This is a genomic window from Nitrosomonas oligotropha (genome assembly GCF_900106555.1).
Taxonomy (GTDB): domain Bacteria; phylum Pseudomonadota; class Gammaproteobacteria; order Burkholderiales; family Nitrosomonadaceae; genus Nitrosomonas; species Nitrosomonas oligotropha_A.
Genome location: NZ_FNOE01000006.1, coordinates 1 through 57,671, shown reverse-complemented (window position 1 = coordinate 57,671; position 57,671 = coordinate 1). Strand labels below are relative to the sequence as shown.

The following is a 57,671-nucleotide window of genomic DNA, read 5'->3' as shown; positions in this document are numbered from 1 at the left end:
CTAGCGAAAAAAGCTGGTTGCCGCTACACTCAGCTCCCATGACGATCCCGTCGCACACTCCTTCTTCGAATCGACCTTTTTTCCAGCAGGAATGGCGCAGTTTTTTACTCGCTATCGGTTTCTTTACGCGCATTCCAGTCCCTGATTTGCCGGATTTTCAGGAACAGGAACTGAATCTGGCGGCCAAGTATTTTCCTTTGGTGGGCATCATGGTGGGGGCTTTTGCAGCCCTGGTGTACATGCTTGCCAGCACAGTGTTGCCGCAGGACATTGCTGTTCTGCTCAGCATGGTTGCTACCTTATTGCTGACCGGGGCCTTTCACGAAGATGGCTTGACGGATGCTGTCGATGGGCTTGGGGGCGGCTGGGAAAAGGAACAAGTGTTACATATCATGCAAGATTCCCGGATTGGCAGCTATGGTGCGGTGAGCATTATCATGGCGCTGTTGTTAAAATTTACCGCGCTGACGCATTTCTCGCCGCTGCTGGTACCGGCAGTGCTGGTAGCAGGCCATAGTGTGAGCCGTTTTTGTGCTGTGCTGGTGATGGCAACGCAACGCTATGTGAAATACGCAGGCAAGGCCAAACCGCTTGCGACCGTGATGCCGCTTACCCATCTGGGTATTGCCGCTGTGCCGGGTTTATTGCCGCTGCTTTGGTTGGAGTCCTCCTGGTACCTGGGCTTATTGCCGGTGGTAGCTGTCTGGGTGTGGTTTAGCCTCGTGATAAAAAAGCGCATCGGCGGCTACACGGGGGATTGTTTGGGCGCGATGCAGCAACTCACCGAAATCGCTTTTTATCTGGGTGTGCTGGCATGTGTGGCTATTTAGTGTGTTACATCAATAATTGCTGAGTTGGATACGCCACCCCAGGTATCGTGCTGCCGCTTGCACTTTCCGGTATCTGAGGAAAACTAAGTCTGTTCAGACGGCAATGATTTTGCCGTGACCTCTGGTCAGATAGTCTTCCGATTGCATTTCCGTCAAGCGGGAGACCGTGCGCTCAAACTCAAAACCAGCATCGCCATCGCTATATAGCGATGGCAGCGGTACGGCGGCGGAGCAGAGGAATTTGACGCCATGTTCGTACAATGCGTCGATAAAATGAATAAAGCGTCTGGCTTCATCGCTGTTTTCCTGGGTGAATTGCGGAATCGCAACCATGATGACAGTGTGATAGGCGCGGGCGATGGCGAGATAGTCGGCGGTGCCGAGCGGGTTGGCGCACAAGCGTTTAAACGAGAAAACGGCAACGCCGCGCGCCGCTTTCGGCACAAATAACCGGCGTCCCTGCACAATTAATTCTTCGCTCGGCACTTTGGCGCGGTCTTCCACGCGGCGGTCGGTGAGGCGGAAGAACGCCGCCGATAACTGCGCAGTGGTTGCCGCATTGATGGGGAAATAATAGGTTTCCGCGCCTTGCAAGCGGTTGTAGCGATAATCAACCGGTCCCTCGAGCGGAATAATGTCCAGCTTCTCCTTAATCTGCTCAATAAAAGGCAAAAAGCGCTGGCGATTCAGGCCATTCTTGTACAGATCATCGGGCGGGCGGTTGGATGTCGCCACTACCACTACACCCTGGGCGAACAATTCCTTGAACAGCCGCGTCAACACCATGGCATCGGCGATATCGGTGACTTGCAGCTCATCAAAGCACAATAGCTGCGCTTCCTGGATGATTTTGCGCGCAATGAATGGCATGGGATCGTCATCATTGGCGCGTCCGCCTTGCTGTATTTTTTCGCGCGCGGAAAGCTCATGCCAGGCTTTGAGTCGCGCGTGAATATCGAGCATGAATTCATGGAAATGCACGCGCCGTTTGGCTGTGACTGGTGCTATTGCATAAAATAAGTCCATCAGCATCGATTTGCCGCGCCCGACGCCACCGTAGAGATAAATCCCTTTCGGAGCCGGTTTGTTGTTGTTTAACCAACCGAACAATACCGTCGATAAACGCGATCTGGAACGCTCGCCGCGCGTGTGCCCGGCCGGAAGATCGATCAATTCCCGGTATAGACGCTCGAGTGCGGTTACTGCACTGGCTTGACCGGCGTCCGGCTTCAGCTCGCCCGCTTCGATCAGGGCATGGTATTCCGCTTCGGGGCCGGTTTTTTGTGACGCTTGTGACATGGATGAATGGTGGTGGTTTATTCGCTGGAATGGGCAAATGTGGCTTGTCCGGCCAGCCAGACCAGAACTAAAACGGGCAGGCCCAATAGCGCGGTGGCGATGAAGAAGCTTTCGTAACCGTAAGCGTCGACGAACTGACCGCTGAAACCGGCGATGAATTTCGGCAACAGCAACATCACCGAGCTGAATATCGCATATTGCGTCGCCGAATACGCCGAATTGGTCAGGCCGGATAGGTAAGCGATAAAAGCACTGGAGGCGATACCGGCGGAGAGATTATCGGCCGAGATGGTGAACACCAGCCCGCTGACATCGTGGCCGCGCCCGGCGAGCCAGACAAACAGCAAATTGGTCGCGGCGGATAACACGGCACCCAGAAACAGTGTGCGCATGATACCGATCTTCGCCGTCAGCACGCCGCCGATTGCAGCTCCAGCGATCGTCATGATCACGCCGTATACTTTGGAGATCGTCGCGACTTCGTCCTTGCTGTAACCCATATCAACGTAAAACGGATTGCTCATAACGCCCATGACGACATCGGAAATGCGGTAGATCGCGATCAATCCCAGGATGAGTAATGCCTGGCGCCCATGCCGCACGATAAAATCGCGGAATGGCGCGATTAGTGCACCGTACAGCCATACCAGCAGATTGCCGATGCGTGCAGGAAGTTGCCACTTCGCAATGGCTTGCCGGGCGATTTTCTCATTGTCGGAAATCAATCGGCTGTAAGGCACATCCGGTTCGCGGATGATCAGCGTCGTAATCATCCCGACCGCCATGCTGACCGCCATCACCAAATAAGCGAAGCGCCACGGCGCGTGATCGTAGGTATCGGCCGTTGTATCAATCGCGGCGGCGATCCACAGCACACCGGCGGAAGCCAGAATCATCGCGATACGATAGCCTGCTTGATAAGTCGCCGCCATCGCGCCTTGCAATTCCACTGCGACGGCTTCGATGCGGTAGGCATCCAACGCGATGTCCTGAGTCGCTGAAGCAAACGCCACCGCGAGTGCGAAAAATACCAAATGCGTCAGATTGGCGGCCGGGTCGGTTACGGCCATGCCTATCAGCGCGCAGGTAATGACGATCTGTGACAGCAACAACCACGCACGACGGCGGCCTAGCCAGCGCGTCAACAGCGGCAGCGGCAAGCGGTCGACCAGCGGTGACCACAGCCATTTAAAGCTGTACGCCAGGCCGATCCAGCTCAAATAGCCGATGGTTGCGCGGTCGATGCCTGCTTCACGCAGCCAGAACGACAATGTGCCCATGATCAGCAGCAGTGGCAGCCCGGCGGAAAATCCCAGCGACAGCATGCCAAGCACGCGCGGGTGCGTATAAACCCGCAGCGCTTGCAACCAGCTGGACGGTACTTGAGTGGTCATAACAGGTGGTCGTAATCGACGATCAGCGGCGCATGATCGGAGAAGCGCTCGTCTTTGAAAATTGAGGTGCTGCGGGCTGTTTGCGCGATGGCGGGCGTGGCGATCTGATAATCAATGCGCCACCCGACGTTTTTCGCCCAAGCCTGGCCGCGATTCGACCACCAGGTGTATTGATCGGGCTCGGTGTTCAAGCGGCGGAATACATCGACAAAACCGATTTCATCGAACACATGAGTCAGCCAGGCCCGTTCTTCCGGCAGGAATCCGGAATTTTTCTGATTCGAGCGCCAGTTTTTCAAATCGATTTCCTTGTGCGCGATATTCCAATCGCCGCACAAAATGATTTCTCGCCCGCTGGTCATCAGGTTTTGCAATACCGGATAGAATTGCTCCAAAAAATAGAATTTTGCTGCTTGCCGGTGCTCGCCGCTGGAGCCGGACGGCAGGTAAAGCGACACGATACTCAGATTGCCGAAATCCGCTTGTAAAAAACGCCCCTCGGCATCGATATCCGCAACGCCGATGCCCTCGACGATGCGATCCGGTTTTTTACGCGAATAAATGCCCACGCCGCTATAGCCTTTTTGCTCGGCGCAATGAAAATAGCCATGATAATCGTCCGGCGCTTGCATCTCGGCGGAAAGGTCGGGCAATTGCGCTTTTAATTCCTGCACGCACACCACATCCGCCGTTTGCTGGGCCAGCCAGGGGAAAAAGCCTTTTTTCGCCGCCGCGCGGATGCCATTGAGGTTAAGCGTTATAATTTGCATCTTTTTTATTTCGGGATGGTTAAGTGTATGTCCGATTTCCGGCAAGCCTTCATTCAATTCGCCATCGAGCGCAACGTGCTGTGTTTTGGCGAATTTAAAACCAAAGCGGGGCGCATGTCGCCGTATTTTTTTAACGCAGGACTCTTCAACGATGGCGATGCCTTACGCAAACTCGGGCAATTTTACGCCAAAGCGATCGTCGATGCCGAGCTTCCGTTCGATACCCTGTTCGGTCCCGCTTATAAAGGTATTCCATTGGTCAGCACCATCGCTATCGCGCTAGCTGAAATGGACAAGAACTATCCATTTTGTTTCAACCGCAAGGAAGCCAAGGATCATGGCGAAGGCGGCGTGCTGGTCGGCGCGCCGATGCAAGGCCGGGTGTTGATCGTCGACGACGTTATTTCCGCCGGTACCTCGGTGCGCGAATCGGTCGAACTGATCAAAACTGCAAGCGCAACACCCGGCGGTGTCGTGATCGCGCTCGACCGCATGGAGCGCGGTACCGGTGAGCTTTCGGCGGTGCAGGAAGTGCAGCAGACGCACGGTCTGACAGTCACGCCGATCATTGATCTGGACGATTTGGTCGCTTATTTGCATCATCATCCGGAACTGGCGCAGCACTTGCAGGCGGTGCAACGCTACCGGGATCAGTATGGTGCGATTTATTAATGGCGTTTTTCGCTACCAGGTTTGACTCCACATTCTTCTTTCGCTACATTAACTTCTCGCAACAAAGTGTTTATTTTTAAAAACTTCCATAAGGAGTGTTTCAATGAAAAAATCACTCGTCAATGCATCCTTGATGTTGTGTTTAGTCGGCGGTACCTCGGCGCATGCCGCGGTGACGCTGTATACCTCGCAAGCCGATTATTTGGCAGCGGTCGGAGCAACAACCAACTACATCGACTTTGCCGGATCTCCGGCGCTGACCGTCAACGGCGGCAGCTTTAGCTCGGCGGTTACGTTCGGCACCTGCGACCTCGGATTGGCAAGTTGCAGTTCCAGCGTGTTTCATAACAGCGACGGCATCACCGATACCGGCGGCGTTGCCGCGCCGAATTTTGTCGCGGCAGTCGGCGGCCACTTCACCAATCCGGTGCACGCTTTTGCTTTTAACTACATCAGCGGCGGCATGGGTTCCATCGAATTGAACGGATCGACAGTCGTTCCGGTTGGCAACACAACCTCGGGGTTTGTCGGCATCGTATCGACGGACCCGATCGATGGCTTTGTCGGACTCAATTACATTTTTCCATCCACCGGCGGCCGTGACCGCTATTTCATCGACGATTTCTACATCAACCCAGTACCGGAACCCGGTGTATGGGCTATGCTGCTCGCCGGTTTGGGTTTGCTAGGATTGCGCGTTGCCAGAACACGCGGATAGGTTTTCGTTTTTGAATCGGGTGGAGTCAGAGGCTGTTCGGATAGTTTCTGGCTCCATTTTCATTATTTCAGCCAACTACGAAAAGAGATTGTGGAAGATTTTCTGCAGCAGGATGATAGCCACATCAGGCAGCGGTTCAGGATAGCAGTTAGCGTCAGCAGTTTGGATGTTATTATTGCGTGAATTATGTATCTGGTATCTGATTTGCAGGGGGTATAACGATGAATTCAAAAAAAATGATCGAAGAGATTACTGCACTTCCAGTAGAAGAACGTGTGATGATCATTGATTCACTGCTTCGCAGTCTCAACCAACCTGAATCCGAAATCGACAAAAAATGGATCACAGCTGCTCAACAACGCTTGATGGAAATGCGTTCCGGAACTGACAGTACAGCGATACCGGGCAACCAAGTCTTTGACAGGATCTGGCAACGCTTTCAAAAATGAATTACTGGTTTCACCCTGATGCGGAAAGCGAATTTAATCAAGCGATCGACTACTACGAGGAGATTGAAACCGGACTTGGTTATGATTTCGCCATCGAAGTATATGCAACGATACAACGCTCGATTATTTATCCAAACTCATGGCCTGTTTTGGAAGGTGATATCCGGCGTTGTCTGGTCAGACGCTTTCCGTACGGTGTTTTGTATTCGATCGAGCCCAATGGATTGTTCATTCTAGCCATTATGAACTTGCACCGTGATCCGGATTATTGGAAGCATCGCAGGTAGTATCATCTATTTCAAAATAGCGTGTGATCACTTTTGTAACATCAACACAATTTAATTTCTCTTCTTGGCAAAACCTAAAATTATCAAATATTGAGCAAGTAATGAATAGTGAGATTATTACCATAATAAGAGAGATAGAACATTTACAAGAGCGATTAAATGCAAATCATCAGATCATCTTCTCAAAAATTCATAACATCCAATCCTCAGATAGGCGCTTGACAGTTTTTACCCAATTATTTGGGATTCTTGATCGAGCAAAAATGGGTTTTGAGTATTCACATTTCTCACTGAATTCCGAAGAGATCAAAGCTAGTATGTTTTCTGGTTTAACGAATGATGAATTCATTCAACGAGTCAATTCGTTTATTCACTTTATCGCAATAGAAATGAATCATGCATATTTCAGCGTAATTGAAGCTTTTTTGCGACAAATTCTACGTGTGTCAGCTAAAAATTCACCCCAAAACTTTTGGGAGCTAAAGGAGTCGATTTTAAAAACACTTAACCTCCAACAATGGGCAGAGTTTTTGAGATTCTATAGTTATATTCGAAATACTCAACATAATAATGGGCTCTTTTTTCCAAGCGATCAGAAAGATGTCGAAGTTTCATACAAAGGAAAAATTTTTCCATTTATCTGCGCCCAAAAGATTGAATTTTTAAATCCTGATTTAAGATTAATACTTGTGAGTGACGGTAATTCATTTGTTTATGATGTCTGTACATCTGAGAAAATTATTGCACTCCCATATATTCCTGATCCATCTCATTTTGAATACACACCAATTAGTGAGGTTTGATCATGTTTAAACACGCCACTTTCATTGCCGCCATTGTCGTCTTATCCGGTTGCGCAACACTCCGGCAAGACACCACAATCGCCTACACCCGTGCAGTCGACGACGCGGCAGTTGCCGAATCGAACGAAATCAGCGACCGGTTGTTCGCCATCAATTCAGCGAATCAAGCGTTGCAATGGAAGGACGGCAAGGTGCTGGTGGTGAGCTGGAAGAGCAAATCTTCCTATGAATCGAACTATAAGAACCAGACGTATACTGCGCCGCAGGAGAAGTATGTGACTTGGGTGACGGCGGCGCCACAGTTGCAGGCGTTTTGCCAGGATTTCGTCAAGAATAATCCGCATGGGGATCTCAATCAACGCTTGAAACAATATCTGGGACTTAATCCCGATTGGAATTACGATGTGTTTATCGAGTTGTGGGTCGATCCGGCGGATGTGTTCCGGCCTTGTGTCGATCCGGAGATTGACGATGGCAGTTGTCAGCTCAAATTTGCCGAAGACAAAGTTCCAACGGTGAAGAATATCGCCGATTATCCGGTTTTCTACAAGAATCTCTATTTCAACGATTTCCGCTACCGCCCCGGCGTGCCATGGACTGGCTTAGGTTACACCTACGATTGGGGTAATCCGGCAAGCCGTGTCGGCGCGAGTGAGTATATTCTCAGTCCTGGCTCACCGTATCAAATCGAGCGGGTCGTGGAGACGGCCGAATATTGCCGCTAAGTTTTGCGTTGGATGTGAGCCGTGTTTCCCGGGCAGGCGTCGACCATATGGGATTTGTGGCGTGCCCGTTTTTGAATCCGGTCAGTTTCTTTGAATCGCGGTGCATAATTACTGGCCAAGTTCCTGCTGCTTCCCTTGCCATTCACATATACATAATGATAACGGTATCAAGAATTATTATCGTTTTTAATCAATAATTTGTTGTTGTTTTTGTAGTTTTTGGCTCGTATAATGCCGGGTGTTTGCAAAATACATCACGGCTCTTGTGCGCTGCGAAATCTGTCAAGAGCTGCCTGTCACCCAATAGCGTAGAGGAGCACCATCATGAAAGGCAATCCAAAAATTATCGATTTGCTGAATAAACTGCTGGCCGAGGAACTGACGGCCATAGATCAATATTTCGCCCATTCGCGCATGTACGAAGATTGGGGATTCAACAAGCTGTATGAACGCATCGATCACGAAATGAACGATGAAAAACAGCATGCCGATCATTTGATCAAACGGATTTTGCTGCTCGAAGGCGTGCCAGTGATCGGTAACCGCAGCCCCTTGCGGATTGGCCGGGATGTGCCGGAAATGCTGCAGAACGATCTGACGTTGGAGCGTTCGGTGATCAGCGCGTTACGCGATGCCATCGCGATTTGCGAACAGGAACGCGATTACCAAACGCGGGAAATTCTCGAGAACCTATTGGCCGAAACCGAGGAAGATCATGCGCATTGGCTGGAGCAGCAATTGGGATTGATCAACCGGGTAGGGCTACAGAATTATTTGCAATCGCAAATGTGATTGTGGATGTATCGCTCATGCCGCCAAGAATGGACTGTGTCATGAGCGATCACTTCAAGCCGGTCTCGTACTCACGAAATCACGATCGGCTAGGATTCACCCGGTAGCCTGAACAATAGTCCGTCAACCGGCTACCGGTTGTTACAAAGAATACCTTCTGAAGCTTGTCATTGCCTCCGGAATCAGAAAAACGAATTCCGGAGTACGATTCCGCATATAATCACAACGTTAGTGCAGCTTAATCCGCTATCGGCCGGATCAATCCTCTTCTATAACCAATTTTATTTGCATGCTGGATCAGACCCGAACATCAACTGGAGTGTCTTTGAAGATCATACGGCACAATGCATTTGCGGCTACCGGTTATGCCCTGTTAGGCTTCCTGGGGTTGTTGCTCGCGATTCCGCCGGGTTATGCGAGTCCGGTGTTTCCCGCCGCTGGCTTGGCGCTGGCGCTGACACTGGTGTTGGGTTACCGCGTGTTACCGGGCATCTGGGTCGGTTCGATGGGACTCAATGTCTGGGTTGCATGGAATCATAACGCTTTCACGCAGGATAGCATCCTGATCGCTGCGTTCTTAGGCATGGGTGCGATGCTGCAAGCGGCCATTGGGGCTTGGCTCGTGCGCCGGTATATCAAGGACCGCTGGCAAACTTTGATGCGGGAACAAGAGATCTTCGCTTTTTTTCTGCTGGGCGGCCCGTTGTCTTGCGTGATTTCGGTCAGTATCGCGCATCTGACACTGTTTTTTTCCGGTGCTATCCATGCCGACGATATCACTTGGTCGTGGTGGAACTGGTGGGCTGGCGATACTTTCGGGGTGCTCGTTTTTGCGCCGCTGTTGCTGGCTTTCTTCGGCAAGCAATCCTGCTGGAAAACGCGGAAGATCGTCATTGCACCCATTATGCTGATTCTGGTGGTGCTGATCGTGACCGGATTCGTTAGCACATCGAGACTCGAAAATAGACAACAGCACGCCGAAATTCAAAGCATCGGGCAAAACATTGCTTTCCTGTTACAGGAGCGTTTCAACGCCTACAACGAAACGCTATCGGCATTGCGGCGTTTGGCCGAGTTAAATCCGGCTATGAGCTACCAGCAATTCGATTATTTTACGCAAGAAATATTGCAGGAATCTCATGGTATTGCAGGACTAAGCTACAATTATTTTGTGCGTGACCGGGATCGGCAACAGTTCGAGCAGACTCAATCCGGAAGTGTTCCCGGGAAACCGTTCCACATAACCGAAATGGACGCGCAGGGCGAAATAACCGTTGCTAGCAAGCGTCCGGAATATATCGTTGTGACCTATATCACGCCGCTTGGAAGCAATCTAAGAGCGATCGGTTACGACATTTATTCCAATCCCGTCCGGGCGGAAGCCATTGACCGCGCCCGGCATTCCAGTCAGCCAGCGGCCACTGGTTTGATCAATCTGGTGCAGGATCAACATAATAAAGCCGGCATATTGGTACTGCATCCCGCTTACCGCCAGAATTTTGATCAGAGCGGCCCGGAACATGCAGCGGAATTTATCGGTTTTGTGGTGGGGGCATTGAAAATTCCCGATATGGTCAAATCCGCTACCGGCAGCATCGCAACGTCAGGTATTGTGTTTCAATTGAGCGATTCTGCCGGGCAACGCGATAGTCAATTGTTGTTCAGTTCAGCGCCAGGGGTTTCAATAGATCCTCGTTTCGATTGGCGGACAACGCTGATGATGGCCGATCGCAGCTGGGAATTAGTCATTTTCCCGGACGCGAAATGGTTGAGTGCGCACCGGCCATGGCAGGCGTGGACGCTGTGCTTCGCCGGGTTGCTCGTGGCGAGCATGCTGCAAATGCTGATGCTAGTCACCACGGGCCGGACCCTGCTGATTCAGGAAACCGTCGATGAGCAGACGGCGCAATTGCGTGCGAACAGCGAAGCGCTCCGGCAGGCTATGGTCGCGGCAGAATCGGCGAATTTAGCCAAGAGCCAGTTTCTGGCCACGATGTCACATGAAATCCGGACGCCGCTGAATGGCATTCTGGGTATGGCCTACCTGCTGCAAATGCCGGACATCAACGATAACGAGCGATTGGACTATGCCCGGGTGATCATCACTTCCGGAAACAATTTGCTGGTCATACTCAATGATATCCTTGACTTGTCCAAAATCGAGGCCGGACAGATCAAATTGGAAAATCATGTTTTTGATCCCGGGCAACTGCTGCTGGAGACGGCGGCGCTATTTGCCGAGAGCGCGAATATGAAGGGACTGGCACTCGATGTGTCATGGCACGGAGAGCCGCAAATGCGCTACTGCTCGGACTCGTTCAGAATAAGCCAAATGCTGGCCAATCTGGTCAACAATGCCATCAAGTTCACGCCGCAAGGTTTTGTGCGTATCGAAGCACGCGAACTTAGAAATGCATCCGCGGAAACTTTGCTGGAGTTTACGGTGACCGATAGCGGCATTGGCATTCCCGCGGACAAGCACGATAAATTATTTAAACCGTTTTCCCAAGTGGATGCCTCGACCACTCGTCAATACGGCGGTACCGGTCTTGGTTTGTCCATCGTGCACCACTTGGCACAATTGCTGGGAGGCAGTGTTGGTGTCGAAAGTCAGGAAGGTAAGGGCGCGAGAATATGGTTCCGGGTCCGTGCTACCCCGGCCAGCGCTGGTGATGCAAGCAATCCTGCCGCGAGCGATACTCGCATTACCGGTGAAGTACCGGTAAGAACAGCTTCTCCGCAAGCCGGGGTGATTTTGGTGGCTGAGGATAATGCGATCAGCCGCACGGTCATCGTTGCTTTACTGGAGAAACAAGGATTCCGCTGCAAAGTTGTTGAGAATGGCCAGGAAGCGGTTAATGCGGTCATGCAGGGAATGCAACCGGCGCTTGTGCTGATGGATTGCGAAATGCCGGTGATGAACGGGTATCAAGCGACGGAGAAAATCCGTCAATGGGAACGGGAAACCGGAAAAGCACACCTGCCTATCATTGCCTTGACTGCAAATGCCTTCGAGGATAACCGTCAGCGCTGCTTTGCCGCAGGTATGGATGATTTTCTTGCCAAACCCGTCAATATGAATCTGTTAGTGGTGGCCCTGAATAAGTGGGCCAATCGGCACACTGGCTCCAGCCACTAAAAAGATTATTCAATCCGTTACCAGTAACGGAAATTTCCCGTATCCAAGTGAATAAAGTTGGAAGAAGGATAATAACCGACGCCACCGGCTTGCAGCGACATGGCAGCAGAGCGGATATCGGAGAGTTTACGACCGGGCAAGCGGATATCGATGGCTTTGCCGTGCGTATGCATGCTGTTTTTGGCGACGCCGCCGCTTTGTTCGGCCAGTTTGGCGTTGGTGGCGGGGGAGCGGTACGCGGAGATGACATGGAATTCTTGTTTGGTGCCTAGTTTGTGTTGCAGCAGGTAAAGCAGGTCAAAAAGCTGGGGATCTATCGAGCGGCGGTCGCCGGTGCGGTGATCGCGCAGCACATAATTGATAGCGCGCATACTTTCCGGGATATAACGTCCATTGGCCCAGAAGGTTGCGTGCGTGCGTTCGCCGGTGTGTAAATTCAGAAAACTCAGCTTTTTCTCGAACGGTCTTCTGATCGCCGCATGCGCAGTCGATGCGCCCATCGGTAGCGCCAGTGCGGCGCAAGCACCTAATCCTGCACGTAAAAAACGGCGGCGGCTTAATTCGGGTTGTTGGGTAGTTTCTGATAATTCTGATAAGTTAGCTTGATTGAAGAAACCTCGTATCATCGGCTGTTTTCTCCCTGAAAATCTTGCGAATGTGTGCGAATAATCAATTGCTACCAGCGAGCATAACGCAAAGCGTTGGAATCTCGGTCATAAATATCGGGGTAAAACTGCACCAATTTGCTTGGTTCATCAACCCAGGCCGTAATATACACTAAGTAAATCGGCAGTGGTTTAGGTAAATGCTTGGTGATGGTCTTCTCGCTGTCCAAATCCTCGACAAATTTTTCCGGTAAGTTCTCTTGATTCAAAGCAAAAGCGGCCAATTCCAGTGGTTTCTCCAGCCGGATGCAGCCGGAGCTGAACGTGCGGATATCTCTCTGGAACAGCGATTTGGACGGCGTATCGTGCAGATAAATGTCGAAAGAATTGGCGAACATGAACTTGATCCTGCCCAGCGCGTTGTGTTTGCCGGGATCCTGGCGCAAGAAATAAGGAAATCCTCGCTTGAGTTTATGCCAATCGATCGTTTCCGGGTCGATGGCTTCGGCGTTGCGGTTATTGCCGGGATAAATCTTGAAGCCGCCCTGCGTGAAGAACATCGGGTCGCTCTGCTGCTTCGGCAATAAATCCTTGGTGGCGATACTGACCGGAACATTCCAATAAGGATTCAGCACCATATGCGACAGCGCGCCGTTGAAACTGGGCGTGCTGCGATAATCGCGCCCAACGATGATGCGCATATCCAGAACTTGCTCGTCGTTTTCAAACGCGGAAAGCTTGAAACCGGCGGTATTGACCAGCAAGTAGCGCGCACCCAGATTTCTCGGCAGCCAGCGCAAGCGCTCCATGTTGATGCGCAGCTGGCGGATTTTCCAGGTCAGCGGCCGGTTCATGGCGCGGAGCGTGTTCTTACCGATCACGCCGTCGCTGTTCAAGCCATGTTGCGCTTGAAACGCCTTGACCGCTGTCACCAGCTCGTGATCGTAGTGCTGGTTCCCGCTGGCGGCGATGTGATATTCGGCAACGCCATCGGCCGCATACGCTTGCACCATGCGCTGCCGGATCAAGGGAATGTGCGGGTGTGTGTCGCCCGGCCGTATCGAAGGTGAAGTGGGAATATGAACCCATTCGGTGTGATTGCCGGCAAGCTGGCGATAGTGCGCCAATGTCTGCTTGAGCGACTGATAACTGGGATTCTTCGGGGATAACTCATCGAATGCGGGTTGCAAACGGTCTTTCTTGAGCGCTTCCTGCAAGAACGCGACGGCATCGAAAGTGCGTTGTGGAATGTGCCAATCCTTGTCAGCCGCAGCGGCCGTCAAGTGACCGCGCGCCAAATCCCGCGCCAGCATCAGCACTGCATGCGTCGTCAGCACTTCCAGCTCGGCTGCTGCGGATGAAGACTGCCCGGCGTGATGCTGCAATTGCTGCAAATGTTGCAGTTGATAGTCTTCGCTATCCAGCCCTTCGGTTTCCGCATTTGCGATGAACGTTAACGCCGTTTCAAGCAAAGACGACACCGGGTTTGTGACCCATACCGGCTGAGAATTCCGCGTGGCATAGAATCGCTGCAAGTCGGCAAGCCCGTTTTTGCTCAACGAAAGCGACGCGGGTTTTGCGAGTTGCCGTTCGATTTCTTTCGCATCCGCGATCAATGCGAGGGTAATCGATGGATTGAACAGAAGAAACAAACAACAGAAAAATTGGAAATGCGGTAAGAACAGTTTATTTTGAAAGCGGCGCACGCAGCGGTTCCTTTGCTGAACAGTGTGATTAAATGGGTTGCCGGGATTTTATCATCAATGCCGTACGGTCATGTGTGTGCCTGAGAGGTGGAATCACCTTTTATTTTCTGCTTTGCGCGGTGTGAAAATCTGATCTATTGGATTGTGCAGCAGCATCATTGACGGAGTCTGCGCCTTTCCGTATATTTTTCCCGCAACAGAAACCCTGAATAAATCATTGAGAAAAAATACCAATCATGACAGCCAAACAACACGTGCAGCATTTGCTGGATTTCATTGACCAAAGCCCAAGTCCCTGGCATGCGGTGGCTACGGTCGAGGCGGCGATTCAAAAGTTTCAGTTCGTGCGCCTCGATGAAACCGCCAAATGGTCATTGCAAGCGGGCGGGCGCTATTACGTGGTGCGCGACGATTCGTCGATTGTGCTGTTTGTGGTGGGACACAAAGCACCCGCCGAATCGGGGTTCAAGATCGTCGGCGCGCATACCGATTCGCCGGGATTCCGCATCCGGCCGAATGCGGCGACCGTGAACGACGGTCTGGCCCGGCTTGGCGTTGAAATTTACGGCGGGCCGATTCTCGCGACCTTTGCCGACCGCGATCTGAGTTTGGCTGGACGGATCAGTTACATCGACGAGCAAGGAAATCTCGCTTATAAGCGGGTGCGCTTCGACCGGCCGCTGCTGCGCTTGCCGAATCTGGCGATACACATGAATCGGGGTGTCAACGAGGACGGCTTGAAATTGCACAAGCAGAACGAATTGCCGCTGCTGTTCGCGCAATTGACTGGCGGCCAGCTACCGAAACCTTACTTTTTGCAACTGCTGGAACAAGCGGCAGGCATTAACGCTGCGCAAATGCGGTCGTGGGATCTGGCGGTGTACGATACGCAAAAGGGCGCATTATGGGGCGCGAACGAGGAATTTTACGCCGATAGCCAGATCGACAACCTGGCTTCCTGCCACGCCGCATTGCAAGCCATGCTGGACGATGCCGTGCTGGATTCCGCGCAAAGTACGCTGGTGTGCGCGTTTTTCGACCACGAGGAAATCGGCAGTGAAAGTCACATCGGCGCGGGCGGCAGTTTTCTGGCCGACGTGTTGCAGCGCATTGGCATCGCGACGTCAGCGGAGCGCGAAGACACGGCGCGCGCAATGGCGCAGAGCTTTCTGATCAGCGCTGACATGGCGCATGCCTACCAGCCGAATTTTCCCGCCGCGTATGACGCCGATCACCGGGTTTTCGTCAACAAAGGTCCGGTGATCAAATCCAACGCCAACCGCCGCTACAGCTCGGAAAGTGTCTCGATTGCACATTTCATCCAGTGGTGCGAAGAAGCCGGTGTTCCCCATCAACGCTACTCGCACCGCAGCGACTTGCCATGCGGCAGCACCATCGGCCCGATTGCCTCGGCCAAACTGGGTATCCGCAGTGTCGACATCGGCTGCCCGATGTGGGCCATGCACAGCGTGCGGGAAAGCGCCGGTGTGCAGGATCATGGTTATATGATCCAAGTGTTGAAGCGGTTTTTTAGCGATTAGGCGCGGCAATTATTTCAGGGGCGTCATGCTCTTTTCAAGGCGCCTGCAATTGTTGTGAGGGTGTTTGCAGGGCAAATTCGTACCATCTATCGCGCCAGTTTCAGCGCTGCGCGCATCGTTCACAACCCCAGAACAAGTACCGCAACAATGGAGTGATTCGTCTGTTGCTGTTGTAGTCTGACTTGCTTTCTAAATATCTTTGTCGTTAGGAATGCGTGAATATCCGAAGGCAACAAGCTATTTTGGTGTTTTCTTAACAAAGCGTTAACAGAGATTTTATGAAAATTTTACATCAATTAAGATATAAGTAAACTGTCAAAGTAATAGAGTGTATTACCGGCAATAAGTCATAGGAGAATTACTCAATGGAGTATCGAACATTAAATCTCTTGTTGTTCATTGTCATTTAATTTTATTGGGGGGAACAGTTTATGAAATCGCAAACAATAGAGAAATTGTTGCCTGGCGAACAAACAACGACTGTAGCTAAGAAAGCCGGTTCCGCCGCTTTTCAATCGCAATACCTGTTACGCGATACTGCCGCAGGTTTCATTACCGGCGCAATGGCGATTCCGCTAACGGTTGGTATTGCGATCATGTCTGATTACCCAATCAAAGTGGGGCTGGCGACGGTCGCTTTTGCTTCCTTCATTGGCTGGATTAATGCCTGGTTCAAGCCAGGTAACTACATCGGTTCACCGGGTATCGCTGCGGGTTTGGCGCCGGTGCTGGCAATGGGTGTTGCTACTTTTGGCTGGGAAAATATGGCATTTTGTATTTTTCTGACGGCGGTCATGCAAGCAATTATCTGGAAATTCAATTGGCAACGGTATCTGCTGGTTGCTGTTCCGGTTTATCTGGTTGAAGGATTGCTGGCCGGTGTAGGATTAAAAATATTGCTGAAGTTTTCGGAATTTACTTATGAAATTTCAGATGCACTGGTTACCGAAGAATTCTGGAATAGTGCGCGTATTCAAATGGTAGCGATCTCAGGTGCAGGTCTTGCGGTATTTTTATTGCTATTCTCCAGATTTAAGAACACGCAACCTGCCATTCCCTATTTCGTGCTCATTGTCGGCGGTGTTATCCTGGCTCGGTTTGTCAGCGTGCCGATGATTTCTGTGCAAGATGTCGATCTTCATTTGCGCTTACCATTGCCGCAAGCGGACGTATCTTTCTTGATGCTGGCTTATATGGTGCTGTTTTGTGCCATGCTGGCGATTGTTGACGTGATCGAACAAGTCATGAGTAATGCGGCGATAGAGAAAATCGATCCATTACGGCGCAAAACCAATAGCAATAATAGCTTGCTGGCCATCTGGATTGCCAATCTGGGGTCCAGCTTCTTTCATGGCATGACCAATCTGGACGGTTTAGCTAAAAGCACGACAAATAAGCTCGCCGGAGCAATGACCAAGTTTTCCGTTTTGATCATTGGGTCAGTGGTTTGCTTCTTTACCTTCAATACTCATTATCTTAACTATTTGCCCAAGTTCTCACTGGCGGCGATCATGATGTTTACCGGGTATAAAATGATTGCCGGATTGGTGCATGTGACGCATTATGGTCCTTATGCGGTGGTACTTTCTTTTTTAACCGCGGGGCTGGTTTATAAAGTGGGTATTTTTGAAGGTTTGCTGATTGCGATGGTATTACACGGTATCATTCATTTTATGGTGTTTACCAAACACGACAACTTGTCAGGCAAAACGGTCGTTAAGCGGTACTTTGATAATCTAAAGAAAGATAGCAGCAATCTACAGTAACATTTCGTTGTTATTTTCTTAAGAATCAGCGTACAGGGGGCGGACTATCAAATCCGCCCTTCGTTGGCTGGGCGATGCAAAGCTGCTTGGCGGGACCCTAATTAATTCTTCTGGATTTTATTGGGTAAGGATGCGTCATGAAAGTGCTTGTCATAGAAGATAACCAAGATATCGCTGCCAGTATTCGTGATTATCTGGAGAACTTAAACTACTCAGTCGACATAGCCAGCGACGGTATGACTGGATTGAATCTCGCTATTACGAAAGATTATTGCGTGATCATTCTGGATCTCGGGTTGCCGGATATCGATGGCATTGATATCTGCTACCGGATTCGCCATGATGCACGCCGCTCAGTTCCGGTGCTCATGTTGACCGCCAGAGGTTTACTGGAGAATAAATTACAAGGTTTTGAATCAGGTGCGGATGATTACTTGGTCAAGCCTTTTTCCTTGAAAGAGCTCGCAGCGCGGATCAAAGTATTATCGGAACGCATTGGCCGTGTGCCGGATTCACGATTACAGATCGGCGATCTCACGCTCGATGCGAGCACTCACGAAGTCTATCGCGCAGGCAAACGGATAGAACTCAGCTCGTCATTATTCCGGTTACTCATGTATCTGATGCAGAATCCGCACCGCGTCATTACCAGGGAAGAATTGGAACGTGTCGTTTGGCAGGATCATCGGCCAGACAGCGATGTGTTGCGAACCCATCTTTTTAATCTTCGACAGCTCATTGACCGGCCGTTTGATCAGCCACTTTTGCATACGGTACGCGGTTTTGGGTTCAAGATTACGGACAGGAATGCAGAAGACTAAGCGGCTGAGCCGCAGCATTATACTGTCGTTTCTATTACTGGGTACCGTGATCACACTGTTACTCGGTTTGAGTCTGGTCGCTGCGTTGAAAACGATTGAAATCAACATACTCGATGAAATACTGCATGCCGAGCTTAAACGGTTCCAGCAGCAAGGCAATGACGCACAGAAATCCGGATTCTCGCATTCACGCTCAACCATCGTCATTTATTCCGCACTGCCGGACGAAACGGACACCATTCCGGAATACCTGCGTAAGCTTCCTCGCGGCATTCACGATGTAACATACAATGGCCGGGACTATCGCGTGCTGGTCGAGGATATCGGTGATGCACGTTATGCGATCAAATTTGACGACACCAGCATCCATAAGCGTGAACTTGAATTCATCCGTCTCGTTGGATTGTGTGCATTCATTACCTTGCTGATCGCGTTTATCTTTGGCTGGAGAATGGCGCATTATGTGATTAGCCCCATCAGACGGCTTGCCTATCAAGTGATGGCGTTTAAGAATCAACCCGGTGAGGTTCTTGATTTATCCGAATTTGGCAATGACGAGATAGGCGTTCTGGCGCACAAACTGCAACATTATCATCAGCAATTACAGCAACTGCTGAGCCGCGAGAAAGAGTTTGCCAGCAACGTCAGTCATGAGTTACGAACACCCGTTACCAGCATTAGCATGGCGGCAGAGGTACTGGCGACTAAAAAGGATTTGTCCGCGGCGGAACATGAACGGATTCAGCGCATTCAACGCGCCGCCGGAGAGATGTCCGAGCTGATCGAAACTTTTTTAGTATTAGCGCAGTTGCATAACGAGCCGACGGATATTGGCACGCATGAAATGGAGCCTATCGTCCGCAAAGTGATCGAGCAGCAACGGGTGTGGCTGGGCAATAAGCCGGTTGAAGTTGTTGTCGAGGAGAATGACCGGTTAGCCGTATCGGCGCCTTCCGGTATCCTAAGCGTCTTAGTCGCCAATTTGGTGCGCAATGCATTCCGTTACACCGAGCGGGGCAGTGTGGTGGTGACGCTGGAACCCGATCAATTCACCGTTACCGATACCGGTGTGGGTATCGATCCCGTAATGCAAGCGCAAATATTCAAAGGATACGCGGTATACAATCCCAACAACTCGGATAGAGTCAGACTGGGTTTGTCTATCGTTCAGCGTATCTGCGAGCATTACAACTGGACTATTTCGGTTGAAAGCACAAAGGGGCGAGGTAGCCGGTTTACTGTTAAGGGCCTCGGAAGAGAAAGGGGGTAAGTATAATTCTAACAAAACAGAAAGAGAATAAACGCAGTATTAACACCCGTGCCAGAAGGCGGTTATGTTGCTTTCAATCCTGAGACTGGAACGACTATGCAAGGCGAACCGTTGGAAAAGCATTGGCCAACTTAGTCGAAGCAACCGGGCTTTACCTTGAAGAATTTTCGATAACTATTACTTCCTTGCACTGTTGACAAGCTTCCAGATTCAAGCATTTTTCACTTTGAAATTAATCGTATAATTTCGCTTACCATTATTCGTATAAATTGACAGATGCAATGTGATGTCATCTATATTTGTCTGAGGGATTTTGCAAAGTATATAAGTTTCGTGTGCCTCATTGAAATGAGGTGTGAGGTTATTCACAGAGAAACCTACGTTCATTTTGGAATCTACAAAAACTCTTTTTAAAGGCTCTTGTAAATTTGGAAAATGATCCTTCAAGTTGCCATGAAGTGAAATTTGCATCGATTCTTCAGGTATTACTTTCCCCGAAATATTTTCTATGGTTAGTGGGATCTGATCTACATTTTTCGCTAAAAATATCTCTGTGACCTGTTCTTCTGCCAAGAGCTGTCCGAGGATATATAGATTTAAGCCAAATTTAAGTTCATCGGCGCTTTTTCCTAAGTTGTCGAGATAAAAAACTAAATCTTTTTCCAATCTTTGCTTTAATTGGGAAATATCATTTTTATCGTAAATGATATGTCGAAAATGTTTTAGATCAAATGGAATATCTGTTGATTTTGATGTTAAATAAATAATCTTTTTTTCTAATGCATTAGCATAGCCAATTTCAAAAAAAACATTAGGATTTTGGTCACTCATATCGCCAATTACAATGTCTGCTTTGGCTATTTGATTTACGATTCTGGCGTATATGCTTTCTTGATATATTTGTTCGTCAACTCGTTCGCAATAGGTTTCCAATTTTTCGCAAGTGGCTTTTATTCCAAGTTGATAAATATTGTCATAGCTTTTATCGAATGGCATTAACGTAAAAACAAATGGTTTCATAAAATGCAATTAATTTAGGTTATGGTTTATTAGCGTTGTAGTGTAAAGCTTTTTAACCTAAACCTGTTTCTTATCATGGAATATGAACGAGAAATTGAAAGTTAGGTGCTCGGTATCTGCCTTCGATGAATGCAGTCAAGTTCAAATTGGAGAACATCTTATTTCTATTTACTAGGCCAGGATAACAGGGATGCGCCCCCGCCGTTTGACGTCCCAGCCGCTTTTGCCTATAGTCGCAATTAGATGTGTTCCCGATCCTTACCGGCAATATTCTACGAAAGGAGCATCCGTCATGAAGAAAATCAACGACTTTTCGCGCTACAAAAATATCCTGCCTTACGATAGCGAGATCTTCGGTGTGTATCAACCGATGATCGGGTGGAAATCCAAACGCATCAAGCAGCGTATGGACAAGGGGTTCAGCGCCGATTTGAGCAAGGTGCGCGAGCAATTGTTCAAGCGTTTCCGCGGTGATTTCGAGATGGTGCTGGACGAGCGTGGCGTGCTACAAAAGATCTCGCGGCTCGAAACGGGCGGTAGCGATGTGCCGCGCAAGGGGGCCATTGGTGCAATGGGCAGCTTTGTCATCGAGAATTTGACGCGCGAATTGCCGCCGCTGGAGCGTTACGACGAGCGCATGTGGGACAAGCTGATCGATGCTGAGCGCATCAAGACGGCATTGAATCAGGAAGTGATTCTCAAGGTGACGGAATGGTACAAGACCGCGCAGGACGCGCGGGCGAATCCTCGTAGCGTGGAAGCCGCCAACGAACTGGCGGCGGAGCAGTTGCAGCGTGAATCCACGGTGGCGGGTTACGTGCTGCACTTGAAGCAAACCAAGCAGTTCGAAACACTCAAGCAATTGTTTTACAAGCAGGACAATCAGCTGGCAAATCTGCAAAAGCTGCTCAGTTTCAAGGACCCGCTCGACTACATCGATCCGTTCAAGGATCTCGACCGCGCCGGGCTGTCGCCGATCGGCATCGTGCATCTGTTCCGCCAGTATTTCTTTGAATTCGACACATTTCTGGGTCCGGCGGTCGGGCATGTGTGGCTCAGTCCGGGCAGCAGTGTGGAGCTGGTCGAAGTCAGCACGCGCCGGACATTGGTCGAACGGACGCTGGAAACTTCGCTGGAAACGGTGCTGAGAACCGAAAAGTCGCTGACCGAGGAAGACGAGTTGTCGCAGGCGGTGAAGGAAGATAACAAGTCCGATACCAAATTCGGCATGAATGCTACCGCCAACCAGAGCTGGATCGGCGGCAGCGCCAGCGCATCGGCCAGTATCGATATGGCCAATACGCAATCGAAGGCGCGCGAAGTCTCGCACAAGCACATGCGCCAGCAAACAGAAAAAATTTCCACTGAGATCCGCAAGAACTATAAATCCACTTTCCGCACTGTCACCGAAACGACCGACACTTCGAGCAAGCGCTACGTGCTGAACAACACTACGCCCGATCTGCTCAATTACGAGATGCGCCGCAAGATGCGCCAGGTCGGCGTGCAGGTGCAGGATATCGGCACCTATTTGTGCTGGCAGACGTATGTCGACGATCCGGGCCGCCAGCTCGGTATCGCCAAGCTGGTGCATTTGGCTAAAGGCCCCGAGGTGGGCGAGATACCACCGCCGGAAGCGATTCCGATGCCGCAACCGGTCACGACCGACTTGAACATCGATATTCCGTTTGTACCGAAAACCGAGGATACGCTGCCGGAAGACGATATGGACGAAGTGTACCGCGAAGGCAAGGAGGTGAATCTGGATGACAACGAAGGCTCGCCGGAGCAAATTCAGTGGTATTTCGGCGGCTTCAAGGCGCAATGCGATCAACCGGGTTATGAATACGGTGAAGATGGTTTTATCAGCTTCGATTATGGCGGTAGCGATATCCGCTTGCAGTTGGACGAAGTGCAAGAAGATAAGCCTGGCGCGATCCGTTTTTCCGTCAAGGTCAAGCATGTGAACTTCCGCAATGTGTCGCCGCTGCGCGTGGTCGCCAAGATTACCTGGCAACCGGGCAAAAAGCTGAACGACGAGGTTACTGCGCAGAACGAGCTGAAAATCAAGGAATTCAACGAGAAAACCAAATTTGAATACGAGCAGGCATTTGTCGAAGCGGCGCGCGACCGCATCAACAAGATGTCGCGCATAGAAACGCGTAAGTACGAGGATTTGCGCGAGGAAGAGCGCATCGTGGTGTACCGCAGCCTGATCCAGGATATGCTGACCAAGGGGCTGCCGATGCCGGACGATCGCACGCGGCATGTGGTGTCGGAACTGCTGAATACGATTTTCGACATCGACAAGATGCTGTACTTCGTCGCGCCGGAATGGTGGCGGCCGCGTTTGCACCATAGTCATCAAGGCTTGGGCGGCATCCGCAAACCATCTTCCGTCACGCCCGCGCCGGTGAGCACCGCCGCTGCGGGCGGTTCGGTTCATACGCAAATCAAGAGTAAGGCAGCCAAGAACTTGATCACCGCTGCGACAGCCATAGCGGAAAACACGCAAATTGCCTCGATGGATACCGTGACCTGGGGCGGAACACACGATAACCGGGTGGACAACTACTACATCACGGAAGAATCCGATCCCGCCAAGCTGGGATCCTCGTTGGGCTGGTTGTTGCAACTCGACGGCGACAACATGCGCAATGCCTTCCTGAATGCACCGTGGGTGAAAGCCGTGATTCCGATCCGCCCCGGCAAGGAACGCGCCGCGATGAACTGGCTGCAACGCTTGCATGTGGAAGGCACCGAAGGGTTGGACGATAACTACGTCGCGTCCGCGGATGAACTGGCCAGAATCCCGCACAGCGGCCCGAACGTGACGATCCGCGATGCAATCAACCATTTGTGCGATGTGGTCGCGGACAAACATGCTAAATCTATGAAGGTGGGGCGTTATCCGGGCGACGAAATCAACGACGATAACCGCGTTTCTGCCACACCGGTCGACAAGGTGTATGAGCATGGTTTTTATCCGCTGCAAGGCGGTTTCCGCGCGTTGCAGGGCGGCGAGGATTTTGAGGTATTCGATCAATGGGTAGAGGTGCTGCCGACCGATCAGGTCGTGCCGGTGCCGGTGGCTTACGATCCGAAAACCGGGCGGCAGTTGTAGGCATGGCCGATTTCGAGGTGCAGTTTGCCGATGCGGCATTTATCGAGCCGTCGGCACAGGAGGCGGCTTTTGGCTGGAAGCACAACGAAGTCGTGGTGTTTCGCGGTGCCAATGAGTCTCAGGTTTTGCAGCCCGATGCCAATGGTTCCTGCAAGTGGTCGAGCGGTACTGCCGATCCGTGGAGCGTAGCCGATGTCCGCCGGCGCGTGTTGAATGTGCCGTATGCATGGCGCATGGTGGGTCAATCGGCGTTAATTCCCAAGGTCGAAGTCGGTACGCCATTGCGCGTTGTTCTGTCGGCACGATCCAGGTTGTCGCTGTGGACGGGATTGGCCAATTTCACCAAGCGCGTGGCGGTCGCGCACAAAATCGAAGGCCAGATTCCATCGGCGCAGCAGTACGAGTCGTTCATGAGCAAATTTTGCGCAGACTTGGATGATATTTCGCTGATCGCCACGATCAGCAGACGGCCGGACGGCTCGGTCGATCTTTCTCCCGAATTGGCCGTATTCGGCCACGCGGTTGGCAATAAACCCGGCAAGGAGCGGAATTTTGTTGAGTTGGCGCTCAAGAACTTGATCAGCGCTTGTCATTCGCTCGGCATTCAAGTCACTGCCGGTTATGAAGTGCGTGACGACTTCGGCAAGCAGACGCAAGGCAATTTTGTATCATTCATCACGTCACGCAATTCCGATATGACCGATCACGCCAACCGCATCCGCGATGTGCTCGATACCTGGGATTTTGATGGCGTCGGTTTCGATATCGAGGTGAACGGTATCGGCCCGAGTGAACAAAGCGATACCATGAAAGCCTGGTTCAAACAGGGTAAAACGATCAAGGATTGGGTGGTTGCGAGACCCACATCGTCCGATCCGGCCGCCAAAAAGGAACAAGCTGCGGCGGATAATATTCGTATTTTGTATCACACCCTGGCGCAATTGCTGATTACCAAGAAACGGTTTGTGTCGTACGCCACGGCTGCCTTTGTGGATGCCAAGTCCGGCAAGTTTGACGATGGCGTATATATTTTCGGCCACACCCGGGTACAGCCGCTCGAGCTAGCTGCGGGGCGCGCCAATGTGATCGCGCGGATTATGGCGTACGATGAGGGGTTTCAAGCCGGTGGCGGAAAAAAAACAGAAAAATCGCTCCCTGCGCAGGATTCGCTGACAAAACGCCATGTGCAAATCCTGAAATCGATTACCAGCGCCGGTGTTCATCCATCGATCGTGCAACTGGGCATCAAGATGGAAAGTCTGAAGGATTTTGGCATGAAAAGCGGGCATATGACCGTTGCTCAAGCGGTGGAGCGTTGCGCCGATTTGCGCCGTTTTCGCACCGGACTCATCACATTCTCCGGCAGTACCTCGTCTCCCTCCGACGAAGTGGCGGCATTTGCCCGCTACGACAAAGTGCTGAACGAATCGGAATTCAACCGGCGCCACTTCCTCGGCGTGCCGTTTCAAGCACCGCGTTGAGAAGTTCAGGGTATTGCGTTTTCCTGGCGCAGAACTTTTGGGTTATAGCCACCCGTCTTGCAATAGAACGCTCCCTACTAGATGGGTTGCAGCCTCGCCGCTTTGTGCAATTTCTACGGCGAGCCAGCTGCGATCCACTTGATGGCTTTCCAGCCGTGACAATTGCAGATTGAGTTCGTCGCCGGTTGCAGACCGTCCCAATGTCCGGGTATAAATCGTTTGCACATAATCGGTATCGGATAGATTTTGTAAACCGGCGTGTTGCTGTAACCAATCCAGAATGCTGTCATGACTGATTTGATCTTCCAGCGCTTTTTGGCCTGATTGCCATTCTTCCACGGTGGCGTCGCGATTTAAAAAGCTGTGCACCAGGCGTGCCAGGATGCTTTCGGCTTGATTGTGCGCGATCACGACGGTTTCATGGTTGTCGAATGCGATCATTTCCGCGTTTTTCAGGCTGAACATGTCGCCGTCGCTGAGTTGCGTCAATTCCAGCCGGTCCCCGGAGAATTCCAGGTGCACGTCGTTACGGCCGCCTTGCATGCGCAGCACATCCTGGCCAGCGCCGCTGTCCGCATTGATGGCCAGCCCGGGCGGTAAATAACCCTGATTGTTTTCATTGCCGCCGGTAAAATCACGGGTTGCATCGACGCGGATAATGTTGGGATCGGTTTCCAAACCGGCCAGTAATTCATCGCGGGTTTTATCGTGGAATGCCGCTGCTTCGGGCAGGCTGCGGAAGGCCGCTAAAATATCGTCCGCTGTTGCGCCCGCCCAGTTTTGCACCGCGCTGCCTTCCGCAGCCGTCAAGTCACGTCCCAGCCAGTTTTTAGCCAGGTGATGGGCAACTGCTTCAATTTCAGAGTAGGCAATCGCCAGACTCGGGCCGCTGGCAAATCGGACCAGTTCGACATCAGTCAGGGTATCGGTTTCGCCATTTGCTTGTGTCAGTGTGATCGCATTGCCATGCACGGCTACCCGGTAATCGGATAATTGACCCGCTTGAACCGCGCTATCGAAACCCAAACCGCCATTGAGCCGGTCGTTGCCGGTGCCGCCGTTCAAGACATCATTGCCGGTACCGCCGTACACCGTATCGTTACCGGCGTCACCGGAGGTTTGATCGTTGCCGCCCAGACTGCCGACGGTGTCATCACCGCCGCCTCCGGACAAAATGTCGTCGTCCGCGCCGAGCACGATGAATTGACTCTGGTCGTCGCCCGCGGCGAAATTTTCACCGCTGCCGCCGACGACCCGGACAGCGCCGATGATCAATACGAAGGCAACATTATCCAGTTGGATGACGCTGCCGGAAGGCAATTCGCGAGCGTCGATCAGTAGCATGTTGCCGGGCCTTACGGCTGCTGGACTGCTGATGATAATCGGTAGCGCAGGCGGCTGATCACCGGTAAAACGCGGTGTGACGGTATGAATGCTGATCGAGTTGCCGTCCGGCAGTTGCGTCAGAAACTCTCTTGCTTTCGCGGTCAGGTCACTGGCGGTGCCGCTGCTCAGTCCGCTGATTTGCGCCAGCGCGGCGATTGCGCCTGTTTCGGCTTGCGCCGGATCAAGCGTTTGCACCCTGCCAGCGGTTGTTAATCCGGTACCAACCGGCAAGCTGATCGTCAGAAAAGGATTGCCTTCCGCATCCTGCACCAGCGGAATATCCGCATAATCGCTGAATAACGAATCGGGATCGTCTTGCCGGGAAGGTTCGACGGCCGAAATAACGGTGACGACCGTGCCGTCCGGTTGCGTGGCCGTCGTGGCGGTTGCGCCGTCGATGGTTGTGGTGGTACCGCTGCTGCCACTTCCTCCGCCACCACTACCGCCGCCGGAAGACGAGGTGGTCGATACGGTAATGCCGTTGCCGCTGGTGTCGGCGATCGTGACGGCGGCATCGGCACCCGCCGCCCAATCCTCGGCGGCTGCCAGATTGTATGTCGTTGCATCGTCGGAAGCCGTACCGGTTTTGTTTAACAGCAGATTAACCGCAGCCTTGTCGGTCGAACTCAACGTGAGGGTGAACGTTGTACCGGAGGTGATTTCGACATCGGCGGAATCGGTCAAGGTATAGGTTCCACTGCCTTCGCCGGTGAAAGTGAATTTGGAAGCGTCGATATCGCTGGCGGCACCGTTTGCTTTCAGGAAACCGGTGCCGGTTACAACCAGTGCGCCGGTGCTGGTGTTATAAGCCGCCGATGTGATGACGGGCACGGCAACATTCGAAGTGGTAATGCCGTTACCGGTCGCATCGACTACGTTGACCGACGCATTAGCGCCCGCGGCCCAATCTTCCGCAGCGGCCAGATTATAAGTGGTGGCATCGGTGGAAGCGGCGCCATCCTTATTGACGATCTGATTAACCGCTGCTTTGTCGGTACTGCTCAATGTCACGGTGAATGCCGTGCCGGAAGTGATTTCGACATCGGTGGAGTCGGTTAGCGTATAGGTTGCGCCGCCTTCGCCGGTGAAGGTGAACTTCGATACATCGATATCATTCGCCGCGCCGCTGTTTTTCAGCAGGCCGGTGCCGGTCACCACTAAAACACCGGTACTGGCGTTATAGGTGCCCGAAGTAATGGCAGGTACGGCGACGTTGGATGCGGTGATGCCGTTACCGCTGGCATCCGAGGTATCGCCGCTGGTGACATTGGTATCCCAGTCATCCGCCGCGGCCAGATTGTAAGTAGTTCCGCCGGTCGAAGCGGTGCCGTCTTTGTTGACGATCTGATTGACGGCGGCTTTGTCGGTGGCGCTCAAAGTGATTGTGAATGCGCTACCGGAAGTGATCTCGACATCGACGGAATCGATCAGCGTATACGTGCTGCTGCCTTCGCCGGTGAAAGTCAATTTGGAGGCATCGATATCGAAGCCGCCGCCATTGGCTTGCAGATTGGTGCCGGTGACAACCAGGGTTCCGGATGAGGCATCGTAAGTGGCCGAGGTGATGCGCGGATTGATTGAAACCGTGACCGCATTGGTTGTATCGCTGATATCGGGTGTCGCATTGGCGCCGGCCAGCCAGTTGTCTGCGGCAGCCAAATTGTAGGTGGAGCCGCCGGACGACGTGGTGCCGGTTTGATCCAGCAAGGCATCGACAGCGGTTTTGTCCGCACCGGATAGCGTTACGCTGAAAGCAGTGGTCGAAGTAATTTCTACGTCCGAGGAACTGGTAATGGTGTAGGTGGCGCTTGTGGTTCCACCGGTCAGGGTGAGCGTGGAAATATCGATGTCGTTGTTAGCGCCGATTTTTTTGAAGAGATTGCTGCCTGTCACCACCAATATGCCGGTGTCGGAATCGTAAGTGGCTGAGGTAATGGCGGGTGTTTGAACATTGCTCACCGTGATGCCGTTGCTTGTCAGATCGGCGACCGTGATCGAAGCTGCGCTGCCAGCCATCCAATCTTCAGCCGCAGCGACATTGTAAGTCGTTGCACTGGAAGAGGCCGTGCCGTTCTTATTCAGCAATCCATGAACTACCAACTGATCAGCCGCATTGAGCGTCACGCTGAAGGCAGTGGCGGAAGTCACGTCGACAGCCGATGAAGTCAGTGCGTAGCTGCCGCCTTCACCCGTCAACGTGAGCAGTGAAACCGTCACATCGTTGCTGGCGCCACTGTTGGAAACGAAGTTTGTTCCGCTGACCGTCAGCACGTTGGTGCTGGCGTCAAACGTAGCAGAAGTAATGGCGGGTGCGGCGTAGTTGCTGACCGTGATGCCATTGCCGGTCAGGTCGGCGACGGCAACGGCGCTATCCGCCCCGGCTGCCCAGTCTTCGGCTCCGGCCAGGTTATACGTCGTGCTGCCGGCTGCGGAGGTGCCGTCTTTGTCGAGCAATGCTTCCACGTTGGTCAGGTCTGTTCCGGTCAGTGTCACCGAGAACGAAGTTCCCGACGTGATTTCTACATTCGTACCACTGGTCAGCGTGTAGGTTGCGCCGCCTTCGCCGGTGAAAGTCAGCTTAGATAAATCGATGTCGTTGCTGGCGCCGCTTTTCTGCAAGAAACCACTGCCGGTGACGGTCAGTACATTGCTGCTGTAGTCATAAGCGGCGGATGTGATCGCCGGTACTGCGACATTCGAGACGGTGATGCCGTTGCCGGTGGTATCGGCGACGACGACAGCGCTGTCCGCACCGGCCGCCCAGTCTTCCGCCGCGGCGAGATTGTAGGTGGTGGCGTTCGTTGAGGAAGTACCGTTTTTGTTGATAATCTGGTTGACGGCGGCTTTGTCGGTGCTGCTCAGCGTAATCGTGAATGCCGTGCCGGAAGTGATCTCGACATTGCTGGAATCGGTCAGGGTGTAGGTGCTGCCGCCTTCGCCGGTGAAGGTGAACTTGGCGGCCACGATATCATTGGCGGCGCCGTTGGCTTTCAACAGTCCGCTGCCGGTGACCGCCAATGCGCCGCTGCTGGCATCGTATGTAGCGGATGTGATTGCTGGTACCGCAACATTCGATACAGTGACGCCGTTGCCGGTCAGGTCGGCGACGACGAGAGCGCTATCCGCCCCGGCTGCCCAGTCTTCCGCCGCGGCGAGATTGTAGGTGGTGGCGTTCGTTGAGGAAGTGCCATTTTTGTTGACGATCTGGTTGACGGCGGCCTTGTCGGTGCTGCTCAGTGTGATCGTGAACGCCGTGCCGGAGGTGATCTCGACATTGGCGGAATCCGTGAGTGTGTAAGTGCTGCTGCCCTCACCGGTAAACGTGAATTTGGACGCCACGATGTCATTGGCAGCACCGTTCAATTTCAGGAAGCCGCTGCCGGTAACTACCAATGTGCCGGTGCTGGCATCGTAAGTGGTCGATGTGATCGCGGGGGTGGCTACATTACTGACGGTAATGCCGTTGCCGGTTGTGTCCGCAATATTGGTGTTGCCGATTACGGTGTTCCAGTCATCCGCTGCAGCCAGATTGTAGGTGGTGGCGTTCGTTGAGGAAGTGCCGTTTTTGTTGACGATCTGGTTGACGGCGGCTTTGTCGGTACTGCTCAATGTCACGGTAAACGCGGTGCCCGAGGTGATTTCGACGTCGCTGGTGTCGGTCAGCGTGTACGTTGTTCCCCCTTCGCCGGTAAAGGTAAGCAGCGACGCATCGATGTCGTTGGTAGCGCCGCTGGCTTTGATCAGGTTCGAGCCGGTAACGGTCAGCGTGCCGGTGCTGGCATCGTATGTGGCGGAAGTGATTGCAGGCGTTTGCACGTTGCTGACGGTAACGCCATTGCCCGTGGTGTCCGCATTACCGCTTTGCGCCGGATTCCAGTCGGCCGCTGCGGCGATATTGTAGGTGGTGGCGCCGACCGAAGAAGTGCCGTTCTTGTTCAACAATCCTTCCACGTTAATCTGATCGGTAGCATTTAAAGCAACGGTGAACTGAGTGGCCGAAGTGATTTCAACATTCGATGACGTGAGCGTATACGTTGCGCTGCCTTGGCCGGTCAATGTCAGTTTCGAGACATCGATGTCGTTGAGTGTCCCGGCGGTGGCCGCCATGTTGGTGCCGGTGACGACCAGCGAATTGGTGCTGGCGTCGTAGGTGGCGGAGGTGATGGTTGGCGGCACCACGGCAGAGGAGGTATTGATATCATCAACGGTAAGTTCTACCGCACTGCCAAAAACAAAACGTATTTCGTCAACATTATTAAATGCGGAGTTAAATGTCAGCAATCCGCTATATTCTGTCCCTGCGTTGCTTTGCTGCGTATAACTGATATTTCCAGCCGCATCGCTGGTTGTTAAATTGACTGATTCCGCCGCAACGATCAAAGCGCCATCACGGTAACCGGCAATGGTCAAGGAACTCGAAGCGCCACTCGGGCCATTATCAATCTTAAATGAATTAAGCTGAAAGTCGGAGCCATCCGAAGATTTGAAATAGAAATTGGTTACATTGGCGCCGCTATAATTGGAAATAATGGATCGTCCGCCGGATTGATTCAGAAGCGCGGTAAGTTCCGCGGCGTTGGCATTTGCGAAATCAACCGCGCTGCTGGCGCCGAATGTCCACCCGCTATAAGTGGCCGAGGTAACGCCATCGTTAGTGACTAGCGAACCGCTGTCGAAATTGGTAGTGGTCATTGCGTAACTCCTTTAAGTGCTTTAGAACGGAAAATCAACCGTTGCGATTGGATTTCATCAACGGGTTTCTGCTTAATTTCGCTGTAAATGCTGGGCAATTTTCCGGTCGAGTTCGGCCAACCATGTTTTTGGCATGATGGCGAGTATTTGTTGCCGGATTGATTGGGCGGAAAGAATCTCTTCCGTATCTTCGGATCTTTGTATTGCGGCGGAGATCCACAGATACGCTTTGGCCAGATGTTCCGCCGGGAGCCGATTGGTTTCCGCATCGGGTTGCGCGGCAAAAAAATGTTTGCCCGCTTGGAAATAGGCCGGAACGTATTTAAGTGCGGCGGCTTGTTCGAAAAGCTGCCGGGTTTGCTCCGCATCAGGGTTTTCGATCACGCCTTGATCCAGCATCATGCCTAAATGATGGAAGGCTTCCGCGGATTGTTTTTGCGCAGCTGCAAGGAACCACTGGTAAGCATCCTGGGGGTTGCGCACGGTGGAGTCGCCGTACAGGTAAAACTTGCCCATCCAGACTTGCGCCGGTACCGACCCTTGCAGCGCCACGGGACGGCAAAGCGCCAGCGCCTGGAGCGGGTCTTTGGCCATACCATTTCCGGTCATCAGCAAATTGCCGAGATGACAGTATGAGTTCAAATGCCCGGCTTGCGCGGCTTTGTGAAACCACTGAGCAGCCGTTGCCGGATCGGCCGGGCGGTGCATGCCTTCCTCGAAGCACAAGCCGGTCATGTGCTGCGCTGCCGGAACGCCGTTTTGCGCCGCTTGCTCGGACCATTCGCAAGCCGCTTTGCGATTGATCGCGCGCCCCCAGCCGTTCTGGTAAAACAATGCCAAAGTAAATTGCGCCAGCGGATGGTTGCCGTTCACGGCAGCGGCTCGATACTGGCCGAAAGCGTTGTCATAATCGCCGGATGCAAGCAGCGCTTGCGCGGTTTTCAAGTCCGGATCGTTATTGAGCGGCGCATTTGCAGGTGCTGTGACGCTTGCGAAGGCATTGGGCAGGAGGGCTGCGATGCAAAGGATTATCCAAAAAGATTTGATCATTTTTTAACGGGTACAGTAGGTTGCCGGATAACATCAATGGATTGGAAAGGTTGATCACGTCCGGCAGAGAACCCATCCGTCCCGGACGTGACCAACGCGATCCAATCGTACATTCCGGTTGAAATTACGGACGTGACGGATAAACGCCTTGCCAGGCGATGATGCAGTTCACGACGGTATACGGCTGCATGATCGAGAATGGCTGGGAATTACCGGCCGAACCGATGCTGACGTTGGTGCTGGTGGTGGTGACGATGTTGAGCCCGTTCAGCGTGGTTTCGATCGAAGCCGCATTCATGCTGACATTCGGCGCGGTGGCGGAGTACGCCGAGTTCAATCCTTTGGCGTTGGCCAGCGAATTGCCGCTGGCGTTTTTCTGGTCGGCGTCGCTGTTCACTGCTTTCAATGCCGACGTGGCTGTGGCGCCTGGCGCAACCGCCGAAGTGGAAGCCGATGTGGCTGTGGCAGGGTGATTATGGGCTGGCATATTATTGATAGTCAGTGTTACATTTTCCGCACCATTGGTTTGTCCCATGGTGAACATCGAACCGCCCGGATGCTGCCCCTGATGCACAGGAACTCTACCGCGCATATCGGGCAATGCAAAAGTCGTGCTGCCGTTACCGCCATAAGTGGTGCCGATCAGCGAATAAAGCGCGTTGTACTGGTTGATAGGTAGCGTTTGTCCATTACATTGCAACCACCCCTCGGGTGCATAATTAAACGCGACATAATTGATTTCACCGACAAACGGCTCCATACCGGCTGTTGCGCTGCCGGGCGCGGTGGTTATCAGCAGAGTAGCTGCCGTTAATGAAAGTACGCTATGTATTGTCTTATTCTGTTTCATCGGTTCTTCCCTTTTTTTTGAGATTAAACTTCCGGTTCCACAACTGGCTAACCCTATGGATACGACTGTAGGTTTTTCCTGGTATTTCTGATTCAAAGGAATGTTAGCAGGCTGGCAAGCCGGTGATAGTGTGCTAAAAGGATACTTTTCACCCCCTTTTATTGGAGATGGCCGGCGGTTACCGGCAACCGAGCAAATTTAATTCCGGGGTGTACTGATGATAAGATGACCGCATGAATTGGAACGATCTGAAAAACGGGACGGCGTATTGGGAGCAATTGCGCACGGCATTGCTCGAGCCTAAAGTCGATCCGGCGTTGCTGGAGGCATCGCTACGCGAAGCGCGCGCGAAGATGCCGGTGCCGGTGTTATGGCTGCTGGGTAAAACGCAATCCGGCAAGACATCGATCATCCGGGCATTGACCGGCAGCCCGGCGGCGCAAATCGGGAACGGTTTTCAGCCGTGCACGCGCAATTCCCGCTTCTATGATTTTCCTGCCGAAATGCCGGTGGTGCGCTTTCTCGATACGCGCGGTTTGGGTGAGGTGGCGTACGATCCGGGCGATGATATGCATTATTGCGAAGCGCAAGCGCATTTGCTGGTGGCGGTGATGAAAGTGGCGGATGTCCATCAGGCTGCGGTATTCGATGTGTTGCATGCAATCCGGCGGCGTCATCCGGAATGGCCGTTGCTGATCGTGCAAACCGGTTTGCACGAGCTTTATCCCGATGGCTGCGGGCATATTCAGCCGTGGCCGTATGCCGCCGATCCTTTGCCGGAAACGATACCACTGGATTTGCGCCGCGCTTTGCAGGCACAGCGCGATGCTTTAAAGCTGCTGCCCGGTTTTGCGCCGGTGCGCTGGGTGGCGGCCGATTTGACGCTGCCGGAAGATGGCTTGGCGCCGCCGGATTACGGTCTGGAAGGCTTGTGGCAGGCGATTGAGTCGCTGACATCGCTGGGTTTGCAGCATCAATTGAGCGGTGACCGGGAAGTACAGGATTTGTACGCGCGCACCGCGCATCAGCATATTGCCGGTTATGCATTGGTTGCGGCTGGATTGGGCGCTTTGCCGGTGGTGGATCTGGTCGCGGTGTCGGCGGTGCAGGCGAAACTGCTGCATAGTCTGGCGCTATTGTACGGCCAGCATTGGGATAGAAGCACGATCACCGAATTTCTCGGGCTTGCAGGCGCGGGTATTGCATCCGGCTACCTTGCGCGGTTGTTGAGCCGGGCTGTGACTAAATTCATACCAATCTGGGGGCAAACTGCGGGTGCGTTATGGGGCGCCAGTTCCAGCGGCGCGACCACGTATGCGTTGGGTAAGGCGGCGATCTATTTCTTTGCGCAGCGTAAGGATGGTCTGAATGTGGACGCCGATACCTTGCGGCGGATTTATGCGGAAGAGCTGGAGCGCGGTGCTGCGGTACTGAAAGATCGTCTGCGGGGTAAATCAACATGAAAGCGCCGCTGCCCTCCGTCAATCCGTTGCGGTTATTGGTATTCATCCTGATGCTGTTGCCGCTGCTGGCGTTGCTGGGATTGGGTTTTTTCTGGCTGTGGCAAAGCGGCAATTTGCAGTATTGGTTGATCGCCATGGTGGTTTGCGGCGGTTTGGGCTATGGCTTGCAGCAATGGCTGGTGCGGCAGGAGCGGCAATTGTTAATGGATTCATCGACCGAGCCTAATCCGGAGTGGCCGCCGAGTGCAGATGAAGTCTGGCAGCGGGTCGAAGCGCTGGCGGAAACGTGCAATCCGCAGGATTGGCCGATCGAGGAAGGCGCCTGGGTGATGGAACTGGGGCAGAAAACGCTGGAAACGGTTGCGCATTGTTATTATCCGGATGTCGAAAAACCCTTGCTGGAACTGACCGTGCCGCATACTTTGCTGATTATCGAGCGGGCGAGCCGCGATTTGCGTCAGGATGTGGCGGAAAAAATACCGTTCAGCAATCGCCTGACGATCGGCGATCTGTTCCGCTTGCAGCGCTGGAAGGCTAAAGCGGAACGGCTGTTTACTATTTATCGCGCCGGCAGCCTGCTCATTAATCCGGTCAACGCGCTGCTTAGCGAAGCTTGGCGGCATTTGCGCGAACGCAGTTTCGATCAGGCCAGGGATGAATTGCACCGCTGGTTTTTGCGTGCTTATGTGTGCAAAGTGGGTTATTACGCGATCGATCTGTATAGCGGCCGTTTGCCGTTGGGTGATGAAGAATTTGTGACTGCGCCAACTCCGGAATCCAAAGCCGATCTGGGGCAAGTCGAAGAAACCGCAAAACCTGCGATTGAGCCATTGCGCATTCTTGTTTTAGGACGATCCAACTCGGGCAAATCGAGCCTGATCAATGCACTTTTTGGCACGTTGACGACGGCTACCGATGTGTTGCCGGACACCACGCAGACGCTTAAACCATTTGTATTGTCGCGCGAGGGGTTAACGCAAGCGCTGATTTTCGATAGCCCGGGATGTGACAGCGCGTTGTTTGATCGTCAGCAAATGCTGGCAGCAGCGGGTAATGCCGATTTGATTTTATGGGTTACCCCGGCTAACCGCCCGGACCGGCAGACGGAACGCGATTGTCTGGATGCATTGCGCGCAACCCAAGCGGCGCGTACCGATCGCCGCGCGCCGCCGATGCTGGTGGTGGCGAGTTTTGCCGACCGCTTGCGACCGCTTAATGAGTGGCAGCCACCGTATGATCTGGCGCATCCGGCGAGCAGCAAGGCAACCAATATTGCTGCGGCGGTGCGGGTTATCGCGACCGATCTGGTGGTGGCGGTTGAGCAGGTGATTCCTGTCTGTCTGCTGCCGGGTAAAGTTTATAATGTTGACGATACCCTTTGGGCCGCGATTCTGAATCATCAGGACAAAGCGTTGCGGGTGCGGCTGATGCGTTGCCTGGACGCCAGAAAACGCGCCGAAGATTGGGTGATGCTGCGGCGGCAGCTGGCGGGTGCGGGCCGGTTCGTGCGGGACTTGCCGGAGATATTGGGAAAACGTACCGGACAGTAATGGATTGGTTATGGAAATACATCAGTAAACCTGATTTCGCATATACTGCGATCAATTCCAGTGCTCCTGGATGGCATCATTTTTAATCCCTAATCAGTTGAATCACTCAGTGAAGCGCACCTTAACCGTAGTTTTCCTATTATTTACTTTGGGGCTGATCGTGCTGGCGGTTGTTCCGGACCGGGCGCGTGCACAGTACTGGTGGAATGCGAGCCGTGAGCCGGTGGGATTGGCGCCCGATCCCGCGTCAACGCCGGAAGCAATCGTGCAGGTTTATGGCGCGCGTGCATTCAGTTGGCGCGGCTACTTTGGAATTCATACCTGGATTGCAGTGAAACCTACTGCAGCGCAGTCGTACACTATTTATGAAGTCATTGGATGGATGCAGCGCCGCAAGCTCCCGGTGGTCGTGATTTATGAGAATGTGCCGGACCGGCGTTGGTACGGTAATATGCCGGAGCTTTTGCTGGAGAAACGGGGCAATGGGGTGGATGCGCTGATCGAAAAAATTGACTATGCGGCGCGCAATTATCCTTACGCAAAAGATTACACGATTTGGCCTGGTCCCAATTCCAATACTTTCACGGCCTGGATTTCCCGGGCTGTTCCGGAATTGCAATTGGATCTGCCGCCTACTGCGATTGGTAAGGATTATCTCGGGTACCGGCTGGTTTCGCAAGCGCCGAGCGGCAGCGGCTTCCAAGTTTCCATTTTCGGTTTGCTGGGTGTGTTGGTCAGCGCGGTCGAAGGTGTTGAGCTCAATTTGCTGGGATTATCGTTCGGTGTCGATCTCGACCCGCCCGCGCTCAAATTGCCGCTGGTCGGGCGCAAAGAACTGAATGCATGGTTTGAGCCTGCGGTTGAAAATTAATTGCGCGCTTTAAACCTTGTGTTCATGGTATTTAATTGATAATTATTCTTATTCATACTATAGTAACCCTCAATAATTAATTCCCTTAATGAACCTTTTTGCTTGGAATTTTTCATGTTGAAATCGAATGTAAGTCATTTTTATTTTGCTGTTTTTTTTCTTTTCTTGTCACTGATCGCACCGCTGGCGCATGCTGAGGAGGTGGTTGTTTATTCCGCGCGCATCGAGCAACTCATCAAACCGATGTTTGATGCATTTACCAAGGAAACCGGGATCAAGGTCAAATACACCACGGATAACGAAGGTGCATTGCTTGCCCGGCTGGAAGCGGAGGGGAAAAACACGCCCGCGGATCTGCTGATTACTTCCGATGTGGGTAATCTTTGGGCAGCGGCACGGGCAAGTTTGTTGAAGCCGGTGCAATCGAACGTGCTGGAAGCCAATATCCCGGCGCATTTGCGCGACCCTGAACAGGAATGGTTCGGTTTGTCGATCCGGGCACGCACGCTGATCTATAACACCAAGAAAGTGAAGCCTTCAGAGCTTTCAACCTATGAAGATCTGGCCGATCCGAAGTGGAACAAACGGCTGTGTTTGCGCACATCGAAGAAAGTGTATAACCAATCCCTGGTGGCGATGATGATTGCTGAACATGGCGAAGCCGAGACCGAGAAAATTGTTAAAGGCTGGGTGGCCAATCTGGCGACCGATCCGCTATCCGATGACACTCGGGCTTTGGAGTTTGTCGCTGCCGGTAAATGTGATGTGACGGTGGTCAATACTTATTACTATGGCCGATTGATGAAGAAAGACCGGAATTTGCCTTTGGCGATTTTCTGGCCGAATCAGAATGATGGCGGCGTGCATGTCAATGTTTCCGGCGCCGGTATTACGCGCCATGGCCGGAACACCCAGGCTGCGATTAAATTGCTGGAATTCCTGTCATCCGACAAAGCGCAAAATCTGTTTGCCGATGTGAATATGGAATATCCGGTTAATCCGAAGATTGCAGCGGATCCGTTTGTCGCGGCGTGGGGCAGTTTTAAGCAAAATCCGATGAACCTGGTTAAAGCCGGCGAATTGCAGACTACCGCAGTGAAACTGATGGATCGTGCAGGTTATCAATAAAAAGGTACGGTCGCTACAAAAATCAATGAGGCGTAGAAGCGCTAGAAAATAATAGCCTTTTACGCCAGTTCTTTTGTTCTGTTTCTTCACCAATATGTCATGGCCATTTGGCGCTCAGTTCCTTTTATAGCAGCTGCATTGGTACTGGCGCCTGTGGGCGTGATCGTGTCCGCCTTCTTCGCACCGGCCGGCGATGTTTGGCAGCATCTGCTTGAAACGACGCTTCCTCAGCTGCTGATCAACACGTTCTGGCTTGCCTTGGGTGTCGTCAGCGGTACTGCGCTATTGGGCATCAGTCTGGCGTGGCTCACCGCGGTTTATGACTTCACCGGGCGGCGTTTTTTTTCCTGGGCGTTGCTGTTGCCGATGGCGATGCCTGCGTATGTCACGGCATTTGTCGCTTTGGGGCTGTTTGATTTTACCGGCCCGGTGCAAACTATGTTGCGTGCCTGGCTGGATTCGGATTTGTCCTGGTTTCCGGATATTCGCGGCAGAGCGGGTGTGATTGTGGTCATGACGCTGGCTTTTTATCCTTATGTTTATTTACTGGCACGCAATGCTTTTCTGAGCCAAGGCAAGCGCTCGCTGGAAGTGGCGCAATCGCTGGGTTTCAACCGCAAGCAAGGATTCTTCAAGGTGGTATTGCCGATGGCGCGACCTTGGATAGCCGGGGGCGTGATGCTGGTGCTGATGGAGACGCTGGCGGATTTCGGTACCGTCGCGGTGTTTAATTACAATACCTTCACGACCGCGATTTACAAAGCGTGGTTTAGCATGTTTTCTCTGCCCGCGGCTTCGCAGCTTGCTTCTTTATTGATTCTGATCATCTTTGTTGTGATTGTGCTGGAGCAGCAGTTCCGGTTGCGTATGCGCTATGCGGAGAGTAAAAAAACCGAGCGCGCGCAGCGTATCCGGTTGACGGGATGGCATAACTGGCTGGTGGCCGGTTTTGTCCTGAGCGTCTTGTTTCTGGCATTTCTGCTGCCGGTACTGCAATTGTGCCAGTGGGCGATGCGATCGTTTACGCAAGATTATGACGTAGCCCGCTATCTGGAATTTCTCTGGCATTCGCTATCGTTGTCCGGTTTGGCGGCTTTGTTGATTTGTTTGGTTGTCATTGCCATGGTTTATGCGGCACGGCGTTATCCCAGTCCAGTTACGCGCTATGCGGTGCGTATCGCTACGATTGGTTATGCATTGCCCGGCACGGTGCTGGCGATTGGTGTGTATGTGCCGCTGGTGTGGCTGGATGGGCGGCTCAGTGAGTGGATGATGCATTGGTTGCAAATCGAGACAGGGCAATTGATCCAGGGTACGCTGATGATTATGTTGATCGCCTATTTGATCCGTTTTATGGCGGTTAGTCATTATCCGATTGATGGCGCGATGCAACGAATTACGCCTAATATCGACGAGGCGGCGATGAGTTTCGGGTTGCATGGCTGGGCGATGATCCGGAAAGTACATATTCCGATATTGAAACCGGGCATTTTTACGGCGGCGACTTTAGTGTTTGTCGATGTCATGAAAGAGATGCCGATTACGCTGATGACGCGGCCTTTTGGCTGGGATACACTGGCGGTGCGAATTTATGAAATGACTTCTGAAGGGCAATGGGAGCAGGCTGCGTTGCCTGCGGTTACGCTGGTGCTGGCCGGGCTGATTCCGATTTTCTTGTTTATGCGACAAACTGAGAAGTGAACCGATGAGTACTGGGTTGCTGCAACTGAATCACGTTTTGCAAGCGTATGGCGAGCAGGTCGTTATCCGTAACTTATCTTTGCAATTGCAGAAGGGGCAGATCGGCTGTTTGCTCGGCCCGAGCGGCTGCGGCAAGACCACTGCCTTGCGTTGTATCGCCGGTTTTGAGCGGGTTGCAGCCGGAGAAATTGTGCTCAATGGCGCCTGTGTGAGCAGTGCGGATTCCTTCGTGCCGCCGGAACAACGGCGGATTGGTATGGTGTTCCAGGATTATGCGTTGTTTCCGCATCTCGATGTGACCGCCAACGTCGGTTTCGGTCTGCACCGGTTAACGCGAGTGGAACGTGAGCGGCGGGTTGAAGAATTGCTGCATGTCGTGCATCTGGCCAGCGTTGCGAAGAAATATCCGCACGAATTATCGGGCGGGCAGCAGCAGCGCGTTGCGCTGGCGCGCGCGCTGGCGCCGAGACCGGATCTGTTGTTGCTGGATGAGCCGTTTTCCAATCTGGATGTGAGTTTGCGCGAACGGTTGAGCATGGAAGTGCGTGAGATCATCAAGCAACAAGGAACCACCGCGATTCTGGTGACGCATGACCAAGCGGAGGCATTTGCGATTGCCGATGAGATCGGCGTGATGAATCACGGTGAGATTCAACAGTGGGATACGGCATTCAATCTGTATCATCGCCCGGCCAACCGTTTTGTGGCTAACTTTATTGGTCAGGGAGTATTTCTCCCCGGTAAGGTGATCAATGCGCAACAGGTTGAAATTGAATTGGGCGTATTGCAAGGGGTAATTCCAGAGCACTGTGATGCCGGTTGCAGCGTGGATGTATTGTTGCGTCCGGATGATATTGTGCACGATGATAGCAGCACGATGCAGGCGGCGGTGGTTCATAAGGCATTTCGCGGCGCGGAGATTTTGTATACGTTGCGTCTGGCGGGCGGAGCCAAAGTCCTTGCGCTCGTCCCCAGCCACCATGATCATGCGATTGGCGGGAAAATAGGGATCAGACTCGAAGCTGATCATATTGTGGCATTTCAACAATCGGAAGGATGATTGTCCGATTCCGGTTCCTGCAGATGTGAGACAATATTCCGCAGTTTCTTCCGAGCGCTATTTTTAAAAGCTACTTCCCTTTTAACAGTTTTTTCTATAGCATAACAATTTAGTTTTATACCACTCTTTTACAGCGTTATTCCAACCAATCCCGTAAACCAATCTTTGAGATAATTAGGTTTACTCTTCTTAATACTGAATAATTGAATGAGGATTATATGAGTCAGCATATTCATTACGTTACTGATGCTAATTTTGATGCGGAAGTTTTACAATCGACAACCCCTGTACTGGTGGATTACTGGGCGGAGTGGTGCGGCCCTTGTAAAATGATAGCGCCGATACTCGATGAGATTGCAAGCGAATATGGCGAGCGCCTTAAGGTGGCTAAATTGAATATCGATGAAAATCAGCTAACACCGCCGAAATACGGTATTCGCGGTATCCCGACCCTGATGCTGTTTAAAAACGGCACTATCGAGGCTACCAAAGTCGGAGCTTTATCAAAATCACAATTAACCGCCTTTATTGACAGTCATATTTAAACCCGCTAGTCTATTGAACATAATAGATTTGTGGACTAGGTGATTGGTAAAGCCCACACCACCTTATATTTAATAATCCCATCCGTAACAACTTTCCTTCCAGCATCATTATCTTTCACCTGAGTATTATTTTTTCACGAGCTTTTTCATGCGCTTATCCGATTTAAAAAACCTACACGTCACTGAACTAGTAAAAATGGCCGTCGAGAACGAAATTGATGGGGCCAACCGAATGCGGAAACAGGATCTGATTTTCGCATTGCTTAAAAATCAGGCGCGCAAGGGCGAAAATATATACGGTCATGGAACGCTGGAAGTATTACAGGATGGCTTTGGATTTTTACGTTCTCCGGATACCTCTTATCTGGCCGGGCCTGATGATATTTATATTTCACCCAGTCAGATCCGGCGCTTTAATCTGCATACCGGGGATTCGATTGATGGTGAGATTCGCCCGCCGAAAGAAGGGGAGCGTTATTTTGCGCTGGTAAAAGTTGATAAGGTCAATAATGAACCGCCGGAAAATTCCAAACAGAAAATCCTGTTTGAAAATTTGACGCCGTTATTTCCAGATGAGCGGCTCGTGCTCGAACGCGATATCAAAGCCGAAGAAAATATCACCAGCCGCATCATTGACTTGATTGCCCCAATTGGAAAGGGGCAGCGCGGTTTATTAGTGGCCAGTCCAAAGTCGGGTAAAACCGTGATGCTGCAACACATCGCGCACGCCATTGCGGCTAATTATCCGGATGTGATTTTGATGGTGCTGCTGATTGATGAACGTCCGGAAGAAGTGACGGAAATGATCCGCTCGGTGAGAGGCGAAGTCATCTCATCCACTTTCGATGAAGCAGCCACGCGGCACGTGCAAGTCGCCGAAATGGTCATTGAGAAAGCGAAACGCTTAGTCGAGCACAAGAAAGATGTCGTGATACTGCTCGATTCGATTACGAGGCTGGCGCGCGCTTATAATGCTGTGGTGCCGGCTTCCGGTAAAGTACTGACCGGCGGTGTGGATGCCAGTGCGTTACAGCGGCCTAAACGTTTCTTCGGCGCAGCGCGTAATATCGAAGAAGGCGGATCGTTGACGATCATCGCGACAGCGCTGATTGATACCGGATCACGCATGGATGATGTGATCTATGAAGAATTCAAAGGTACCGGCAATATGGAAATTCATCTTGACCGGAAAATGGCGGAGAAACGGATATATCCAGCAATTAATGTGAACCGGTCAGGAACTCGCCGGGAAGAATTGCTGATTTCTCCCGATGTGCTGCAAAAAATCTGGGTGCTGCGTAAGCTACTACATCCGATGGACGATATGGACGCGATGGCGTTTTTACTGGATAAAATCAAGGCGACTAAGAATAATTCCGACTTTTTTGACTCCATGCGGCGGGTTTAGGATTTAATTTTCACAGTTGCGCCAATACGTACATTAAAGGATAATACGCAGCTTTTTAAGCTTCCCATTGGGGATGGAATAATTAAGGATATAGGCAATGAAAGCAGACATTCATCCAGACTATCAGGAAATTACCGTCACTTGCAGTTGCGGTAATGTTTTTACAACGCGTTCTACCATGAACAAACCATTGAGTATTGAAGTATGTTCACTTTGTCATCCGTTCTATACGGGTAAACAGAAAATTGTGGATACTGCCGGAAGGGTTGAGAAATTCCGTCAGAAATATAGTAAGCAAGCGCGCAACTAATTATCAGAAAGCGGCTAATATCAGGTCCTTACCAAGCTCATGATGGTGAGTCCGGGTAATAGAATTTCTTCGGGATTCTGCTTTCGATTCTGAGTTAAATAATCTCTTCAGTAATGAACAGCGAGCCAGATAGTCTCGTTGTCTGGATCTGTCCATGAGACTTTGTGCTTTTTATGAGCGGGGATATTAATAAAATCTCCCTCATTAAGATGTATTGGTGTTTCATCTTCAAAAGACAGTATCGCCTTGCCCCTTAATACAATAACCCACTCATTTTTCTCCTGATCATACCAACCGGATTCTGGCGACTTTTGCCCTTTCGAGATGATCTTTTCGATCACCACTTTGTCGTTTCCGGCTAGAAATTCAAACAATTCCTGATCCAGGTTTTGGGGAATTCCGGTAAAAATATTTTGTGATTTCATTTGAAAAAATAAACAAGGTTGTGCGAATTTCTTAGCTTATTTGTTGTAATAAGGACCATTGAGTAACCATTTGTATGGTAAATGCAATAGTGAATTTTCTGCTTGAAAATGGTTTTTGCGTATTTATTATGCTGTGGCGCAAGGTCGACTTGGGGTTGGTGCGTTGCAAATCTTTAAATCCATTTCCATTCTGTATTCATAAAGCTAAAAGTTTTCATAAAACTATGCTATAAACATCAATCAAAATTTTCCTGTTAACTTCATAGAATCAGAGGCTTCTTTTGATGATCAGAAAAATGAGTTCAAATCCGAAGAAGTTGATTGCAATAAAACAAAAAACGCGCATAAACCCATCTATCCCATCCCATCAACCAGTCAATCCTGAAAGGACATTATTCCCAGTGGTGGGTATTGGTGCTTCAGCAACCGAACTCAAGCCGCTACGGCAGTTTTTTACCCAGATACCAGCGGATAGCGGCGCGGCTTTTGTCGTTATTCAACAATCAGATACGATGCAAGGAAATCTATCTCCTCGGCAACTGCAAGATGTTACCAGTATGAAGATAGTGTGCGTGGAAAATCTGACGGAAGTGCAACCTGATCGTATCTATATAGTCGCGCAATCAAACAAGAATGTATTTATTTCCAACGGTTTTTTGTGCTTATTTGATGCTGAGCCGAGGCATGCATCAAGTTCCTTAATCGATTTTTTCTTTCACAGCTTGGCGGAAGAATATAGGGAGTCGGCGGTTGGTATTATTTTTTCCGGTTCGGGCGCAAATGGTATCCAGGGGTTACGCGCCATACGGAAAAAAGGAGGGTTGGGGCTTACGCAGGATTCTATGTCCAGTGAACCGGGTGGTGTGCCGGATTACTTGATTGAAGCAAGCACAGTGGATACGCTCGTAGCACTCGACGTTTTGCCGGACATTGTGACCAGTTATTTGAAATCCAAATTGCAAGGATTCCATCTTACCGGTGCGATGAGTGAAGTTGTGCAACTCTTATCTAGGCGGATGGGTAATGATTTCTCTCAGTATAAGAGAAGCACGCTATATCGTCGCGTTGACCGGCGGATGCGACAGAATCAAATCAGTAAGGTTGAAGATTATGCGCATTTTTTAAGTGAGAATCCTGTTGAACTGGATTTGCTATTTAAAGAGCTATTAATCAATGTGACGCATTTTTTCCGCGATCCGGTCATGTGGCAGTATGTTAAAGCAGAGATTATTCCACCCATTTTGGCAGCCCACCCTGAAGGAAAAACAGTGCGAATCTGGGTGCCTGCCTGTTCGACAGGAGAAGAAGCTTATGGATTCGCTATTCTTTTCTGGGAAGCTTTGGAGCAAAGAGGAGTGCAAGACCGGTACTTGGTGAAAATATTTGCGACTGATTTGGATCAGGATGCCATCACTAAGGCCCGTCAGGGTTTTTACCCCATAGCGATCAGCCAATATATCTCATTGGAGCGCTTAAACCGGTTCTTTATCAAGCACGAGAATGGCTACCGGATTTGTAATGAAATACGCCAGATGGTCATATTCGCGCCACAGAATCTTATTGCCGATGTGCCATTTTCCAAGCTGGATATTTTGTCGTGCCGGAATTTGCTGATTTATCTGGATCGTGAATTACAAAAAAGATTATTCCCGCTATTTTATTATGCGTTGAATCCTGGCGGTATTTTGCTATTGGGAACTGCGGAATCGATCGATTATTTTCCAGAGATGTTTGCCCCTCTGGAGCGCAGTTTGGCGGTGTATAAACGTCTTGATAATGGATTGCCGCAAGAAAGGCGCAATTTGCTTCAGGACTTCTCTCTTCAAGCGATGACCAAGAAAAATCCAATGATCAGTCTGGAAGAAGTCCTACGGCTTTCAAACATCGAGCAAGCAGCGGATTTATCCGAGAAAGGTGATGATATTGTATTGGCGATGATGACTGAACTGCAACTCATGCGTGAGGAAATGCAAGCCACTCATGAGGAAATGCAAACTTCGCAAGAAGAACTTAGATCCAGCAACGAAGAGCTGCAATCGACCAATGAAGAATTGCTGTCGACGAATAAAGAATTACAAGCGGCTAATGCAGCATTGGTTGCATCCAAGTCTAAATTAAAATTACTTTACAAGGAATTGCAAGCTGCCAATGCGGAGCTGACAACTTACCTTGAAGCCATTGGGCAGCTTGCATTGGTTTCCGTGAGTGACCGTTCCGGTCGGATCATTGAAGCGAATGACCGTTTTTGTGAGATTAGCGGGTATGGCCGTTCCGAACTTATCGGGCAGGATCATCGTATTCTTAACTCAGGCGTGCACTCGAGTGATTTTTTTATAGATATGTGGGAAACCATCACCAATGGCAAAATTTGGCATAAAGAGATTTGTAACCGGAGAAAAAGTGGCAGCTTGTACTGGGTCGATTCCACGATTGTTCCGTTCAAAGACAGCAACGGCCGGATAGTTCGCTATATATCCGTCCGCGTCGATATTACTGCGCGTAAACAGAAAGAATTGATTTTGCACGAACGGCTTAAGGAAAGAACATGTTTGTATGCGATCCGGCGGGAGATGGAACAAGACCTCTCTGTCGGGGAGCTTTGTGAACGGATATTCGATCATCTGATTCCGGCAATGCAGTTTCCCGATCATGCGGCCTGCATGATCAGTATTTATGAGCAACGCTATACTTCAAATCACTATAACGAAGATCTGACGCATGGGATTTTCGCAAGAATCAAAGTAGATGGACATTTTTGCGGTCAATTGCAGGTTTTCTACCGGGAAGAAAAGTCATTCATGCTACCGGACGAGCAAAACCTGATTAATTATATTGCGGACGATTTCAGGTTATGGTTGGAACGCAGACAATTGGAGCAGCACATCAGTTTTATGGCAAATCATGACGTGCTGACTGGATTGCCAAATCGATTGTTGTTGCAGGATCGCTTGTCGCAGGCGTTGGCGCATAATCAGCGCCATCATGATTTTTCGGCAGTGCTGTTTATAGATCTGGATCACTTCAAAGTCGTGAATGATACGCTGGGTCATGGTGTTGGCGATTTGCTGCTAAAAGAAGTGGCTGCAAGGCTTTTATCCAGCATACGCAGTGAGGATACTGCATCCCGTCAAGGCGGGGATGAGTTTATCGTGATATTGACGGAAATCACCGATCTGGAGGATGTTGAATCGATCGCGGAGAAAATATTGCACTTGCTGGCGCTCCCGTATCACATTAATGAACGGATACTCCATATTGACAGCAGCATCGGAATTGCGCTGTATCCTAAGGATGGTAAGGATGTTGATGCATTGTTAAAGCATAGCGATCTGGCGATGTATCATGCTAAAGCTACGGGGCGAAGCAACTATCAGTTTTACTCGGCAGAGATGGATCGCTTAATTCAAGAAAAGCATGAATTGGGTAACGATTTGCATAGAGCCATAAGAAATAATGAGTTGATACTGTATTATCAGCCGATTATTGATATGGACAACAATTATCTGGTTAGTCTGGAAGTGTTGTTGCGCTGGCAGCATCCTGAAAAGGGATTGATTCCGCCCATTCAGTTCATTAAGCTGGCCGAAGAAACGGGCCTGATTTTACCGATTGGGGATTGGGTTATCAGATCGGTGTGTGAGCAGCTAAAAGCGTGGCAAGATCAAGGTTTGAGTGTGCCCAGAATTGCTATCAATCTTTCCGTCAAACAATTTCAGAAAAAGCTGTTTGTGCAAGATGTGGCGAGTATTTTAACGCAAGCAAAAGTTTCTGCGAGTTGCTTGACTTTGGAGATTACAGAAAGCATGCTTGCTGAAAATATCGTTGAGGTGAATGAAACGCTGCAACAATTAAGTGCAATGGGATTCAAGATATCGATCGATGACTTTGGAACCGGTTATTCTAACTTGAGCTATTTGAAGCACTATACGATTGATGCGCTTAAAATTGATCGTTCTTTTGTGCGTGACATCGCTCTCGATGAGAATGATGCGGCAATAGTTACAGCAATTATTGCAATGGCTGGTAGCCTGAATATTCAGGTGATTGCGGAAGGTGTTGAATCAAAGGAACAAATTGACTTTCTCAAACAGCGTGGATGCAGTCAATATCAAGGATTTTATTTTAGTAAACCACTTTCTGCGTTAGAAATTATTCGGGAATTACAGCGATTCAACGGCTCGTGTGTCAATTAATGCCTGTAAATCAGTAATCTGTGTTTGTGAAGTACAGATCTGTCCTACATTATAGGATAAATCGTTAGTACGAGAATTGGGTCTGGTTAGACAAGCTGAATTAACTTGAGAGCGAAGCGGTAACGTGGTCATTATGGCCAGTTAGGATGTGACTGGTATGGAAACGGTGATATCGGATAAAGTATCAATTCAAAGCTTTATTAAGCTGATGTTTGGTTGTCTTTGGCTATTTTCGCTTTCGTTTGTCACATGATGACAATATAAGTGCGCGAAAATTGTTTTGCTTGAGTTTTCTTGGAACTTTACCAAATCAGCTAACAAGATTTAATCGTATTTTTGTTAACTTCGGTAACAGAAATAAAGGGACATTTAAGATTCAAGTGAAATCATTGACTAATGATCTTGCGATAGAGATGATTTTGAAGGAACAAGTCTATCAAGTTCTTTGTCATATGTTTTTTTAGATAAATTAATCGGTTATGCAGAGTACTCCTTAATCAATGGCGTTTTTCAAGTATTGAATCAGAAAATATTTTGTATATTGTTGATTATCAATGTATATTAATGTTCATTATAAAGAATTACTTTAAGTATTAAAGTTTATAATTTAATTGTCGTATCCAGCTTCATAGATGCTCAGTAGAACGTATTGTTCTCATTCTGTGTTTAGGCATTGTGTAAAGATATGTGTTGAATTTTTTTGAGTTTGTTTCATTATATTTGTAATCATTAAGGGAAATATTATGGTATTGGCAAATACTCGGACGGCACTAACAGGGCTTATGATTAGTTTAGCTTTAGTTCTCGCAGCTTGTGACAGCAATGAACCAAAAGAAAAGAAAACCGGGCAGGCTCTGGTTAGTGTCAATGGTAAAGAAGTTACCATGCTTCAGCTAAATGAAGAAATCAAGCGTGCCAATGTCCGTCCTGAACAGTATGAAGCCGCAAGTAAGCAGCTTTTGGAATCTCTGATTGTTCGTCAATTAATTCTTGACGAAGCGGTTCACAACAAGCTGGATCGTACTCCTGATGTAATGCAAGCACGCGATCGTGCAAATGCGCAAGTAATAGCGCAAGCTTATATGCAAGGTATTGTGAGTAAAATTGCTAAACCGACTCAGGCTGAGATTGATGAATATTTCCAGAAACATCCTGAGTTTTTCTCGCAGCGTAAGCAATTTGATTTAATAACAGTTCGTGTTGCAACGAAGGATCTCAGTAGTGAATTAAAGAAAACTATCGATGCAGCAAAGTCTGTAGATCAGGTCGTGACTTGGCTCGACAAAAATAAAGTTCCGTATCTCAGAAGCTTGGCATCACGTAGTAGCACCGATCTGCCGCCTCAGATGGCTAAAATGCTACAGGAAAAAAGTAAGGACACTATTTTTATCGTTAACGAGCAAGAGAATAGTTTGCTGATTTCGGTTAATGCAATAAAGGATAGTCCTATTACACTTGCAGCTGCTACACCTCAAATTGAACGATTTTTGTTGAACCAGAAATATAAGGAAGCGACTGACGCGGAAGTCACACGTTTACGCGCAGCTGCAAAAATAGAATATTTGAATGCTAAAGCACCAGAGTCCAGTGCTGCTGATAAACCAGTTGTTCCGCAAGCTGCTCCAAATGCTGATAATGCAACAAATAATTTAAATCTGACGGAGCCTACCTCTAACGGTTCTATCGAACGTGGTATTATGGGGTTAAAATAAGCCAATGTTTATATTAGGTAATTTGTCTTTTCTAATATAGTGTTCAGTGCAGTATGAATTAAGGGTTATGGGCAAATGATAAATGTTATGAAGGCAGTGAAGATTTTAGCGATAGTCATTACTTTGTTATGGATTGGTTGTATTGGGAATGTGGTGGCTGCAGAGGCAGGGGAAAGCGCATTAGGACCTGGTGATGCGCTAAGGGTTTTTGTTTACGGCCATCCAGATATGACGACCGAAACGAAAGTGAGTGAGACTGGGAAAATAACATTTCCACTTTTGGGAGAAATCGTAGTCGATGGACTAACTCCATCAGCTGCGGAAAGAAAGATAGCAAATCTTCTGGAAAGCAGGGATATTCTGCGTAAACCGCAAGTTATGATCGTTACTGCTTCGTTACAGAGTCAGATGGTATCTGTGCTTGGTAATGTTCGTAATCAGGGGCGCTACCCTATCGAAGGTAAACGCAGTTTAACCGAGATTCTTGCGATGGCAGGAGGTGTTGTTCCTGAAGGAGGCGAGCTTGTTGTTCTGATTCGCGCCGACGGAAATAAATTTATTAAAGAAGTGATAGATATACAGGAGATGGTTCGTGCTGGCGATCTATCGCCGGATTTAATTATACAGAGCAATGATTTTATTTATGTTGAACGAGCTCCTAGATTTTATATCTATGGTGAAGTACAACGTGCCGGAGCATATAGGCTTGAACGTAATATGACGGTGATACAAGCTCTGTCAGTTGGTGGTGGATTGACGCAGCGTGGGACTGAGCGAGGATTAAAAATTCAACGCCGTGACACAGAAGGTAATTTGCAGATATTTGCTCCGAAATCCAGTGATTTGGTACAGCCTGACGATGTGATCTATATCAAGGAAAGTCTGTTCTGACTTTGACTTTTGATTTCTTATTACCGAATTTATTTAAAATAATTATTGTAACTATTAGGTTCAGACTGGGGCTTACACATGGATTTTTCTCGTTTTTTTCTAATCATATTGGCTCGGCGAAAACTGATTTTATTCACATTGATTGTTACGATATTAACAACCTCAGTCGTTAGTCTACTTTTACCCAAAAGCTATAAATCTACAGCTACACTTGTGCTTACTTACAAAGGAGCTGATCCTGTAACAGGGATGGTTTCGCCAGCGCAGTTGAATTCTGGTTATATGGCGACACAATTAGATGTTATTAAAAGCACTAGGATTGCATTGATGGTGGTGGATCAACTTAGGCTTGATCAGAACGATGTGGTGAGGAGGCAATTTGAAGAAAGTGGGAGTAATTTAGGTTTACGTGAGTGGTTGGCGGCTTTGTTGCTGAAAAACTTGGATATTGAAACCTCTCGTGATAGCAGTGTGATTGGTATTAGTTATAAAGGTGCAGATCCTGCATTTACGTCAATTATTGCAAACGCATTCGCGAACGCTTATCAAGAAATAAGTATTCGCCTTACGGTGGAACCTTCGCAAAAAGCGGCGGCTTATTTTACAGATCAGCTTAATTTATTACGCGAAAGACTTGAAATAGCTCAGAAAAAATTAACTGAATATCAGCAGGAGGCAGGAATCATTGATGCCGATGTTCGGCTTGATATTGAGACAAAACGTTTAAATGATCTCTCTAGTCAATTGGTATCTGCCCAAGCGGAATTGATGGGAACTGTTGCAGAACAAGACATCAAGAACCGAAGGGGTGAAAGTAGCAATATTGCTAAGAATGCAATGATCAGTAATCTCAAGTTAAATTTGTCGCAAGCCGAATCGAGATTTTCTGAAGTCTCACAGAAACTGGGTCATAATCATCCTAGTTACGCGGGTGCTAAAGCTGAGATGGAGAAATTGAGAGCGGAGCTAAATAAACATATCAAAACTACTACTGATTCTGCTGTCAGTCAGGAAAGAGAAATACGAGCAGCATTGGAAGAACAGAAAGCTAGAGTGTTGGCTCTAAATCAAGCTAGAAATGAATTGTATCTTCATTTTAAAGAAGTTGAGGGTGCTCAACAAGCCTACAATAGCGCTATGCAGCGTTTAAATCAGACTAGCCTTGAAGGACAAGCTAATTTGTCAAGCGTTTCCATACTAGATACGGCAAAAATCCCCGATCAAGCGGATAGCCCGAAATTGCTGCTAAACGTGGTTTTGTCTGTAATCCTAGGAACTTTGCTTGGGCTTGGAATGGGGTTGCTTGCAGAGATGATTGATCGCCGCGTGCGTTCTCCTGAAGATCTTGTCGATGTGCTTCATGTACCTGTACTTGGTGTGATAAAAAAAGGAATACCAAAACAAAAACGCTTGCAATTGAGCTGGCCACGTTTAATACGATGAATCGGCCTAGGTTCGAAATATGGAGAATAAAATGAGTATTATAAGTTCCTCAGAAACCAGGAAGCTTAACGATCCCGGTTCTATCAGCGCAAATTCATCTCATATCCGAAAGTTTAGTATTGGACATATCCTTCTGGATATGGGAAAAATTACCCCTGTTGAAGCTGAACGTGTATTGCGCTTACAAAAAGAGACTGGATTGCGTTTTGGTGATGCTGCACTTAAATTAGGCTTAATTACTGAAGCTGATATACAGTTAGTTTTGGCGCAGCAATTTGATTATCCATATTTATTGCCTGGTCAGGGGAATCATCCGCCAGAATTGGTCGTCGCTTATCAACCATTTGGTGCTCAAGTAGAAGTTTTTCGTGCGGTACGCAGTCAATTAATGTTGCGTTGGTTTACTTCAGGTCATAAAGCACTTGCAATAGTGAGTTACAACCTGGGAGATGGTGTGAGCCTATTTGCAGCAAATCTCGCGGTCGTGTTTTCCCAACTTGGGGAACGTACACTACTGATAGATGCTAACTTACGTTGCCCTCAACAGCACGAGATATTCAATTTAAGAAACAGGCAGGGACTATCCGATGTACTTGCCGGTCGAGCAAATATTTCTGAAGTAATTGCAAAAATAGATTCATTTATTGATCTTTCCGTATTACCGGCAGGAACACTTCCACCGAATCCTTTGGAACTTCTCAATCGGAGCTTATTTGATGAATTAAACGATCAACTTGCAAATCAATTCGATGTGATTCTTTATGATACTCTGGCTGTTTCAAGTGGTGCCGATGCACTTGCTATTGCTGCTCGTACGGATGGAGTACTGGTGGTTGCGCACAAAAATAATACCCGATTAAGTGATATCAACATGATTAATGAACAGCTGAAGTACAGTGGGGCCGAAGTGGTTGGTTCTGTATTAATTGACTTCTAGAATAAAAAACTATGCTCTCATTTACTCATCAACATCGTGATTTAAAGTCAGCTATTGTGGACTGGTGGCCTATCTTTCTTGGATTGTTGATTTTATATGTTCCCACTTTTTATGATCTTGCTAATGGAATGTGGTCTAAAGAAGAGCAAGCTCATGGGCCAATTATACTAATACTTTCACTTTGGTTAATGTATCGTAAATGGATGGAGATGATCAATAAGAGTGAGGGGAAATCAGCTGCTTTCTTTGGATGGGTAGTTTTCTTTGTGGCTCTGGTTCTTTATGTTATTGGGCGTTCACAACAAATATTAGTGTTTGAAATGAGCTCTTTCATATGGATACTCGCGGCTGTTATCCTTATAAAACGAGGTTACATCGCATTGAAAGTGATGTGGTTTCCATTGTTTTTTTTTGCTCTTTATGATTCCATTGCCTGGTCAAGTGGTCAGCTTGCTTACTATGCCTATGAAGATGGCAGTTTCATTTGTAGCTGAACATATTTTATTCTGGGCAAATTATCCTATAGCAAGAAATGGTGTTATCTTGCAAATTGGGCAATATCAACTCCTTGTGGCAGATGCCTGCGCTGGACTTCAAACATTGTTAACATTGGAAGCGCTGGGGCTATTTTATTTGAACCTTGTGCATCATACCTCGGTATTACGCAATGTGACATTAGCCATTCTAATTGTACCTATTTCTTTTACCGCTAACGTTATTCGCGTTATCGTACTTACACTGATTACCTATCACTATGGAGATGCAGCAGGACAAGGATTCCTTCATGGTTTTGCTGGCATGGTTTTGTTTATCAGTGCATTAATACTTATTCTGGGTGTCGATGCGGCATTGCAATATTTCATTAAAGGGCAGCCTGTTAATGCTTCGCATTCTGCTATGGGTAGTAGCTGATTATTTTCGTACTGTACAAAGAATACGAAATTATTTAATAAAAATATTTGAAAGCTAGAAGAATAAAGGTGGTGGAATGAGAAAATCGATAATTATCAGTATTTTTCTGGGTATATTGATGGTGTCATCAGGAGCCTTAACTAAAGCATTAACTCCGACCAAGAAGATTGCAGATCAGCAAGAAAGAATTGATCTCGAGATCATGATTCCAACCGAATTTGGAGATTGGCGTGTCGACAAATCGATTATTCCGTTGCAGGTAGATGCTGAAACACAAGCCATGTTAGACAAAATATACAATCAAACCTTGTCGAGGACTTACGTAAACTCTATAGGCGAACGTATTATGCTTTCTGTAGCCTATGGCGGTGATCAGAGTGACAATCTAGCGGTACATAAACCTGAAGTATGCTATTACGCTCAAGGTTTCGAGATAATGAAAACTTATGCTGATGAGCTGCTTACACAATATGGAAAATTACCGATTAAGCGTTTATTGGCTGTTAAAGGTTATCGTAATGAACCGATTACCTACTGGGTAACGGTTGGTAACAAAGCTGTCTTACCTGGTATTGATGAGAAATTGCAACAATTAAAGTATGGCTTGACTGGGGATGTGCCTGATGGAATGTTAGTACGCGTATCTTCTATTGATTCTGATAAAGATAAAGCGTATCAGCTACAGACGATTTTTATTCAGGATTTATTGTCTGCAGTTAGTACAAATGAACGCATTAGGCTAATAGGAACCTTTGGTGTATAAGCAGAATTTTGTTTACAAGACTGGGGCCTCGCCCAATATAGGTAGTCAGAAAATATTTCTTTATATTATTGTATTGATCAGTGCGCTGATGGCAATAATGTTCGGTTTGTTTGCAGTAACGGCTAATCCTATAATTATTAGTGTTGCAGTTGCTCTCATGATAGGTGTGGTACTGATAACCAAGCCTGTATGGATCCTATGGCTTGTTTTATCACTTGGTTTGTTGGTAGTTGGTATGCTGCCACTTTATTTCGATTCTATCGCCTCAAAAGCAGCTTGGGGTGTTTCACTGCTTGGTTTTTTGTTGATGTTTATAGCTTTTTTTGGAATTGCTACATCACCAAATAAATTGAAAGATACTCCAGCCTTTGTTTGGATTGCTTTGTTTTATCTAGTTTATGTGCTGTTTGATTCACTCATTCAATGGGACTCAGCGCGTGAATTCTTGAGTGGTTTTAAGCGCTACTTTCAGGTGTGGGGGGTCTTGCTTGCGTTATGCTGGCTTAATTTTGATGACCGGGATATGGATCGTTGGCGATTATTCTTTTTAGTTACCGCATTGACACAATTACCTTTTGCATTGTATGAACTAATAGTATTCGCTCCTCAGCTTGTAAGTAGATGGGGAGTGGGGGCTGTCGATGTTGTTGCAGGTACATTCGGGACAAGTTCGGAAGTTGGAGGCGCTAACGGAGAAATGGTGCTTTTTCTTATAATCGTTCTCGCTTTCTTGTTAGCACGGGGAATGGAAAAGACTCTATCTGTTACTCGACAGATCTTGCTGATACCTGTGGTATTATTGCCTTTATTTTTAGGCGAGACTAAAGTGGTGATCATACTGTTGCCGCTGATGTTTCTAGTTTTATACCGTCACAAAATGATTACTCAACTTCATTACTGGTTGATGGGTTTTTTTGTAACAATACTGATTACCATAGCTGCAGGTTACTACTATTTGAGCCTTTCAGATAAGCCCGTTGATCAACAAGTTGAAGAAATCCTCAATTATAATTTTTATGAACAGGGTTACGGAAAGGATCGGATACTTAATCGCACTACAGTCTTAACTTTCTGGTTTGAGCAGCAAGGCACCCATGATCCGATTTCTTTCATATTTGGAAATGGATTAGGTAGCTCCCATACTGCTACGCGTGGTCATATTGCCAAACGCTATCCCACGCATGGCATTGATTTGACAACAGCTTCAACTATTCTCTGGGAGACAGGCATATTTGGCTTCAGCCTCTTTATGGCCATTTTTGCTTCTGCTTGGCATTGTGCTGGCCAGTTGAGACGGGGATCAACTATACCGGTAGTAAAAGCCGATGCTGCTGCCATTCAAGCTGCTCTGGTACTATTTGCGGTTTATGTATTTTATCGTGCGGGATTGGTGGAACTTATAAGCATTCAGATTGTATTTTTTGCAACACTTGGCTATCTGGATTGGTTGTATCGTAAGCATAACCTCCATTTTGTAAGGCATGCCCCCCCGAAATAATTCGAGCAGTGAAGTGTTTAATTCGTTTAACCAAAGTCGTGCGCAGATATTGGAGTATGTACGAGAAAATAAAGATAAGGGATCATTACTCAGACGTTGCTGTGTTTAACATATTGAAGTGTGGCGGCAAGGTTTATACGAATGTTGTTGGAGATTTCGTTGTTGCCGTTAATTACTAGAAAAATAGTGCCTGACAGGGTAGTTTATACAGATTGTTATCATAGTTACAATGCACTGGATGTGAGTCATTTTTGCCATGAACGAATAAACCACACACTATTCGCACAAGGTAGAAATTACATCAATGGCATTGAAAACTCTTGGAATAAGGCTAACGCGTCTTAAAAAAATACAATGGCATTTTTTAACCTACTCAACTACAGCCCCTTAAAATAAATCAGCTATGGTCAAATTGCTAGTGGAAAAGTCTGTGTGCATTGAACATGAGGTAGTCGGACTGTTACAACTGATCAACCCAGTTTCGAATGTGAGTGTTACATGAAAGTTAGTATCATCATCAAGGCGCTGAATGAAGAAGGGAATATAACTCGTGCGATTGAGTCCTCGCTAGCTGCAATTGCAAAGGTAGGGGAGGGTGAAGTGATTCTGGCCGACTCACTATCTATCGATCAAACCGTAAAATTAGCTAGTCGTTATCCAATTCATATTGTGCAGTTGGTGGATCCGGCTGATCGTTGCTGTGGAGTGGGAGCCGAATTGGGTTACCGCATAGCACGAGGTGAATATCTCTATATTCTTGACGCAGATATGGAGCTGAATGGAGATTTTTTGGTTGCTGCGGTAGCTGCATTAGATAACGATATCAGACTTGGTGGTGTGGGTGGCAGAGTCGAGGAGATGCACATAATGAATGCCGAGTTTCGTCGCCGGGTGGAAGATGATATTTTTAGATTTGGCGAAGTGGATAGTTTGAACATGGGAGGGCTATACAGGAAATCGGCGATAACGCCACTCGGGTATCTGACAAACCGCAATCTTCATGCCTATGAAGAATATGAGCTTGCATTACGTTTGCGTTCCGCTGGTTGGCGGTTACTGCGTTTAGACATCCCAGCTATTAAGCATTATGGTCATACTGATACAAGCTTCAGATTGTTGTGGCGGCGCTGGCATACGCGTCATGCTTGGGCTGCAGGAGAACTGTTGCGGGAAGTTTGGGGCAAACCCTATTTAAAGGAAACGCTGAGTGGCATTGCTCAGTATCGCCTGTTTGTGATTGTAAGTGGCTGGTGGTTAGGGCTATTATTCAGTTTCGCTGGTGCAATTTATCAACCTATTTTTTGGTGGGTGCTGATTTTGCTGGTTATAACTCCTTTTGTTTTGGGGATCTTGCGCAAACGATCTGTGATGGATGGCGTGTATATGATTGTATCGCAGAATCTTCATGCTGTCGGTCTCGTCATGGGTTGCCTGTTTCATCGACGAAGTGATCCTGCGCAATCGCCTAAGATTCGAGAAGTTAAACAAGTAGGATAACAGAGTCTGTCAGACTTTCGTGACTGAGATTTCGAGGTGGTATAGACGTGACCTTGCCCCGATATTCGTACATCTTAATGTACTTATTATGCGGTCTTTTTCAACTGTGCCACAAGCCAGTTTTGCTCAAACTTCATTGGACTGATGTGAATTTAGTGTCGAATGCAATTTTTT

General features: G+C 49.4%; 42 protein-coding genes and 2 pseudogenes (1 of these 44 running past the window's edge). 34 read left to right on the top strand and 10 right to left on the bottom strand.

Going from position 1 to position 57,671, the window contains the following annotated elements; all coding sequences use genetic code 11:
- On the top strand, positions 1-830 hold the 3' portion of the coding sequence (locus tag BLU57_RS05120; protein WP_256206132.1) for an adenosylcobinamide-GDP ribazoletransferase. It extends 22 nt beyond the left edge of the window; the window shows 830 of its 852 coding nt (coding positions 23-852); the start codon falls outside the window, past its left edge; it ends in the stop codon at positions 828-830.
- 93 nt (positions 831-923) lie between these two features.
- Here the strand turns inward: BLU57_RS05120 and zapE are convergent, their stop codons facing one another.
- From zapE to BLU57_RS05105, 3 genes are read right to left on the bottom strand one after another with little or no spacing between them, the layout of a single operon-like run.
- A complete protein-coding gene (gene zapE / locus BLU57_RS05115) occupies positions 924-2,129 on the bottom strand; it encodes a cell division protein ZapE (protein WP_090317289.1) in 1,206 nt (401 codons plus the stop codon).
- Between the two features lie 17 nt (positions 2,130-2,146).
- Positions 2,147-3,523: an AmpG family muropeptide MFS transporter gene (locus BLU57_RS05110; RefSeq protein ID WP_090317286.1), complete on the bottom strand. Its 1,377-nt coding sequence runs from the start codon at positions 3,521-3,523 to the stop codon at positions 2,147-2,149.
- The gene (locus BLU57_RS05105; protein WP_090317283.1) at positions 3,520-4,293 is read right to left on the bottom strand and encodes an exodeoxyribonuclease III; all 774 of its coding nucleotides are present in this window, start codon (positions 4,291-4,293) and stop codon (positions 3,520-3,522) included. The genes BLU57_RS05110 and BLU57_RS05105 overlap by 4 nt, the downstream gene beginning before the upstream one ends.
- A gap of 27 nt (positions 4,294-4,320) precedes the next feature.
- Here BLU57_RS05105 and pyrE point away from each other — a divergent pair, with 27 nt between their 5' ends.
- The 8 genes from pyrE (at position 4,321) to BLU57_RS05065 (ending at position 11,878) form a co-directional block, all read left to right on the top strand.
- Entirely contained in the window at positions 4,321-4,965 is a 645-nt protein-coding gene (gene pyrE / locus BLU57_RS05100; protein WP_090317279.1) for an orotate phosphoribosyltransferase, read from the top strand.
- Positions 4,966-5,068: 103 nt separating this feature from the next.
- The gene (locus BLU57_RS05095) at positions 5,069-5,683 is read left to right on the top strand and encodes a PEP-CTERM sorting domain-containing protein (protein ID WP_090317276.1); all 615 of its coding nucleotides are present in this window, start codon (positions 5,069-5,071) and stop codon (positions 5,681-5,683) included.
- A gap of 221 nt (positions 5,684-5,904) precedes the next feature.
- Positions 5,905-6,132 (top strand): addiction module protein, encoded by a 228-nt coding sequence (locus BLU57_RS05090; RefSeq protein ID WP_090317273.1) that lies wholly within the window; start codon positions 5,905-5,907, stop codon positions 6,130-6,132.
- On the top strand, positions 6,129-6,419 hold the full coding sequence (locus tag BLU57_RS05085) for a plasmid stabilization protein (protein WP_090317270.1): 291 nt from the start codon (positions 6,129-6,131) through the stop codon (positions 6,417-6,419). Before BLU57_RS05090 ends, BLU57_RS05085 begins: the two co-directional genes overlap by 4 nt.
- 23 nt (positions 6,420-6,442) lie before the next feature.
- The gene (locus BLU57_RS05080; protein WP_143065035.1) at positions 6,443-7,222 is read left to right on the top strand and encodes a hypothetical protein; all 780 of its coding nucleotides are present in this window, start codon (positions 6,443-6,445) and stop codon (positions 7,220-7,222) included.
- Between the two features lie 2 nt (positions 7,223-7,224).
- Positions 7,225-7,947, top strand: a complete 723-nt coding sequence (locus BLU57_RS05075; protein ID WP_090317264.1) for a hypothetical protein — start codon at positions 7,225-7,227, stop codon at positions 7,945-7,947.
- A gap of 324 nt (positions 7,948-8,271) precedes the next feature.
- Positions 8,272-8,739 carry a bacterioferritin gene (gene bfr / locus BLU57_RS05070; RefSeq protein WP_090317259.1) on the top strand — a complete coding sequence of 156 codons (468 nt, stop codon included), beginning with the start codon at positions 8,272-8,274 and terminating at the stop codon, positions 8,737-8,739.
- 325 nt (positions 8,740-9,064) lie between these two features.
- On the top strand, positions 9,065-11,878 hold the full coding sequence (locus BLU57_RS05065) for a CHASE domain-containing protein (RefSeq protein WP_176776367.1): 2,814 nt from the start codon (positions 9,065-9,067) through the stop codon (positions 11,876-11,878).
- A gap of 17 nt (positions 11,879-11,895) precedes the next feature.
- On the opposite strand, the gene BLU57_RS05060 is transcribed toward BLU57_RS05065, so the two are convergent.
- Both BLU57_RS05060 and BLU57_RS05055 read right to left on the bottom strand, forming a co-directional pair.
- Positions 11,896-12,504 carry a peptidoglycan L,D-endopeptidase MepK gene (locus tag BLU57_RS05060; protein WP_090317252.1) on the bottom strand — a complete coding sequence of 203 codons (609 nt, stop codon included), beginning with the start codon at positions 12,502-12,504 and terminating at the stop codon, positions 11,896-11,898.
- 50 nt (positions 12,505-12,554) lie between these two features.
- Positions 12,555-14,189, bottom strand: coding sequence for a L,D-transpeptidase family protein (locus tag BLU57_RS05055; RefSeq protein ID WP_090317249.1), 1,635 nt, complete (start codon positions 14,187-14,189; stop codon positions 12,555-12,557).
- A gap of 236 nt (positions 14,190-14,425) precedes the next feature.
- On the opposite strand from BLU57_RS05055, the gene BLU57_RS05050 reads away from it, so the two are divergent.
- From BLU57_RS05050 to BLU57_RS05035, 4 genes are all read left to right on the top strand, one after another.
- Positions 14,426-15,730, top strand: coding sequence for a M18 family aminopeptidase (locus BLU57_RS05050; RefSeq protein ID WP_090317246.1), 1,305 nt, complete (start codon positions 14,426-14,428; stop codon positions 15,728-15,730).
- Between the two features lie 431 nt (positions 15,731-16,161).
- Entirely contained in the window at positions 16,162-17,496 is a 1,335-nt protein-coding gene (locus BLU57_RS05045; RefSeq protein WP_090317243.1) for a SulP family inorganic anion transporter, read from the top strand.
- Between the two features lie 137 nt (positions 17,497-17,633).
- Entirely contained in the window at positions 17,634-18,317 is a 684-nt protein-coding gene (locus tag BLU57_RS05040; protein ID WP_090317240.1) for a response regulator transcription factor, read from the top strand.
- A complete protein-coding gene (locus BLU57_RS05035; protein ID WP_090317237.1) occupies positions 18,304-19,587 on the top strand; it encodes a sensor histidine kinase in 1,284 nt (427 codons plus the stop codon). Before BLU57_RS05040 ends, BLU57_RS05035 begins: the two co-directional genes overlap by 14 nt.
- A 210-nt stretch (positions 19,588-19,797) precedes the next feature.
- Here the strand turns inward: BLU57_RS05035 and BLU57_RS05025 are convergent, their stop codons facing one another.
- A complete protein-coding gene (locus BLU57_RS05025) occupies positions 19,798-20,607 on the bottom strand; it encodes a nucleoside 2-deoxyribosyltransferase (protein ID WP_090317234.1) in 810 nt (269 codons plus the stop codon).
- Between the two features lie 292 nt (positions 20,608-20,899).
- Here BLU57_RS05025 and BLU57_RS05020 point away from each other — a divergent pair, with 292 nt between their 5' ends.
- Entirely contained in the window at positions 20,900-23,731 is a 2,832-nt protein-coding gene (locus tag BLU57_RS05020; protein WP_090317231.1) for a hypothetical protein, read from the top strand.
- Positions 23,653-25,212 carry a hypothetical protein gene (locus BLU57_RS05015; RefSeq protein WP_143026936.1) on the top strand — a complete coding sequence of 520 codons (1,560 nt, stop codon included), beginning with the start codon at positions 23,653-23,655 and terminating at the stop codon, positions 25,210-25,212. Before BLU57_RS05020 ends, BLU57_RS05015 begins: the two co-directional genes overlap by 79 nt.
- Positions 25,213-25,254: 42 nt before the next feature.
- Here the strand turns inward: BLU57_RS05015 and BLU57_RS05010 are convergent, their stop codons facing one another.
- From BLU57_RS05010 to BLU57_RS05000, 3 genes are all read right to left on the bottom strand, one after another.
- Positions 25,255-31,290: a DUF4214 domain-containing protein gene (locus BLU57_RS05010; protein WP_090317222.1), complete on the bottom strand. Its 6,036-nt coding sequence runs from the start codon at positions 31,288-31,290 to the stop codon at positions 25,255-25,257.
- A gap of 72 nt (positions 31,291-31,362) precedes the next feature.
- The gene (locus BLU57_RS05005) at positions 31,363-32,340 is read right to left on the bottom strand and encodes a tetratricopeptide repeat protein (RefSeq protein ID WP_090317220.1); all 978 of its coding nucleotides are present in this window, start codon (positions 32,338-32,340) and stop codon (positions 31,363-31,365) included.
- 124 nt (positions 32,341-32,464) lie between these two features.
- Entirely contained in the window at positions 32,465-33,190 is a 726-nt protein-coding gene (locus BLU57_RS05000; RefSeq protein ID WP_090317217.1) for a phage tail protein, read from the bottom strand.
- 233 nt (positions 33,191-33,423) lie between these two features.
- On the opposite strand from BLU57_RS05000, the gene BLU57_RS04995 reads away from it, so the two are divergent.
- The 9 genes from BLU57_RS04995 (at position 33,424) to rpmE (ending at position 43,226) form a co-directional block, all read left to right on the top strand.
- Positions 33,424-34,653 (top strand): YcjF family protein, encoded by a 1,230-nt coding sequence (locus BLU57_RS04995; protein WP_090317214.1) that lies wholly within the window; start codon positions 33,424-33,426, stop codon positions 34,651-34,653.
- Positions 34,650-36,203 (top strand): GTPase family protein, encoded by a 1,554-nt coding sequence (locus tag BLU57_RS04990; protein ID WP_090317211.1) that lies wholly within the window; start codon positions 34,650-34,652, stop codon positions 36,201-36,203. Before BLU57_RS04995 ends, BLU57_RS04990 begins: the two co-directional genes overlap by 4 nt.
- Positions 36,204-36,273: 70 nt before the next feature.
- A complete protein-coding gene (locus tag BLU57_RS04985; RefSeq protein ID WP_090317208.1) occupies positions 36,274-37,074 on the top strand; it encodes a DUF3750 domain-containing protein in 801 nt (266 codons plus the stop codon).
- A gap of 114 nt (positions 37,075-37,188) precedes the next feature.
- Positions 37,189-38,202: an extracellular solute-binding protein gene (locus BLU57_RS04980; RefSeq protein ID WP_090317205.1), complete on the top strand. Its 1,014-nt coding sequence runs from the start codon at positions 37,189-37,191 to the stop codon at positions 38,200-38,202.
- 99 nt (positions 38,203-38,301) lie between these two features.
- Complete coding sequence (locus BLU57_RS04975) at positions 38,302-39,903, top strand: ABC transporter permease (protein WP_090317202.1); 1,602 nt, start codon at positions 38,302-38,304, stop codon at positions 39,901-39,903.
- Positions 39,904-39,907: 4 nt separating this feature from the next.
- The gene (locus tag BLU57_RS04970) at positions 39,908-40,963 is read left to right on the top strand and encodes an ABC transporter ATP-binding protein (protein WP_090317200.1); all 1,056 of its coding nucleotides are present in this window, start codon (positions 39,908-39,910) and stop codon (positions 40,961-40,963) included.
- Positions 40,964-41,181: 218 nt separating this feature from the next.
- Positions 41,182-41,508: a thioredoxin TrxA gene (gene trxA, locus BLU57_RS04965; RefSeq protein WP_090317197.1), complete on the top strand. Its 327-nt coding sequence runs from the start codon at positions 41,182-41,184 to the stop codon at positions 41,506-41,508.
- Positions 41,509-41,656: 148 nt separating this feature from the next.
- The gene (gene rho / locus BLU57_RS04960) at positions 41,657-42,916 is read left to right on the top strand and encodes a transcription termination factor Rho (protein WP_090317194.1); all 1,260 of its coding nucleotides are present in this window, start codon (positions 41,657-41,659) and stop codon (positions 42,914-42,916) included.
- 97 nt (positions 42,917-43,013) lie between these two features.
- The gene (rpmE, locus tag BLU57_RS04955) at positions 43,014-43,226 is read left to right on the top strand and encodes a 50S ribosomal protein L31 (RefSeq protein WP_090317191.1); all 213 of its coding nucleotides are present in this window, start codon (positions 43,014-43,016) and stop codon (positions 43,224-43,226) included.
- A gap of 107 nt (positions 43,227-43,333) precedes the next feature.
- Here the strand turns inward: rpmE and BLU57_RS04950 are convergent, their stop codons facing one another.
- Positions 43,334-43,651: a cupin domain-containing protein gene (locus tag BLU57_RS04950; RefSeq protein WP_090317189.1), complete on the bottom strand. Its 318-nt coding sequence runs from the start codon at positions 43,649-43,651 to the stop codon at positions 43,334-43,336.
- A gap of 296 nt (positions 43,652-43,947) precedes the next feature.
- On the opposite strand from BLU57_RS04950, the gene BLU57_RS04945 reads away from it, so the two are divergent.
- The 10 genes and pseudogenes from BLU57_RS04945 to BLU57_RS04905 all read left to right on the top strand — a co-directional run bounded on the left by BLU57_RS04945 (position 43,948) and on the right by BLU57_RS04905 (position 57,497).
- Positions 43,948-47,844: an EAL domain-containing protein gene (locus BLU57_RS04945; protein WP_176776366.1), complete on the top strand. Its 3,897-nt coding sequence runs from the start codon at positions 43,948-43,950 to the stop codon at positions 47,842-47,844.
- A gap of 743 nt (positions 47,845-48,587) precedes the next feature.
- The gene (locus BLU57_RS04940; RefSeq protein ID WP_090317165.1) at positions 48,588-49,556 is read left to right on the top strand and encodes an EpsD family peptidyl-prolyl cis-trans isomerase; all 969 of its coding nucleotides are present in this window, start codon (positions 48,588-48,590) and stop codon (positions 49,554-49,556) included.
- An 87-nt stretch (positions 49,557-49,643) separates the two neighbouring features.
- Positions 49,644-50,447 carry a polysaccharide export protein EpsE gene (gene epsE, locus BLU57_RS04935; RefSeq protein ID WP_256206131.1) on the top strand — a complete coding sequence of 268 codons (804 nt, stop codon included), beginning with the start codon at positions 49,644-49,646 and terminating at the stop codon, positions 50,445-50,447.
- Positions 50,448-50,525: 78 nt separating this feature from the next.
- Positions 50,526-51,890, top strand: a complete 1,365-nt coding sequence (gene epsF, locus BLU57_RS04930; RefSeq protein ID WP_090317158.1) for a chain length determinant protein EpsF — start codon at positions 50,526-50,528, stop codon at positions 51,888-51,890.
- 31 nt (positions 51,891-51,921) lie between these two features.
- On the top strand, positions 51,922-52,827 hold the full coding sequence (epsG, locus tag BLU57_RS04925; protein WP_090317155.1) for a chain length determinant protein tyrosine kinase EpsG: 906 nt from the start codon (positions 51,922-51,924) through the stop codon (positions 52,825-52,827).
- Positions 52,828-52,838: 11 nt separating this feature from the next.
- Positions 52,839-53,739: pseudogene (xrtB, locus tag BLU57_RS04920) on the top strand (exosortase B).
- A gap of 76 nt (positions 53,740-53,815) precedes the next feature.
- Positions 53,816-54,502, top strand: a complete 687-nt coding sequence (gene epsI, locus BLU57_RS04915; RefSeq protein ID WP_090317152.1) for an exosortase-associated protein EpsI, B-type — start codon at positions 53,816-53,818, stop codon at positions 54,500-54,502.
- On the top strand, positions 54,495-56,000 hold the full coding sequence (locus BLU57_RS04910) for a hypothetical protein (protein ID WP_090317149.1): 1,506 nt from the start codon (positions 54,495-54,497) through the stop codon (positions 55,998-56,000). The genes epsI and BLU57_RS04910 overlap by 8 nt, the downstream gene beginning before the upstream one ends.
- Before the next feature lie 95 nt (positions 56,001-56,095).
- Positions 56,096-56,362 (top strand): annotated as a pseudogene (locus BLU57_RS16445) (transposase); the annotation flags it as partial.
- A gap of 136 nt (positions 56,363-56,498) precedes the next feature.
- A complete protein-coding gene (locus BLU57_RS04905; RefSeq protein WP_090317146.1) occupies positions 56,499-57,497 on the top strand; it encodes a glycosyltransferase family 2 protein in 999 nt (332 codons plus the stop codon).
- Positions 57,498-57,671: the final 174 nt, after the last annotated feature.

Excerpts from the sequence above, each read along its gene's own strand:
- zapE (WP_090317289.1), bottom strand. The coding sequence starts at position 2,129 with ATGTCACAAGCGTCACAAAAAACCGGCCCCGAAGCGGAATACCATGCC.
- BLU57_RS05110 (WP_090317286.1), bottom strand. The coding sequence starts at position 3,523 with ATGACCACTCAAGTACCGTCCAGCTGGTTGCAAGCGCTGCGGGTTTAT.
- BLU57_RS05105 (WP_090317283.1), bottom strand. The coding sequence starts at position 4,293 with ATGCAAATTATAACGCTTAACCTCAATGGCATCCGCGCGGCGGCGAAA.
- pyrE (WP_090317279.1), top strand. The coding sequence starts at position 4,321 with ATGTCCGATTTCCGGCAAGCCTTCATTCAATTCGCCATCGAGCGCAAC.
- BLU57_RS05095 (WP_090317276.1), top strand. The coding sequence starts at position 5,069 with ATGAAAAAATCACTCGTCAATGCATCCTTGATGTTGTGTTTAGTCGGC.
- BLU57_RS05090 (WP_090317273.1), top strand. The coding sequence starts at position 5,905 with ATGAATTCAAAAAAAATGATCGAAGAGATTACTGCACTTCCAGTAGAA.
- BLU57_RS05085 (WP_090317270.1), top strand. The coding sequence starts at position 6,129 with ATGAATTACTGGTTTCACCCTGATGCGGAAAGCGAATTTAATCAAGCG.
- BLU57_RS05075 (WP_090317264.1), top strand. The coding sequence starts at position 7,225 with ATGTTTAAACACGCCACTTTCATTGCCGCCATTGTCGTCTTATCCGGT.
- bfr (WP_090317259.1), top strand. The coding sequence starts at position 8,272 with ATGAAAGGCAATCCAAAAATTATCGATTTGCTGAATAAACTGCTGGCC.
- BLU57_RS05060 (WP_090317252.1), bottom strand. The coding sequence starts at position 12,504 with ATGATACGAGGTTTCTTCAATCAAGCTAACTTATCAGAATTATCAGAA.
- BLU57_RS05050 (WP_090317246.1), top strand. The coding sequence starts at position 14,426 with ATGACAGCCAAACAACACGTGCAGCATTTGCTGGATTTCATTGACCAA.
- BLU57_RS05045 (WP_090317243.1), top strand. The coding sequence starts at position 16,162 with ATGAAATCGCAAACAATAGAGAAATTGTTGCCTGGCGAACAAACAACG.
- BLU57_RS05040 (WP_090317240.1), top strand. The coding sequence starts at position 17,634 with ATGAAAGTGCTTGTCATAGAAGATAACCAAGATATCGCTGCCAGTATT.
- BLU57_RS05035 (WP_090317237.1), top strand. The coding sequence starts at position 18,304 with ATGCAGAAGACTAAGCGGCTGAGCCGCAGCATTATACTGTCGTTTCTA.
- BLU57_RS05025 (WP_090317234.1), bottom strand. The coding sequence starts at position 20,607 with ATGAAACCATTTGTTTTTACGTTAATGCCATTCGATAAAAGCTATGAC.
- BLU57_RS05020 (WP_090317231.1), top strand. The coding sequence starts at position 20,900 with ATGAAGAAAATCAACGACTTTTCGCGCTACAAAAATATCCTGCCTTAC.
- BLU57_RS05015 (WP_143026936.1), top strand. The coding sequence starts at position 23,653 with ATGGGTAGAGGTGCTGCCGACCGATCAGGTCGTGCCGGTGCCGGTGGC.
- BLU57_RS05010 (WP_090317222.1), bottom strand. The coding sequence starts at position 31,290 with ATGACCACTACCAATTTCGACAGCGGTTCGCTAGTCACTAACGATGGC.
- BLU57_RS05005 (WP_090317220.1), bottom strand. The coding sequence starts at position 32,340 with ATGATCAAATCTTTTTGGATAATCCTTTGCATCGCAGCCCTCCTGCCC.
- BLU57_RS05000 (WP_090317217.1), bottom strand. The coding sequence starts at position 33,190 with ATGAAACAGAATAAGACAATACATAGCGTACTTTCATTAACGGCAGCT.
- BLU57_RS04995 (WP_090317214.1), top strand. The coding sequence starts at position 33,424 with ATGAATTGGAACGATCTGAAAAACGGGACGGCGTATTGGGAGCAATTG.
- BLU57_RS04990 (WP_090317211.1), top strand. The coding sequence starts at position 34,650 with ATGAAAGCGCCGCTGCCCTCCGTCAATCCGTTGCGGTTATTGGTATTC.
- BLU57_RS04985 (WP_090317208.1), top strand. The coding sequence starts at position 36,274 with ATGGCATCATTTTTAATCCCTAATCAGTTGAATCACTCAGTGAAGCGC.
- BLU57_RS04980 (WP_090317205.1), top strand. The coding sequence starts at position 37,189 with ATGTTGAAATCGAATGTAAGTCATTTTTATTTTGCTGTTTTTTTTCTT.
- BLU57_RS04975 (WP_090317202.1), top strand. The coding sequence starts at position 38,302 with ATGGCCATTTGGCGCTCAGTTCCTTTTATAGCAGCTGCATTGGTACTG.
- BLU57_RS04970 (WP_090317200.1), top strand. The coding sequence starts at position 39,908 with ATGAGTACTGGGTTGCTGCAACTGAATCACGTTTTGCAAGCGTATGGC.
- trxA (WP_090317197.1), top strand. The coding sequence starts at position 41,182 with ATGAGTCAGCATATTCATTACGTTACTGATGCTAATTTTGATGCGGAA.
- rho (WP_090317194.1), top strand. The coding sequence starts at position 41,657 with ATGCGCTTATCCGATTTAAAAAACCTACACGTCACTGAACTAGTAAAA.
- rpmE (WP_090317191.1), top strand. The coding sequence starts at position 43,014 with ATGAAAGCAGACATTCATCCAGACTATCAGGAAATTACCGTCACTTGC.
- BLU57_RS04950 (WP_090317189.1), bottom strand. The coding sequence starts at position 43,651 with ATGAAATCACAAAATATTTTTACCGGAATTCCCCAAAACCTGGATCAG.
- BLU57_RS04945 (WP_176776366.1), top strand. The coding sequence starts at position 43,948 with ATGAGTTCAAATCCGAAGAAGTTGATTGCAATAAAACAAAAAACGCGC.
- BLU57_RS04940 (WP_090317165.1), top strand. The coding sequence starts at position 48,588 with ATGGTATTGGCAAATACTCGGACGGCACTAACAGGGCTTATGATTAGT.
- epsE (WP_256206131.1), top strand. The coding sequence starts at position 49,644 with ATGAAGGCAGTGAAGATTTTAGCGATAGTCATTACTTTGTTATGGATT.
- epsF (WP_090317158.1), top strand. The coding sequence starts at position 50,526 with ATGGATTTTTCTCGTTTTTTTCTAATCATATTGGCTCGGCGAAAACTG.
- epsG (WP_090317155.1), top strand. The coding sequence starts at position 51,922 with ATGAGTATTATAAGTTCCTCAGAAACCAGGAAGCTTAACGATCCCGGT.
- epsI (WP_090317152.1), top strand. The coding sequence starts at position 53,816 with ATGAGAAAATCGATAATTATCAGTATTTTTCTGGGTATATTGATGGTG.
- BLU57_RS04905 (WP_090317146.1), top strand. The coding sequence starts at position 56,499 with ATGAAAGTTAGTATCATCATCAAGGCGCTGAATGAAGAAGGGAATATA.